At 72.0% G+C, this 55,519-nt stretch carries 55 protein-coding genes and 2 pseudogenes (2 of these 57 only partly in view); 29 read left to right on the forward strand and 28 right to left on the reverse strand.

Annotated features, from left to right (window positions below):
- The 12 genes from OHA89_RS21285 to OHA89_RS21340 form a co-directional block, all read right to left on the reverse strand.
- Window positions 1-205, reverse strand: partial view of a PAAR domain-containing protein gene (locus OHA89_RS21285; protein WP_257555752.1) — the 5' portion only. It extends 113 nt beyond the left edge of the window; the window shows 205 of its 318 coding nt (coding positions 1-205); its start codon is at window positions 203-205; the stop codon falls past the left edge of the window.
- 51 nt (window positions 206-256) lie between these two features.
- Complete coding sequence (locus OHA89_RS21290; protein WP_257555753.1) at window positions 257-2,074, reverse strand: VgrG-related protein; 1,818 nt, start codon at window positions 2,072-2,074, stop codon at window positions 257-259.
- Window positions 2,071-2,796, reverse strand: coding sequence for a LysM peptidoglycan-binding domain-containing protein (locus OHA89_RS21295; RefSeq protein ID WP_215148462.1), 726 nt, complete (start codon window positions 2,794-2,796; stop codon window positions 2,071-2,073). Before OHA89_RS21295 ends, OHA89_RS21290 begins: the two co-directional genes overlap by 4 nt.
- Window positions 2,797-2,866: 70 nt before the next feature.
- Window positions 2,867-3,292, reverse strand: coding sequence for a phage tail protein (locus OHA89_RS21300; protein WP_215148464.1), 426 nt, complete (start codon window positions 3,290-3,292; stop codon window positions 2,867-2,869).
- Between the two features lie 3,010 nt (window positions 3,293-6,302).
- Window positions 6,303-6,461 (reverse strand): DUF6760 family protein, encoded by a 159-nt coding sequence (locus OHA89_RS21305; RefSeq protein ID WP_215146541.1) that lies wholly within the window; start codon window positions 6,459-6,461, stop codon window positions 6,303-6,305.
- Window positions 6,458-6,955 carry a zinc-ribbon domain-containing protein gene (locus tag OHA89_RS21310; protein ID WP_215146542.1) on the reverse strand — a complete coding sequence of 166 codons (498 nt, stop codon included), beginning with the start codon at window positions 6,953-6,955 and terminating at the stop codon, window positions 6,458-6,460. Before OHA89_RS21310 ends, OHA89_RS21305 begins: the two co-directional genes overlap by 4 nt.
- On the reverse strand, window positions 6,952-7,392 hold the full coding sequence (locus tag OHA89_RS21315; protein WP_030388073.1) for a phage tail protein: 441 nt from the start codon (window positions 7,390-7,392) through the stop codon (window positions 6,952-6,954). Before OHA89_RS21315 ends, OHA89_RS21310 begins: the two co-directional genes overlap by 4 nt.
- 35 nt (window positions 7,393-7,427) lie before the next feature.
- A complete protein-coding gene (locus OHA89_RS21320) occupies window positions 7,428-8,984 on the reverse strand; it encodes a phage tail sheath family protein (protein WP_406366841.1) in 1,557 nt (518 codons plus the stop codon).
- A 168-nt stretch (window positions 8,985-9,152) separates the two neighbouring features.
- The gene (locus OHA89_RS21325) at window positions 9,153-11,243 is read right to left on the reverse strand and encodes an ATP-binding protein (protein WP_406368543.1); all 2,091 of its coding nucleotides are present in this window, start codon (window positions 11,241-11,243) and stop codon (window positions 9,153-9,155) included.
- Window positions 11,244-11,251: 8 nt separating this feature from the next.
- Window positions 11,252-11,956, reverse strand: coding sequence for a DUF4255 domain-containing protein (locus OHA89_RS21330; protein WP_266609356.1), 705 nt, complete (start codon window positions 11,954-11,956; stop codon window positions 11,252-11,254).
- Complete coding sequence (locus OHA89_RS21335) at window positions 11,953-15,108, reverse strand: hypothetical protein (protein WP_406366843.1); 3,156 nt, start codon at window positions 15,106-15,108, stop codon at window positions 11,953-11,955. Before OHA89_RS21335 ends, OHA89_RS21330 begins: the two co-directional genes overlap by 4 nt.
- 179 nt (window positions 15,109-15,287) lie before the next feature.
- Window positions 15,288-15,959: a LuxR C-terminal-related transcriptional regulator gene (locus tag OHA89_RS21340; protein WP_406366845.1), complete on the reverse strand. Its 672-nt coding sequence runs from the start codon at window positions 15,957-15,959 to the stop codon at window positions 15,288-15,290.
- Window positions 15,960-16,140: 181 nt separating this feature from the next.
- Between OHA89_RS21340 and OHA89_RS21345 the strand changes: the two genes are divergently transcribed.
- The gene (locus tag OHA89_RS21345) at window positions 16,141-17,496 is read left to right on the forward strand and encodes a hydrolytic protein (protein ID WP_266609358.1); all 1,356 of its coding nucleotides are present in this window, start codon (window positions 16,141-16,143) and stop codon (window positions 17,494-17,496) included.
- A 330-nt stretch (window positions 17,497-17,826) separates the two neighbouring features.
- On the opposite strand, the gene OHA89_RS21350 is transcribed toward OHA89_RS21345, so the two are convergent.
- Together OHA89_RS21350 and OHA89_RS21355 are read right to left on the reverse strand one after the other, a co-directional pair.
- The gene (locus OHA89_RS21350; RefSeq protein WP_406366847.1) at window positions 17,827-18,003 is read right to left on the reverse strand and encodes a hypothetical protein; all 177 of its coding nucleotides are present in this window, start codon (window positions 18,001-18,003) and stop codon (window positions 17,827-17,829) included.
- Between the two features lie 226 nt (window positions 18,004-18,229).
- Window positions 18,230-18,667 carry a hypothetical protein gene (locus OHA89_RS21355; RefSeq protein WP_030161262.1) on the reverse strand — a complete coding sequence of 146 codons (438 nt, stop codon included), beginning with the start codon at window positions 18,665-18,667 and terminating at the stop codon, window positions 18,230-18,232.
- 304 nt (window positions 18,668-18,971) lie between these two features.
- Here OHA89_RS21355 and hemL point away from each other — a divergent pair, with 304 nt between their 5' ends.
- The 8 genes from hemL to OHA89_RS21395 all read left to right on the forward strand — a co-directional run bounded on the left by hemL (window position 18,972) and on the right by OHA89_RS21395 (window position 27,161).
- On the forward strand, window positions 18,972-20,294 hold the full coding sequence (gene hemL, locus OHA89_RS21360) for a glutamate-1-semialdehyde 2,1-aminomutase (protein ID WP_266609360.1): 1,323 nt from the start codon (window positions 18,972-18,974) through the stop codon (window positions 20,292-20,294).
- The gene (locus OHA89_RS21365) at window positions 20,291-20,971 is read left to right on the forward strand and encodes a histidine phosphatase family protein (protein ID WP_215146549.1); all 681 of its coding nucleotides are present in this window, start codon (window positions 20,291-20,293) and stop codon (window positions 20,969-20,971) included. Before hemL ends, OHA89_RS21365 begins: the two co-directional genes overlap by 4 nt.
- A 158-nt stretch (window positions 20,972-21,129) precedes the next feature.
- The gene (locus OHA89_RS21370) at window positions 21,130-22,347 is read left to right on the forward strand and encodes a hypothetical protein (protein ID WP_406366850.1); all 1,218 of its coding nucleotides are present in this window, start codon (window positions 21,130-21,132) and stop codon (window positions 22,345-22,347) included.
- A gap of 66 nt (window positions 22,348-22,413) precedes the next feature.
- On the forward strand, window positions 22,414-23,043 hold the full coding sequence (locus tag OHA89_RS21375) for a TlpA disulfide reductase family protein (protein WP_266609362.1): 630 nt from the start codon (window positions 22,414-22,416) through the stop codon (window positions 23,041-23,043).
- Window positions 23,044-23,047: 4 nt separating this feature from the next.
- Window positions 23,048-23,821 (forward strand): cytochrome c biogenesis CcdA family protein, encoded by a 774-nt coding sequence (locus OHA89_RS21380; protein ID WP_215146552.1) that lies wholly within the window; start codon window positions 23,048-23,050, stop codon window positions 23,819-23,821.
- A 13-nt stretch (window positions 23,822-23,834) separates the two neighbouring features.
- Window positions 23,835-25,529: a cytochrome c biogenesis protein ResB gene (locus tag OHA89_RS21385; protein WP_266609363.1), complete on the forward strand. Its 1,695-nt coding sequence runs from the start codon at window positions 23,835-23,837 to the stop codon at window positions 25,527-25,529.
- Window positions 25,526-26,617, forward strand: a complete 1,092-nt coding sequence (gene ccsB / locus OHA89_RS21390; protein WP_266609364.1) for a c-type cytochrome biogenesis protein CcsB — start codon at window positions 25,526-25,528, stop codon at window positions 26,615-26,617. The genes OHA89_RS21385 and ccsB overlap by 4 nt, the downstream gene beginning before the upstream one ends.
- A gap of 25 nt (window positions 26,618-26,642) precedes the next feature.
- The gene (locus OHA89_RS21395) at window positions 26,643-27,161 is read left to right on the forward strand and encodes an SRPBCC domain-containing protein (RefSeq protein ID WP_406366851.1); all 519 of its coding nucleotides are present in this window, start codon (window positions 26,643-26,645) and stop codon (window positions 27,159-27,161) included.
- Window positions 27,162-27,195: 34 nt separating this feature from the next.
- Here the strand turns inward: OHA89_RS21395 and OHA89_RS21400 are convergent, their stop codons facing one another.
- Complete coding sequence (locus OHA89_RS21400) at window positions 27,196-27,504, reverse strand: PLD nuclease N-terminal domain-containing protein (protein WP_266609365.1); 309 nt, start codon at window positions 27,502-27,504, stop codon at window positions 27,196-27,198.
- A gap of 90 nt (window positions 27,505-27,594) precedes the next feature.
- Here OHA89_RS21400 and OHA89_RS21405 point away from each other — a divergent pair, with 90 nt between their 5' ends.
- From OHA89_RS21405 to mqnP, 3 genes are read left to right on the forward strand one after another with little or no spacing between them, the layout of a single operon-like run.
- Window positions 27,595-29,052 (forward strand): menaquinone biosynthesis decarboxylase, encoded by a 1,458-nt coding sequence (locus tag OHA89_RS21405; RefSeq protein ID WP_215146557.1) that lies wholly within the window; start codon window positions 27,595-27,597, stop codon window positions 29,050-29,052.
- On the forward strand, window positions 29,049-29,525 hold the full coding sequence (locus OHA89_RS21410; RefSeq protein WP_257555776.1) for a hypothetical protein: 477 nt from the start codon (window positions 29,049-29,051) through the stop codon (window positions 29,523-29,525). The genes OHA89_RS21405 and OHA89_RS21410 overlap by 4 nt, the downstream gene beginning before the upstream one ends.
- Window positions 29,525-30,445: a menaquinone biosynthesis prenyltransferase MqnP gene (mqnP, locus tag OHA89_RS21415; RefSeq protein WP_266612348.1), complete on the forward strand. Its 921-nt coding sequence runs from the start codon at window positions 29,525-29,527 to the stop codon at window positions 30,443-30,445. Before OHA89_RS21410 ends, mqnP begins: the two co-directional genes overlap by 1 nt.
- Before the next feature lie 13 nt (window positions 30,446-30,458).
- Here the strand turns inward: mqnP and OHA89_RS21420 are convergent, their stop codons facing one another.
- Window positions 30,459-31,055 carry a rhomboid family intramembrane serine protease gene (locus OHA89_RS21420; protein WP_406366852.1) on the reverse strand — a complete coding sequence of 199 codons (597 nt, stop codon included), beginning with the start codon at window positions 31,053-31,055 and terminating at the stop codon, window positions 30,459-30,461.
- 91 nt (window positions 31,056-31,146) lie between these two features.
- Here OHA89_RS21420 and OHA89_RS21425 point away from each other — a divergent pair, with 91 nt between their 5' ends.
- Window positions 31,147-31,857: a UbiX family flavin prenyltransferase gene (locus OHA89_RS21425; protein ID WP_266609366.1), complete on the forward strand. Its 711-nt coding sequence runs from the start codon at window positions 31,147-31,149 to the stop codon at window positions 31,855-31,857.
- Here the strand turns inward: OHA89_RS21425 and OHA89_RS21430 are convergent.
- A complete protein-coding gene (locus tag OHA89_RS21430) occupies window positions 31,854-31,988 on the reverse strand; it encodes a hypothetical protein (protein ID WP_257555778.1) in 135 nt (44 codons plus the stop codon). The two genes, OHA89_RS21425 and OHA89_RS21430, sit on opposite strands and share 4 nt — an antisense overlap.
- A gap of 121 nt (window positions 31,989-32,109) precedes the next feature.
- Here OHA89_RS21430 and OHA89_RS21435 point away from each other — a divergent pair, with 121 nt between their 5' ends.
- The 5 genes from OHA89_RS21435 to OHA89_RS21455 all read left to right on the forward strand — a co-directional run bounded on the left by OHA89_RS21435 (window position 32,110) and on the right by OHA89_RS21455 (window position 36,527).
- Window positions 32,110-32,565, forward strand: a complete 456-nt coding sequence (locus tag OHA89_RS21435) for an Lrp/AsnC family transcriptional regulator (RefSeq protein ID WP_257555779.1) — start codon at window positions 32,110-32,112, stop codon at window positions 32,563-32,565.
- A 52-nt stretch (window positions 32,566-32,617) separates the two neighbouring features.
- The gene (gene mqnE, locus OHA89_RS21440; RefSeq protein WP_069920704.1) at window positions 32,618-33,781 is read left to right on the forward strand and encodes an aminofutalosine synthase MqnE; all 1,164 of its coding nucleotides are present in this window, start codon (window positions 32,618-32,620) and stop codon (window positions 33,779-33,781) included.
- A 93-nt stretch (window positions 33,782-33,874) separates the two neighbouring features.
- On the forward strand, window positions 33,875-34,399 hold the full coding sequence (locus OHA89_RS21445) for a GNAT family N-acetyltransferase (RefSeq protein WP_257555780.1): 525 nt from the start codon (window positions 33,875-33,877) through the stop codon (window positions 34,397-34,399).
- 65 nt (window positions 34,400-34,464) lie between these two features.
- Window positions 34,465-34,806 (forward strand): DUF4229 domain-containing protein, encoded by a 342-nt coding sequence (locus tag OHA89_RS21450; protein ID WP_323179938.1) that lies wholly within the window; start codon window positions 34,465-34,467, stop codon window positions 34,804-34,806.
- A 389-nt stretch (window positions 34,807-35,195) separates the two neighbouring features.
- A complete protein-coding gene (locus OHA89_RS21455) occupies window positions 35,196-36,527 on the forward strand; it encodes a dicarboxylate/amino acid:cation symporter (RefSeq protein ID WP_406366854.1) in 1,332 nt (443 codons plus the stop codon).
- Window positions 36,528-36,582: 55 nt separating this feature from the next.
- Here the strand turns inward: OHA89_RS21455 and OHA89_RS21460 are convergent, their stop codons facing one another.
- The 4 genes from OHA89_RS21460 to OHA89_RS21475 are packed head-to-tail and all read right to left on the reverse strand — an operon-like array spanning window position 36,583 to window position 39,039.
- Entirely contained in the window at window positions 36,583-36,927 is a 345-nt protein-coding gene (locus OHA89_RS21460) for a hypothetical protein (RefSeq protein WP_266609370.1), read from the reverse strand.
- Window positions 36,900-37,220 (reverse strand): hypothetical protein, encoded by a 321-nt coding sequence (locus tag OHA89_RS21465; protein ID WP_266609371.1) that lies wholly within the window; start codon window positions 37,218-37,220, stop codon window positions 36,900-36,902. Before OHA89_RS21465 ends, OHA89_RS21460 begins: the two co-directional genes overlap by 28 nt.
- Window positions 37,217-38,605 (reverse strand): hypothetical protein, encoded by a 1,389-nt coding sequence (locus tag OHA89_RS21470; RefSeq protein WP_266609372.1) that lies wholly within the window; start codon window positions 38,603-38,605, stop codon window positions 37,217-37,219. Before OHA89_RS21470 ends, OHA89_RS21465 begins: the two co-directional genes overlap by 4 nt.
- The gene (locus tag OHA89_RS21475; RefSeq protein ID WP_266609373.1) at window positions 38,602-39,039 is read right to left on the reverse strand and encodes a hypothetical protein; all 438 of its coding nucleotides are present in this window, start codon (window positions 39,037-39,039) and stop codon (window positions 38,602-38,604) included. The genes OHA89_RS21470 and OHA89_RS21475 overlap by 4 nt, the downstream gene beginning before the upstream one ends.
- Window positions 39,040-39,177: 138 nt before the next feature.
- Here OHA89_RS21475 and OHA89_RS21480 point away from each other — a divergent pair, with 138 nt between their 5' ends.
- From OHA89_RS21480 to OHA89_RS21500, 5 genes are all read left to right on the forward strand, one after another.
- Window positions 39,178-39,654 (forward strand): hypothetical protein, encoded by a 477-nt coding sequence (locus tag OHA89_RS21480; RefSeq protein ID WP_406366855.1) that lies wholly within the window; start codon window positions 39,178-39,180, stop codon window positions 39,652-39,654.
- Between the two features lie 60 nt (window positions 39,655-39,714).
- The gene (locus OHA89_RS21485) at window positions 39,715-40,653 is read left to right on the forward strand and encodes a MerR family transcriptional regulator (RefSeq protein WP_406366856.1); all 939 of its coding nucleotides are present in this window, start codon (window positions 39,715-39,717) and stop codon (window positions 40,651-40,653) included.
- Window positions 40,654-40,976: 323 nt separating this feature from the next.
- Window positions 40,977-41,858 (forward strand): helix-turn-helix domain-containing protein, encoded by an 882-nt coding sequence (locus OHA89_RS21490; protein WP_406366857.1) that lies wholly within the window; start codon window positions 40,977-40,979, stop codon window positions 41,856-41,858.
- Between the two features lie 133 nt (window positions 41,859-41,991).
- Window positions 41,992-43,878: a long-chain fatty acid--CoA ligase gene (locus OHA89_RS21495; protein WP_266612351.1), complete on the forward strand. Its 1,887-nt coding sequence runs from the start codon at window positions 41,992-41,994 to the stop codon at window positions 43,876-43,878.
- Between the two features lie 177 nt (window positions 43,879-44,055).
- Entirely contained in the window at window positions 44,056-45,537 is a 1,482-nt protein-coding gene (locus OHA89_RS21500) for an alpha/beta hydrolase (RefSeq protein WP_406366858.1), read from the forward strand.
- Between the two features lie 31 nt (window positions 45,538-45,568).
- Here OHA89_RS21500 and OHA89_RS21505 read toward each other — a convergent pair whose 3' ends face one another.
- Window positions 45,569-46,738 (reverse strand): lipase family protein, encoded by a 1,170-nt coding sequence (locus tag OHA89_RS21505; protein WP_266609378.1) that lies wholly within the window; start codon window positions 46,736-46,738, stop codon window positions 45,569-45,571.
- A gap of 229 nt (window positions 46,739-46,967) precedes the next feature.
- Between OHA89_RS21505 and OHA89_RS21510 the strand changes: the two genes are divergently transcribed.
- Window positions 46,968-47,444 carry a hypothetical protein gene (locus tag OHA89_RS21510; protein WP_266609379.1) on the forward strand — a complete coding sequence of 159 codons (477 nt, stop codon included), beginning with the start codon at window positions 46,968-46,970 and terminating at the stop codon, window positions 47,442-47,444.
- Between the two features lie 43 nt (window positions 47,445-47,487).
- Here OHA89_RS21510 and OHA89_RS21515 read toward each other — a convergent pair whose 3' ends face one another.
- Together OHA89_RS21515 and OHA89_RS21520 are read right to left on the reverse strand one after the other, a co-directional pair.
- Window positions 47,488-48,498: an AraC family transcriptional regulator gene (locus OHA89_RS21515; RefSeq protein WP_266609380.1), complete on the reverse strand. Its 1,011-nt coding sequence runs from the start codon at window positions 48,496-48,498 to the stop codon at window positions 47,488-47,490.
- Window positions 48,499-48,551: 53 nt separating this feature from the next.
- A complete protein-coding gene (locus OHA89_RS21520) occupies window positions 48,552-48,827 on the reverse strand; it encodes a hypothetical protein (protein ID WP_406366859.1) in 276 nt (91 codons plus the stop codon).
- 176 nt (window positions 48,828-49,003) lie between these two features.
- Between OHA89_RS21520 and OHA89_RS21525 the strand changes: the two genes are divergently transcribed.
- Entirely contained in the window at window positions 49,004-50,740 is a 1,737-nt protein-coding gene (locus OHA89_RS21525; RefSeq protein WP_406366860.1) for an AMP-dependent synthetase/ligase, read from the forward strand.
- Between the two features lie 61 nt (window positions 50,741-50,801).
- Window positions 50,802-51,647 (forward strand): serine protease, encoded by an 846-nt coding sequence (locus OHA89_RS21530; RefSeq protein WP_257555792.1) that lies wholly within the window; start codon window positions 50,802-50,804, stop codon window positions 51,645-51,647.
- Between the two features lie 25 nt (window positions 51,648-51,672).
- On the opposite strand, the gene OHA89_RS21535 is transcribed toward OHA89_RS21530, so the two are convergent.
- Window positions 51,673-52,113, reverse strand: coding sequence for an NUDIX hydrolase (locus OHA89_RS21535; RefSeq protein WP_406366862.1), 441 nt, complete (start codon window positions 52,111-52,113; stop codon window positions 51,673-51,675).
- Window positions 52,114-52,152: 39 nt separating this feature from the next.
- A pseudogene (locus tag OHA89_RS21540) lies at window positions 52,153-52,431 on the reverse strand (FtsX-like permease family protein); the annotation flags it as partial.
- Window positions 52,432-52,628: 197 nt separating this feature from the next.
- On the opposite strand from OHA89_RS21540, the gene OHA89_RS21545 reads away from it, so the two are divergent.
- The gene (locus OHA89_RS21545) at window positions 52,629-53,831 is read left to right on the forward strand and encodes an RNA-guided endonuclease InsQ/TnpB family protein (RefSeq protein WP_406366864.1); all 1,203 of its coding nucleotides are present in this window, start codon (window positions 52,629-52,631) and stop codon (window positions 53,829-53,831) included.
- A 100-nt stretch (window positions 53,832-53,931) separates the two neighbouring features.
- Here OHA89_RS21545 and OHA89_RS21550 read toward each other — a convergent pair.
- Window positions 53,932-54,090, reverse strand: a pseudogene (locus OHA89_RS21550) (ABC transporter permease); the annotation flags it as partial.
- 8 nt (window positions 54,091-54,098) lie between these two features.
- Here OHA89_RS21550 and OHA89_RS21555 point away from each other — a divergent pair.
- Together OHA89_RS21555 and OHA89_RS21560 are read left to right on the forward strand one after the other, a co-directional pair.
- The gene (locus OHA89_RS21555; RefSeq protein WP_406366865.1) at window positions 54,099-54,554 is read left to right on the forward strand and encodes a sensor histidine kinase; all 456 of its coding nucleotides are present in this window, start codon (window positions 54,099-54,101) and stop codon (window positions 54,552-54,554) included.
- A gap of 26 nt (window positions 54,555-54,580) precedes the next feature.
- The gene (locus tag OHA89_RS21560; protein ID WP_215146578.1) at window positions 54,581-55,429 is read left to right on the forward strand and encodes a L,D-transpeptidase family protein; all 849 of its coding nucleotides are present in this window, start codon (window positions 54,581-54,583) and stop codon (window positions 55,427-55,429) included.
- On the opposite strand, the gene OHA89_RS21565 is transcribed toward OHA89_RS21560, so the two are convergent.
- Window positions 55,401-55,519: the end of a hypothetical protein gene (locus OHA89_RS21565; protein ID WP_266609386.1), read on the reverse strand. 535 nt of this gene lie beyond the right edge of the window; only the last 119 of its 654 coding nucleotides appear in the window; the start codon falls outside the window, past its right edge; its stop codon occupies window positions 55,401-55,403. The two genes, OHA89_RS21560 and OHA89_RS21565, sit on opposite strands and share 29 nt — an antisense overlap.

A 55,519-nucleotide genomic window follows, 5' to 3' on the forward strand; every position in this document is an offset into this window, starting at 1 on the left:
CGAGGCCGGCCGGATTGGGCAGGATCACGTTGGCCGGGCCCGTCGCCGCGTGCGGCGGGACCGGGCAGACGTGCAGGCTGCCCACGACGGCGGCGGGCTGCCCGCCGATCAGCACCGTCGCCACCGCCGCGGCGGCGCCGGGCGGCGGCGTGGCGATCCGGCCACCGTGGTTGGTGGGGTCGCCGGTACGGGCTGCGGCTGGCATCGGATGCTCCTCGGGGAAGGCGGTCGTGGCGGCAGGTGGGGGAGGGGGGTGTCAGTTGATCCGGATGAGCCGGGCCTTGAGGACGGCGAGCAGGCCGCCGTTGACGGTGACGTCCGAGGTTCCGTTCACCCGAACCGACCGGCCGCCGATGCTGACCCCGGCGGTTCCGTCGATGTCCACCTGACGGCCGGACACCTTCACGGTGCCCTGCCCGGCGTCCAGCGTGATGCCGTTCTTGTCCATGAGGACGGAGGTCAGCGGACGGTTCCGCCCCGCGTACACGGTGAGCTCGATCCGGTCTCGGCGGTCGTCCATGCGTACCTCGAGCCGTTCGTCCCCGGTCACCAGCCGCAGCCCGGAGGGGCCCGGCGCCGCCGCGTCCAGCAGCTCCACGCGGTGGCCCGAACGCGACACCACCGAGCGGCGGTTGACCTTGCCGCTGGTCTTGTCGATCAGCGGCACGTCGTGCGGTGACGGCTGGTCCACGCCGTTGTAGAGCCCGCCGATGACGTACGGACTGTCGAGCAGCCCCTGCTCGAACCCGACCAGCACCTCGTCGTTGACCTCGGGGCTCACCACGCCGCCGCCGCCCTTGCCGCCCCACTGGACGGTGCGCACCCAGTCGGTGACGTACGTGTCGTCCAGCCAGGGGAACTTCAGGCGCACCGCGCCGCGTTGGGAGCCGTTCGGCTCGCGCACGTCCGTCACCACGCCGATCGCCAGACCGGGGATGCGCGGGCCGCGTCCCGGCGCGTTGGCGCCGGTCACCAGGCCGGTCAGGGAGCGGTCCGGGCTGGCGCTGACCCACACGGTGGTGCGGTAGCCGCCGTGCGGCTCCAGGACGTGCTGCACGGCCGTCGCCGTGTACCGGCCGGAGAACGCCTGCCCCACGTTGCCGAGCGCCACCGGCTTGCCCGCCCGCAGCATCGGGTTCCCCTCGGCCACCGCCTCCAGCTCGCCGAAACCGGCGCTGACCTGGTCCGCCGCCGCCTTCGCGACCGCCGTGGTCTCGGCCTGCGTGCGGTAGGGCGTGTCGGTGACGGCCACGGCCGACTTCCCGAACCGGGCCGCGAACTGGGGGCTGAGGCCCGGTACCACCGTGTCGCTGACCACGGACGGCTGCTCGGCGACCAGCGGCCGCTTGGTGGTCACGTCCCAGCCGCGCACCTGCACCTTCGAGGCGCCGTCGGCGGCCGACAGCGACGCGCGCAGGGCAAGGAGGTTCCGCCCGTACTCCAAGACCATCGGATTGCGCGTCGACGAAGTCGACGGGGCGGGCGCCCCGGAGGCCTTCACGGGCTTGGTGAACTGGAGCAGCCCCTTGTCGTCGACGCGCACCTGCGCGCCGCTCTCGCCCGCGAGGAACTGCAGGAAGTCCCAGTCGGAGACGTTCGCCTGGGACAGCTGCTTGTACGTCACCGGCGCGGCCTCCACCTTCCCGACGGCCAGTCCGGCGCCCGCGGCCACCTTGCGGACGATCGCGGCGGCCGTCATGTTCCGGTACGCCACGACCTTGCGGCCGCGCTGGAGGCGGTGCGCCTTGGAGTAGGCCCGTACGACGGTGAACGAGCCGGTGCGGTCCCGGTCGATCTCCAGGGCCGTGACCTCGCCGTTGAACAGCCGTTCCCGCGCCTGCCCCTTCACGGTCATCACCGACACCCGCAGCGGGGAGCCGATGGTGATGCCGGTGGCGCGCAGGAACTCGTGGTCGGGGTCGCGGTAGGTGAGCAGCGCCGTGTCCGGCAGGCCCACGTTCTCGTCCACCACACAGCTCACCAGCTGCGCCGCCCAGATCTGCGGCAGTTCGCCGGGTGCCTCCACGATCGGGTCGGCCGCGAACGACCGGCCCCCGGGCTCGGATCCGCTCACCGCTGCTCCTCCTCGTCGTCGCGGTCCCGCAGGGCCGGCACCACGAGCTCGGTGCCGGGGACGAGCGCCATCGGGTCGTCGATGCGGTTGGCCTCCGCGATGACCCGCCAGGCCGTCGCGTCGCCGTACTCGTGCCAGGCCAGCATCGCCAGACTGTCGCCCGCCACCACGATGTGCGTGCTGCGGGCGGTGCGTGCCCCGGAGGTCGGGTTCTGGCCGGCCGGGTCGACGCTCGCCTCCTCGATGGACAGCGAGCAGGTGGCCCGCAGCGGCTTGCCGTCCACGTCGAAGAGCGTGTACGACACCGACAGGTTCGACAGGACCCCGTCGAACGACGTCGTGCGCGCGCTGCCCCACTCGAAGCGGACCCAGGGGCTCGCCGGCTTCTTGCGGCCGAGGCTGGCCGGCGTCGGCACGCACGCCTTCATCAGCTTCTCCACCGCCTGCTCCACCGAGTTGTCGTGGGTGGCGGTGGCGTCGAGGAACACCTCCAGGCTCAGGGTTCGCGGCCCGCTGCCCACGAACTCGGGCAGCGCCGACTGCCCCGCCATCCGGGACGGGGACCGCCGCCACTCGGTGGTTTTGCCGAGCTGCAGGGTCGAGGGGTTGAACTGGAGGTTGAGCTTCGCGATCGTCCCGCCGGGCTTGGCGCCGACCGAGGTCGGGGGCTCTTTGAGGGTGAGCTGGGCCCTGGCGCGGCTGGCGCGTGCCGATGAGGCCATGGCGTGGACTCCCTTCCGGAGCGGTGACGACGAAGCGGACGAACGGGGGATGAGCTGGGCGGCCGGGTGGTCAGGAGGGCAGCAGACCCGCGTGGGCGATCTCCAAGCTCTCCACCGCCGCTTCGGAGTTGGCGGGGTCGAAGGACGGCCCCTGCCATCGCACCGGGACGATCCCGAACACCTGCCAGCTGATGATCCGGCTCAGATCGGGCCGCAGTGCCACGATCTCGCCGTCCTTGGGCTCGACCCGCCGCAGCGTCTCGTCCAGCCAGCGGCCGATCTTCGCCGTGTCGGCGGTGACGGGCCGGGTGAGGGTGATGTTCGACCAGCTCACGCGCCCCGGGAGCTGCCAGGTGAAGCCGTTGTTGCCGCCCTCGGCGTAGCTCTCCATCTCGACCTCGGCGCCCATGCCGGAGCAGGTGTGGAAGGCGCCCAGGTCGTTGCCGCCGATCGCCAGCCGGAAGAACACGCTTGTCGCGAAGATGTTGTCCGTCATCGGTCCGTCGTCCGTTTCTCGTTCGTCCGTGTTCTCAGCGTGCTCGGCGTGCGCGGCGTGCTCAGCGTGCTCGGTGTTGTCAGCGGCGCCCGTCGAAGGGCCTGCCCGCGCGTTCCCGGCCGCGCCGCAACTCGGTACGGAGCAGACGGGCGACCGGATCCAGCAGGCGGCGGGCCAGGTCGTCCAAGTCGGCGTCGGCGACCTGCGGCGCCGCATCGCGCGAACTCTCGTGCCGGCCGGCCGCGGTGGTCCCCTTGGCCGGGGCCGGGCGCCCGCCGCCGCGGGGCGCGGGCCCGGCGGTCTGGACGCCGGCCGCCCGGGGGTGGTGCCCCGGCTGCCACCCGTGTCGCGCTGCACCGGTGGCGTGCTCGCCCGGTGGGGTCCGCTCGCCGGTGGGGCGGGACTGGTCGCTGCCGGGCTGATGGCAGGGGCCGATGTCCTGGGCCGCACCACGGGAACGGGCTGCGCCGAAGACGTGGCCGCCACGGACGGCTGGACCACGAGCGGCGGCGCGTACGGTCCCGACACGGGCAGCGGGGTGGCCGCGACCCGGGCGGCGGCCGGCGCGGGCGCCGGGCGCACGGCGCGTGCGGGACGCTGGCCGTGGCCCGGGGAGGCCGGGGACGCCGGGGCGGGGGTACGCGTCGCGGGGGTCGGCGAGGACGTTCCCCGCGGCCCGTCCGCGGCCCGCTGGACCTGCTGCGGCGCGGTGGACGGGACGGCCCAGCGTGCCGCGACCACGGGACGGCTTGCCGGGCGGGGAACGGGGGCGGCCGCGCTCCCCATGTCACGGGTGCCGAGGGCCAGGGGCCGTGCCGCGAGGAGTTGGAGGGTCCGGGGCGCCGAGCGCGCTGCCTCGGCGCCGCGGGTGTGGTGCGGGGTTCCCGGGCCCGGGCGTGTGCTCCGGGCCGGTGACGACTTCTCGGTACGCCGTGATCCGGCGGGCATGGCAGGAGCAGTGCTCTGCGGGGTCGGGAGGTCCGGCGAGGCGGTGGCGGCCCGCTGGACGAGCGGGGGAGCACCGGCCGGGCCGCCGGGCGCGGGGGTGGTCGCGGCGGAGGGTCCGGCGGAGGGTCCGGCGGTACGGCGCTCCACGTTGCCCGCGCCCAGCAGAGGCGCGTGGACGGAGGGCGCCTGGGGCCGCGCGGAGTCCGTGGGCGCGGGCGCGCGCTGGACGTCGGCGGGGGCGGCGGGCGCGGGGGGACGCGCCGCTCGGGACCCGGACGACGGGGGAGTGGGCACGGCGGCGCTCGGCGGCAGTGCGGGCAGGGGCGCCCCCAGGCCGGAGCGCACGCGGGGGGTGGACGGTCCCGGGGCCGGACGCTCGGCCGCGGCTTCCGCCTGACGCTGGACCATCGGCATCGCCGGGGCGGGCGCGGAGTCGGGGGCCGCCGCTGCGGGGCGGCCCGACGGCGTGGCCGTGGGCGGCAGTTCGGTGAGGGGCGCCCCGAGCGGTGCGCGGCCCCGCACCCGCTGAACCGGCGTCTCGGAGCCGGCCGTGGGCGTGGTCGTGGTCGTGGGTACGACCGGTCCCGGGGCCGGGCTCTCGGCCGCGGGTCCTGCCTGGCGCTGGACCATGGGCATCGCAGGGGCGGGCGCGGAGTCGGGAGCCGCCGCTGCGGGGCGGCCCGACGGCGTGGCCGTGGACGGCAGTTCCGTGACGGGCGCGCCGAGCGGTGCGCGGGCTGCCGCACGCTGTACGGGCGTTTCCGGAGCCGTCTGCTCGGGGGCGGGGCGCGGTGTCTCGGGGGGACGTACGACGGACACGCGGCGCCGGGGCGTGGCAGCAGGGACCCGGGCGACGGTCAGCGTGCGGCCGACGGCGCGCGGCTGGACCACGGTCGTGCCGGTGGTGCCGGTGGTGCCGGTGGTGCCCGTGACCTCCGGGACGGAGGTGGAGGCGGGCCCCGCGGAGCCAGAGGTTCCGACGGATGCGGAGGTGCGCGCCGCGGCCCGCTGGACGGGCGGGCCGGACGGGGACGCGGCAGCACGCCCGGCAGCAGCCGCTCCCCGAGTGGCCGGGGCACCTGCGGCGGATGCGTCGGGGACCACCGCGATACGGCGGATCAGCGGGAACCGCGCAGGCGTCGGTGCATGGCCGGGCGCGGCCGGGGACACGGCCCGCTGCACAGCGGGAGCGGGCGTACCGAGCACGGCCGCGGAGTGCGTGGAGGTGAGGCCACGGGTATCGGTCGCCGTGTCGGCCGGGGAGCGGAGCTCCCGCGCGCCGCCGGGGGCGGTGGCACGCGCGACGACCGGGCCGGGTGCGCCGACGCCATGGCTGCGCGAGCGCTCGCCGCCGGGGGACGGTGGGACGGCGCCCGGTTCGGACGCCTGCGGATCCGGGGCCGGATCCGGGGCCGGGGTACGCGTACCCGAGGGACCCGGACGGGACGACGGCCCGCTCGGCGAAGGCGCGCCGGAGGGGGAGGCGCCGGACGAGGAGGCGCCGGACGACGGGGCGCCGGGGCGTACACGGCGCGAGATCTGCGGGAGGTCGCGCCCCTGCGGGGTGGCGCTCTTCCGCGGTGCAGCCGGACCCGGACCCGGACCCGGACCCCGGCCCGGACCGGACGACGAGGACCGTACGTGCTCGAACGGCTCCTCCGACCCGGGCGCGGCGTCCGCCTCGTACGGGCGCCGCAGCGCCCGCAGCAGCAGCGGGCCGCCGCCGCTGTGGGTGGGGCGTGCGGTGGCGGGGCGGGCGACCCCGCGTACGAGACCGGCCGGGGCGGACGGCAGGAGGGCGTGGGCGAGCCCGGTGTCGAACGACGGATCCCGCCAGGCGGCCAGGCCCGACCGGAAGGCGAGTCCGTCGCTGACACCCATCGGCGCGCGGGACACGGTCAGTCCGGGCGGCGACGTCATGCGCCAGCCGCCGTCCCAGTCGCCGGGTACGCCCACCTCCCGTGCGGCGGCGGCGCCGCCGGAGTTCGCCGCACCCGGGTCGGTCGTCGCGGCGTCCGGCACGGCGGCGCGCCGACGCAGCCTGTCCCGCCATGCCATGTGCTCAACCGCCTTCGTTCACACGGGTGTTGATACGAGCTATCTCGGTGACCCACTCCTGGCGCTCGCCGTGGGTCAGGTCGAGGATCTCGTCGCGCCGCCAGTGGAAGTGGTAGGCGATGTACGCGATCTCCTCCTTGAGCCGGGGGAGGGCGTACGTCACGATTCCCCCAGGCGCCCACCGGACAGGTCGACCTCGAAGCCGCCTTCGCAGTGCGGGCAGGTCACCGCCGCGCGGGTGTGCCCCTCGCTGTTGACGCGCCGGTAGAAGTCCTGGAGGAACGCGACGTCGGTCGCGTACATCCGCTCCACGATCCCGGCGTGCACGTCGGTGATGGCGCCGAGCCGGGTGATCACCTGGCTGAGCAGCACCACGCTCAGGTACGCCGGGTTCTCCTTGACCCGCAGATCGATCTGGGGGCGCAGCTCGTCGCGGGCGGTGGCCAGGCGCATCGCGCCGTGCCGGTGCACCGTGCCCGCCTCGTCCACGTACCCGCGCGGCAGCTCGAACTCGAACTCGGTGCGCAGCCCGTGGTCCTCGCGCGCCGCCGGAGCGGCGGCGGCCGGGGGTGCCGCCGCCTGCTCCGGGGCCGTCGTGGGCGCCGTGACCTGGAGGATCTCCTCCAGGTTGCCCGCCGTCACCGTACGACGTCTCATTCGACGATGATCTCCTCGAACACGATGGTCACGGACTCGGTGGCCGCCGCGGACTCGCCGGCCTTGAGGGAGGGGCCCTCCCACTTGGAGGCCCAGCCCTGCATCAGCTGGATGCGGCGGACGGTCGCGCCCGTGGAGTCCTTGATCTCGATGGTGAGGTTCTGCCGAGCGGTGTCGACGGCCCCGTTGTTCAGGGTCTCCTTGATCCACTTGGTGAACTCGCTGCTCTTGTCGAGTCCCCGGGTGATCGTGACCTCACCCGCCTGGCGGGCGCCGGGCTGCTTGCGGATGATCTGCTTGCCCTCCGCGCTGACCTGGCGGACCTCGACGACCTCTTCCTCGACGGTCAGGCCGCTGATCTCCTGGATCGATTCGACCAGGTAACCACCGAGCTGTACGCCGAAGATATGGGTGGAAAGAGCATCGCCCTCTGCCATGACTGTCGTTCACCTTTCCTTGCTGCCCCGGAGGGTCACTCGTCGATGAGGCTGGTGCTGTCGGAGAACTGAGCCAGCCGGAAGACCACGAACTCGGCGGGCTTGACCGGCGACACGCCGATCTCACAGACCACGCGGCCCTGGTCGATCGACTCCTGCGGGTTGTTGTCCCGGTCGCACTTGACGTAGAACGCCTCAGCCGCCGTGCGGCCGAACAGCGCGCCACGACGCCACTCCTCGGTCAGGAACGCGGTGACGTTGCGCCGGATGCTCGACCAGAGCCGGTCGTCGTTCGGCTCGAAGACCACCCACTGGGTGCCCAGGAGGATGGACTCCTCCAGGTAGTTGAAGAGGCGGCGCACGTTCAAGTAGCGCCAGGCCGGATCGGAGGAGAGGGTGCGGGCGCCCCAGATCCGGATGCCCCGGCCGGGGAAGGCCCGTACGCAGTTCACGCCGATCGGGTTGAGCAGGTCCTGCTCGCCCTTGCTCAGGCGCAGTTCCAGGTCCACCGCGCCGCGGATCACCTCGTTGGCGGGAGCCTTGTGCACACCGCGCTCGGCGTCGCTGCGCGCCCACACGCCGGCGACGTGGCCGCTCGGCGGGACGGTCGTGTTGTGCCCGGCGGCCGGGTCGAAGACCCGCACCCACGGGTAGTAGAGGGTGGCGTAGCGGGAGTCGTAGCCCGCCTCGTCGTTGCGCCAGGTGCGCACCTGCTGCGCGGAGAGGCCGGGCGGGGTGTCCAGGACGGCCACCCGGTCGCCCATCTGCTCGCAGTGCGAGATCACCGCGAGCTGCACGGTGCGTACGCCCTCGGCGTCGATGTCGCCGCGCTGGTAGGCGCTCATCAGGTCCGGCACCGCGACCATGGTGATCTCGTCGATGGTCTCCAGGCCGGCGAACCCGGTACGGGCGGCCGCGTCGCCGACGTACTCGGCCGGGTCGAGCCGGGACACGTCGCCGTGGCCGGCCGGAGCGGGCGCGGCCGGGGCGTCGGACAGGGCCACGGTCTGGGCGGCGGGCCGGGTCTGGCTCGCGCCCCGCTGCTCGGTGACCTCGATCAGCTTCGAGGCGCGGGCCTGGGTGACCAGGTAGCCCTTGACGCCCTTGCGGGCGGACACCTCGTAGGTCTCGGCCACCTGCTCGCCCTGGCGGACCAGGACCTTGAAGCGGTCCTCGGGCGGGTTCTCGCCGTCCGCGTCGGCGATCTCCACGGATACGCCGGTGACGCCGGGCCGGGCCGCGACCAGGAAGCCGCCGAGCTCGGCCGGCTCCGCCGCGCGGGTCAGGGGGCGTCCGCCGGTGGCGGCCGGTGCGGAGGCGTCCTGGCCGGACCCGCCGATGCGGACGACGTACGCGGCGCCGCCGCCGTTGGCGAAGTACCCGTAGACCGCGTGGGGCAGATAGGTGCCCTCGGTGAAGCCGCCGAAGTGCTGGCTGTACTGGTCCCAGTTGGTGACCAGGGTGGGCTCGTGGAACGGGCCGCTCTGGGCGAACCCGACGAACGCGGCGACGGCGGTGCCGACCCCTTCGATCGGGCGAGCACCGGACTGCACCTCCTCCACGTACACGCCCGGGGTGAGGTACGTCGGCATGCTCGCTCCTTCGCGTTACGGCTTTGAAATCAGGTCTGTCCACAGCCTTTCCGGCGGGCGTCACCGGCGGCAGGGGCAATCGGACCTGGCCGGGGGCAAGTGCGCTGCCCTCCTGGTCGGCCCCGCCGGACCGGCCAGGCAGCACGCCCGGCCGGTCCGCCGCGCTGCTCACACGTGCGTGACCTGGTCCACGTACGGCCCGAACTCGCCCTCCAGGAGCAGCCGGCCGAGCTTGCGGTACTCCTGGGCGACCGCCGTCACCACCTGGGGCATGGTCAGCGGCTCACCCGATGCGGCCGCGAAGTAGGCGGCGGTCACCGCGCAGGCCCGGATCGAGCCTCCGGCCAGTTCGAACCGGTCCGCGCAGAAGGCGAGATCGAGGTCGCCGGCCCGGGGCAGCCGGTCGCCCAGGCACCGCTCCCACAGGGCCAGGCGCTGGGTTGCGTCGGGTACCGGGAAGTCCGCGACCACGTCCAGGCGGCGGGTGAACGCCTCGTCGAGGTTGGCCCGCAGGTTGGTGGTCAGGATGGCGATGCCGTCGAAGGACTCCATCCGCTGGAGCAGGTAGGCCGACTCCATGTTGGCGTGCTTGTCGTGGGAGTCCTTCACCTCCGAGCGCTTGCCGAAGATCGCGTCGGCCTCGTCGAACAGCAGCACCGCGTTGACGGCCGAGGCCTCGGTGAAGATCCGCTCCAGGTTCTTCTCGGTCTCGCCGACGTACTTGTCCACGACGGTGGACAGGTCCACCACGTACAGGTCCATGCCCAGGTCGGCCGCCACCACCTCGGCGGACATGGTCTTTCCGGTGCCGGAGGAACCCGCGAACAGCGCGATCACCCCGCGCCCGCGCCCGCCGCCGGGCCGCATGCCCCACTGCCCGAGCACCTGGTCGCGGTGGCGGGCGCGCACCGCGAGTTCACGCAGCCGGCGGTGGGTGGGGGCGGGCAGCACCAGGTCGTCCCAGCCGACCGCGGGCTCCACCCGGCGGGCGAGGCGGGCGAGGCCCGCGCCGTTCTGGGCCCGTACGGCGGTCCGCAGGTCGCCGGGGGAGACCGGGCGGCCGTCGAGTGCGGCCGTGCGCACCGCGGTGTCGGCGGCGCGCCGCAGCTGCCCGGCGTCGAGGCGGTGCGCGGACACGGACCGGGCGAGCGCGTCGGTCTCCCCGGCCGCGCCGTGCTCCCCGGCGGCCCGCTCCAGCGCGTGCCGCCAGCGCACGACGTGCCGGTCGGGGGAGGGGGCCGCCACCGTCAGGGTGACGGGGGTGTCGGCCGCCCAGGCGGGTTCCCAGCCGCCCGCTCCGTACGTGAACAGGGGGATGCCGCGCAGCACCGTGCACAGCGTGCGCAGTACGCGGGCCCGCTCGTCGGGCTTGTCGGACAGTTCCTCCACCGGCCCGAGCAGCACACCGGCGCCCGTCAGGCGGGCCTCGCGGGCGGCGGCGCGGGCCAGTTCGGGCACGCTACGGGTGTGGTGGGCCAGTGCCGCGGCGTCCAGGGCCAGGGGGCTCAGCCCGCACGCGCGCAGCGCGGCGGCGGCCAGGCCCACGGGATCGCCGCTGCCCCGCAGGTGGACATGGCCGGTGCCGCTGCCGGCCGCGGCGACGGCCCGGTGCAGTTCGGCCGGGTCGACGGCCGGGTCGTCGGCGGCCTCGCCGAGCACGCCGGCCAGCCGCGGGTCGGGCGAGGTGTCGCCGAGCAGGTGGGCGGTGACCCGGTCCGGGACGGCCAGCACCCGTGACAGGGGCGGCCGTTCGGGCTCGGTGACCTCCAGCAGACCGCCCGCGACGAGCGGTGCGGCGGGGGAGAGCCGGAACCTCGCGGCCGCCGCGCCGGTGCGGCCGCACAGTTCGAGGGCGAGGCCGACGGTGGGCCGACGGCGGGTCAGGTCGTCGTTGAGGTAGCCGTAGAGCTGTTCGAAGCGGGCGTCCAGGTCCGGCGCCAGGGCGACCAGGAGCAGGTCCAGGTCGAGCGGCGCCAGCGCGAAGCGCGTGGCGAGGACATCGAGCGGCGAGCCGGGCGGGGGGCCGGCCGGTCCGAGCGGGGGCAGGGCGGCGTCGTGCGGTGCGTCCAGGATGCGGGCGGCCGCCGCGGGGGCGAGGTACTGGCCCCGGTAGGGGTCGTCCGGGTCGGGATCGACGGCGCGCCGCAGCGCCACGGCCTGCCGCACCCGCTCCTCGACGATCTGGAGCCGGGTCCACAGGTACGGGGTCGTGTCGGCCGGGTCCGGGTCCGGGGCCGGGGGTACGGGCGTGGGCTGGATGGTCTGCGTCACGGCTGCCGTTCTCCTCGCCGGCGGCGCGCGGGAGCCTTCGGCCGCTCGCGGGAGCCGCCGAAGCCCTCCGGTCCCGGCTCGCTCAGTTCGACGTAGCGCAGGCGGCGCGCGTTCTCGGTCCCGTCCGGTTCGGCCTGCGGCACGGAGCGTACGACGAGCCCCTCGGTGACCGGCGGGGCCGTGACCCTGCTGATGCCGGCCAGCGGTGCCTTCACGCGCAGCCCCAGCGACGGCTTCAGCTCGCCGCCCAGCGCCGACCACACGTCGGAGGCGGCCGGTGCGTCCATCCCGGTGCCCCCCGCGTCCACGTCCACCAGCAGGCCGAGTTCGGCGAGCGTGCCACCCAGCAGTCGCGGGGGCAGCGTGTCGGTGGAAACGAGGCAGGCCAGCACCTGCGAGAGCAGCCGGTGCTCGTCCTGTGGTCTGCTCGCCCACGCGGTGACCAGGTACGTCAGCTCGAACCAGCGGGGCGGGGTGCGGCGCGCGACGACGAACCCGTCCTCGTCGTACACCTCGCCCGCGCCGCTGCCGCGCCGGGTGTGGTCCTCGCGGATGTCGTACAGGAACACGCAGACCGTGGGCGCGCTGCGGCGCGCCGCCCAGTCACGCGTCGGCGCGTCGAACACCACCTCGACGCCCGACGCCTCCAGACCGGACTCCGCCAGCAGCCGGCGCAGCCCCTCGTCGACCTCGTGGATCACCGGCGGGTCAGCTCGTCGGGCGGCTGCACCGTGCCGCTGACCACGAGGAACTCGGTCTGCACCGGGGAGAATCCGGGGCCGCTCGCGATGATGACACGGGGGCCGGTCTGGTCCTTGGCGAGGATCAGCAGCTGGCCGATGAACGTGCCGTCGCGCCGCGGCAAGGTCGGTGCCGCCGCTGCCGTGATGCCCGGCTTCCACGTGAACCGCACCGGCGCGCCGGGCGGGAAGTCCTCGCCCCGTACGGAGGTGACGAAGCCGGGCTTGCCGATCGGCGGAACCGCGACGATGCGCGGCTGGAGGATGCGCAGCTGCTGCTCGGCGGTGTTGTCGCCGAGATCGGCGTCGGTGCCGGTCGTGGTGAGGTTGCCGGTCACCCGGCCGGTGAGCGCCTTGTCGGGGTTGAGGACGACCTGGAGCACGGTCCGGGCGCCCGGTGCCAGGTCAGGCAGCGCGCACACCCAGCTCTGGTCGCAGCCCGGCGGCGGCCCGTCGTGGGGCACGCCCTCGGGGAGGCCGATGCGCAGCCGCAGGCCGGTGGCCAGGGCGTTGCGGCCGTTGCGGACGGTGTAGGTGACGACGACGCGGCCGCCCACGTAGCCGGGGTTGGGCTGCGCCGTGACGCGCACCCCGGGGCCGGCCGGGGGTGCGGGCGGTTCCGGCTGCGGCGTGGGCGTCGGGGTCGGGGTCGGCGGGGCCGGGGTGGGGGTGGGCTTCGGCGTCGGGGGTACGGGTGCCTCGCGCACCGGCACCACGGTGCGGTCGGCGTTGTCGCTGGGGCGGGGGTCGAGGACGGTGCCGGTGACCGACCACTCCACCGGCTGGTCGCCGGGGGTGACGCCGGTGAGGGTGACGGTCACCGGGACGGTGGTGCCGGGCGGCACCACGCCCAGGGCGCAGGTCAGCGCCGCCGTGTCACAGGTGGCGCCGGGTGCGGTGAGCGCCGTGACGCTCACGCCGGCCGGGGGCGCGACGGTCAGCCGGGTACCGGGTGAGGCCGCCGGGCCGTGGTTGACGACCTCGACCCGGACGGTGGCGGAGCCGCCGACGGTGAGCGGCGCGGCCTTGTCCGGAGCCTGGACCGCAAGGTCCACGGACTGCTGCACGCTGGGTTCCTTCTGGCGGCCCGGCTGGCCGGTGACGAGCAGGTTGTGGGCGCCGGAGGCCACGTCCACCAGCTTCAGCTTCTCCGGGCTGTTGGGGGCCCGGGAGCCGCGGGCGCTGAGCACCAGGCTCTTGCCGTCGGCGGTCCAGGCGGCGTCGCGGGGCTGGAACGGTCCCTTGGCCGTGGGTTCGGGCAGTTCCCGGCCGCAGGCCCCCGGCACGTCGCGGGCGGCGTCGGGCAGCAGGACCCGGCAGGCGCCGCCCGCCGCGGAGGCGAGCAGGATGCCGCTGCGCTCGTCGACGCGGCCGGCGCCGTTCTTGCGGTTGAAGGCGATGGTGGCGCCGTCCGGTGAGAACGCCGGGCTGTCGTCGATGACTTCGCAGGCTCCGGGACAGATGGCGGCGCTCAGGTCGCGCTGCCGGTCCAGGCGGTCCACGGGCACGGTCCAGATGTGCTTGTTGCCGCCACCGCCGTTGATCACGAGGTTGCGGGTGAAGGCCAGTGTCGTGCCGTCGGAGGACCACGTGGGCTGGGCGTCGCCGCCCCGGGGCTGGCCCGCGGGCGGGGTGATCTCGCCCCGGATCGCGCCGGTGGCGGCGTCCGCGATCAGGATGCGCGAGGGGCCGGCGGCGGCGCCGACGCCGCCGGGCGAGGTCCGGGTGAAGGCGAGGGACTTGCCGTCGGGGGAGAACGTCGGGTCGGTGTCCCAGTCCTTGGGGCCGCGGCCGGCGAGCGGCAGGGCCGCCTCGTTGGTGCCGTCGGCGTCCGCCATCCAGATCCGTTCGATCCGGCCGTCGCGCGTGTCCTCGAAGCGGGTCAGTACGATCCGGCGCCCGTCGGGCGTGTAGTTCTGCCGCTCAGTCCACGGGTCGAAGCCGGGGGCGGGCTGGAACAGCGGGTCCTTGGCCGGGTCGGTGTTGGTGTCGGCCGCCGGGTCCTCCTTGAGGAGGGTCAGGTTGAGGTCGCGGGGGTCGGAGCCGTCCATCCGGGCGTCCTGCAGGGTCACCACGTGCGGTCCGGCCGCCGAGGTCCGCTCAACGACGGCGCCGCCGCCCTTGAGGGGCCCGAGCCAGGTGGGCGAGCCGACCTCGCGGTCCTCGCTGAGTACGAGCTGCGGCGTGTCCGCCGAGTGCGCGGGCACCCGGAAGACGTGGTCCCAGTCGCCCTCGCAGTCACAGGTGCGGTCCGGGCTGAGGAAGAGCACACCGTTCCCGTCGGGCAGCCACGCTGCCCCGTGGGTACGCCAGTTCGCCTGGGCACCGGCCAGCAGCTGCCCGTCCGTGCGGCCGTTCGTCCACCGCAGGCGGGGCCCGGAGGTCCCGGTGGCGGTGTAGGCGATGACGTCCCGGTTCGCCGCGTCGTCCACCGGGTTCCACACCGGCTCGGTGGCCGTGCCGTTGCCGGGGTCGGTGACGCGGGTGGCGGCGCCGCCCCGCAGGGGTCGTACGTAGACCTGCCGTCCGGCGGCCCGGTCCTCGTCGCTGGAGTACGCCAGACGTCCGCCGTCCGGCGAGACCGTGGGGTGTTCCTCGTTCGCGGGAGTGTCGGTCAGCCGGGTGAGGCCGGTGCCGTCGGTGCGCACCCGCCACAGGTCGCGCTGGGTGCCACCGGACCCGCCGGACTGGGGCGAGTCGAAGACGACCGCCCGGCCGTCCGGGGTCAGCCGGGGGTTCGCCGCGTCCAGGCCGCTGGTCAGGCGTCGCACCGAGCTGTCCGCGGACCGCAGGTAGACCTGCGGGGTCTTCTCGTCGCGGCGGCTGGCGAAGACCAACTGGTCGCCCAGCGCGGCGGGCTGGAGGTCCTGGTGGACCGGGCCCCCGCCGAACAGCGGGGTGCTGGACGTGCCGGTCGCCACCCGTCCCAGACTGCGGTGGCGCGTACCGGCGAACGCGACCCGGCTGTCACCGGCGTCGGCCGCGAGGGTGCGCGCCTCGGCGTCGCCGGGGCCGCTCGCCGCCGTCACCGCGAGCAAGGGGATCAGCAGCAGCAGCGACGCGCCGACTCTCCCCCAGCGGGGTTGCCCACCGCCGGATCCACCCGTGCCCATCAGGGTCCACCTCACCGTCCGGTGCAGCATCTACGTATGACCCCGCCACCCTGCGGCCCCGCACGTGCGGACCGGCAGGGCCGCGCGGCCGGACCCGGGGGAAGCGCCCGGTGCGCTTTCGGGCAGTGACGGGGGCGGCGGCCCGCCCGTCCGGGAGGCTGCCGGGCCGCGCCGCGCGGTCAGATCAGCCCGTTGCGCAGGGCGTAGCCGACCGCGTGCGTGCGGTTGCGCAGTTGCAGCCGCGTGATGACCTCGTGCAGCACGTTCTTGACGGTCCGTTCGGAGTACGAGGTCTTGCGCGCGATCTCCGCGGTGTCCAGGCCCTCCGACACCAGGCGCAGCATGTCCGCCTCGCGCGGGGTCAGGGTGGACAGGGACACGGCGCGCGGGTCGAGCGTCGAACGCTGCAGGCTGCCGACGTGGTCGAGGAGCTTGGCGAGCAGGTCACCGGGCAGCACGCCCTCGCCGTTCGCTATCGCCAGGACCAGACGCAGGAGCCGGTCCTGGTCCGCCTCGGTGCGCCGCAGCACCGCGGTGACCCCGCATTCGATGGCGCGCTGGAGCGCGTCCCCGGATTCGAACGTGCCGACCACGAGCCCGGTGCGCGTGCCGGTGTTGTGCCGCAGCCGGTACAGCAGAGCGGCCGTCTCGTCGTCCACGCTGTCCACGGTCACGAGCGACACCTGCGCGTCGTCGGCGTCGGCGTCGTCGACGAGATCGATCTCCGGTCGCTGGCGCAGCTGGTGGACGACCCCGACGCGCAGGATCGGGTCCGATGCGTACACGGCCACCGTGACCCGTTGGCCGGCGCGGGACGAGGAGTCGGGTCCGTTGTTGTCAGGCTGGGGCATGTGTCGTACCTGTTCCGTGATGGGTATGTCGGGATGCGCGATCGGGATTCGCGAAAGGAGGGATGATCAACAGGTGGGTCGGAACGAGGAGTTGAGGGGAGCCCGTGGGGGCATCGGGGCTGCCCGGAGCGTTGCCCTCGCGCCCGTGGAAGTGGCGACGGCGGCGCCCTAGCGTCGTGGCGTGATATCCCCAGCAGCCTCTTCCAGCCCTGGCGCGCCCGGCCTCGACATCTCGCCGGTGACGGTGACGCCTGGCGGCACCGCATCCACCAGCCTGACCGTCCGCAACGACAGCGACATCGTCGAGGCGTACCGCCTGGAGGTCGTCGGCGACTGCGCTGCGTGGACCACCGTGGAACCCGAGCGCGTCTCCCTCTACCCCGGCACCTCGGAAACGGTGACGATCCGCCTGGCCCCGCCGCGTTCGTCGCAGGTACGGGCGGGTGACGTGCCGCTCGCCGTGCGCGTGCTGCCCACCGAGCACCCCGAGTCCGTGCGGGTCCCCGAGACCACCGTGCACATCGAGGAGTTCCGGGAACTGCGCGCAGAGAGCGCTCCCAAACGCCGCCGCGGCTGGCTGCGCGGGCGCTATCGACTGGCCGTGCGCAACGAGGGCAACGCCCCCGTACGGCTCGGTTTCACCCCCGCGCAGCCGGGTGAGGAGCTGAAGTTCGACTTCCGCCCCCCGGCACTGAAGCTGGAGCCGGGGGAGTCCGCCGAGGTGGTGCTGCGGGTCCGCACCGGCAAGCCGGTGTGGTTCGGCTCCCCGGTGACCTGGCCGTTCACCGTCGAGGTGGCCGAATCCGGTGACGGTGACGGTGACGGCGGTGACGGCAAGGAGCGGCCGGAGCCGGGCGTCCGGGCCCCGCTGGAGGTGGAGTTCGTCCAGATCCCGGTCTTCCCGACGTGGCTGCTCGCGGTACTGGCCGCGCTGCTCGCGCTGTTGCTCGCCTGGTTCATGCTGGTGCGCCCGGCCGTGCGCAGCACGGCCAAGGAGGCCGCCGACGAGGTGGTCCAGAAGAGGCCGACGCCCAGTGCGGACGTGAACGGGCAGACCCCGGAGTCCGGTGGCACCGGCCGGCCGGCCGGCGGAGGCAAGAGCCCCCAGCCCGGTGCGGGCGGGGCGGGCGCGGGCGGTGCGGGAGGCGGGGCCGGACCGGGATCCGGCGGGGGCGCCGGAGGGCAGCAGAGCTCGGCCACCGTCGACCTGCAGACCGGCGGCGGGGAGACCAAGACCGGCGCCTACACGGTGCCCGCGGGCAAGACGTTCGGGATCACGGACATCGTCGTCGCCAACTTCCAGGGCGACGAGGGGGTGGTGACCATCAGCTTCGGTGACCGCAAGATCACGACGATCGCGCTGGAGACGTTCCGCAACCAGGACTACCACTGGGTCACCCCCATCAGCATCACCGAGAGCCAGACTGTGACCGTCCAGGTGACCTGTGCGAAGCCGGGCACCCCTGCCACCGGTCGTCAGGCGCAGGAGTGCCACGAGGTGCTCAACGTGAGTGGTGTGCTGAGCGATCTCCGGTGACCCGAGCGGAACAGACATCGTCGGTCAGGTCGTGCGCCAGGGCAAAGGGCGCGTTTGCCCCGGAGTCCGGAAATCGGTACTCCGGATGATCGATCAGACGTCCGTGCTTCGGTCGTGCGTTCTCATCCCAGTAGCCCCAGAGCGGCGAACTCCGGTCCCCTCAGCGATACTTGACTGAGCAGCAAAGATGGCCTGATTTCGACTACCTCCTGAGCTCCGGTCGGTGCGTGGGAACTCCCACATGCCGGCCGGAGGCCAGAACCGCCGTGGCGTCGCCATGATGTCCATGCCCCATTTGCCCTGGTTGTGCCCCTCGGAACCGGAAACCACTCAGGGGCCCGACCCGTTCTCGAGGACGCTGTCGGTCAATTCGGGCGCCTGGCGTGACAGGCGCTCACCGGTCGGTGCTCGGTCGAGGCCTCTGAGATAGACCCGGCTGGTGCGGTCGTCGACCCGCGCCACGGCGACCTTCAGCCAGTTGAGGCCGTCCTCGCGCGGCGCGCACACCCGACCTTCTCGGACCCTCGCCGGCAGATCGGGCTCCGGTAACCCCAGGTGCGAGAACGGGATGGGCGGTCCGCCGCCGGGGTGCCGTTGCCCGTCGTCCCGGAGCACCCGGCCACCAGCCCGGTGAGCACGGCCACCCCGCCGACCAGCGCCGGACGCCACCTGCTTCGCGGAGAGCGGCGTGGCAGCCCCCGCAAAGGGCTGCCCGTGTTGGCGAAGGGGCGGGTCAGGGCCAGACCAGGCAGTACGGCTGGTGGCCCGCCTCGTGGAGGCGGTGGGAGAAGTCCTGCCACTCGTGGAGCAGCTGGTAGACGTTGAACGCGTCGCGCGGGCCGCCGCGGTCCGGGACCGTGGACCAGATGAACGCGGCCGCGCCCACCGATTCCTCGCCGATGCCGCGCAGCGGGTCCACCACCGTCATGGGGAGCTTGACCACCGCGTAGTCGGGGTGGAGGACGACCAGCTCCAGCGGGGGCACCTTGTGCAGGGGTATGCCCTCGATGCCGGTCAGGACCATCGCGGCCACCGTCTCCGGCTTGATCTTGGTGAAGAGGCCGCCCATGCCGAGCTCGTCGCCGCCGAGCTCCTCCGGGCGCATCGTGACCGGGACGCGGGCCGCCGTCGCGCCGTCGGGCGCGCCGAAGTACTTGTACGTCACACCCATGCCGCGGCCCCTGGGCAGGCCGTCGGGCGCCTCCGCCGGCCCGGGAACCGCGTCGGCCGCCTCGGTGGCACGTCGGCGGTGCTTGCCCCGGCGGCGGGCCTCGCGGGCTTCGCGGGCGCGCTGCGGATCGAGGCCGTCCGTACCCTCGCCCGGTCCACCACCGCGTTGCATATCTCCACCCGACTGGTCTTGCTTGCCCCGGCTCCGCGGCCCCCGCCACGCAGCCTGATCATCATGGCAGTGACCTCCCCCGCGGCGGCGCGGTGAAACGCCCGTCCGCAAGTCTGTCGCGGCCTCTGAGACCATGGCTGGTGTGAGCTACCCGTACCCGTATGAAGCCCCAGTTTCGCAGACGCTCTTCGAGCGCGCCTCCCTCGTGACGCCCGGCGGCGTGAACTCTCCGGTGCGGGCCTTCCGCGCCGTGGGTGGTACGCCCCGGTTCATGGTGTCCGGCACCGGTCCGTACCTCACCGACGCCGATGGTCGAGAGTACGTCGACCTCGTGTGCTCGTGGGGTCCGATGATCCTGGGCCACTCGCACCCCGAGGTGATCGAGGCCGTCCAGGCGGCCGTCGCCCGCGGCACCTCCTTCGGCACGCCCGGCGAGGGCGAGGTCGCGCTCGCCGAGGAGATCGTCGCGCGCATCGAACCCGTCGAGCAGGTGCGTCTCGTCTCCTCCGGGACGGAGGCCACGATGTCGGCGATCCGCCTGGCGCGCGGCTTCACCGGCCGGGCCAAGATCGTGAAGTTCGCAGGCTGCTACCACGGCCACGTGGACGCGCTGCTGGCCGCCGCCGGTTCCGGGCTCGCGACCTTCGCGCTGCCCGACACCCCCGGAGTCACGGGCGCACAGGCGGGCGACACGATCGTCCTCCCCTACAACGACATCGAGGCGGTCCGGGCGGCCTTCGCCGCGCACGCCGGCGAGATCGCCTGCGTGATCACCGAGGCCGCGCCCGGCAACATGGGCGTCGTGACCCCGGCCGAGGGCTTCAACCAGGGGCTCGCCGACCTCTGCCGCGAGAACGGCGCCCTGTACATCTCCGACGAGGTCATGACGGGCTTCCGTACGAGCCGGGCCGGCTGGTACGGGGTCGACGGGGTCAAGCCGGACCTGATGACCTTCGGCAAGGTCATGGGCGGCGGCTTCCCGGCCGCGGCCTTCGGCGGCCGCGCCGACGTCATGGGCCACCTGGCCCCGGCCGGCCCGGTCTACCAGGCGGGCACGCTCTCCGGTAACCCGATCGCCACCGCCGCGGGCCTCGCGCAGCTGCGCCTGCTGGACGCTGCCGCGTACGAGAAGGTCGACGCGGTCTCGAAGGAGATCCAGGGCCTGGTCACGGCGGCGCTCGCCAAGGAGGGCGTGGCGCACCGGCTGCAGACCGCGTCCAACATGTTCTCCGTCTTCTTCACCGAGGACGAGGTCCGCAACTACGACGACGCCAAGAAGCAGGAGAGCTTCCGCTTCAACGGCTTCTTCCACTCGATGCTGGCGCAGGGCGTCTACCTGCCGCCGTCCGCCTTCGAGTCCTGGTTCGTGTCCACCGCCCACGACGAGCGGGCGGTCGAGCGGATCGCGGCCGCCCTGCCGGCCGCCGCCCGGGCCGCCGCGGAGGCCACCGCATGAGCAGCAGCGAGATCACCGTCGTCCACCTGGTGCGCCACGGCGAGGTGCACAACCCGGACGGGGTCCTGTACGGGCGCCGCGAGGGCTACCACCTGTCCGAGCTGGGCCGGCAGATGGCGGACCGGGTCGCCGAGCACCTGGAGAACCGGGACATCGCCTACGTGGTGTCCTCCCCGCTGGAGCGGGCCCAGGAGACGGCGGCGCCGATCGCCAAGAGCCACGGCCTGGACCTGGCCACGGACCGGCGCCTGCTGGAGGCGGAGAACGTCTTCGAGGGCAAGACCTTCGGCGTCGGCGACGGCGCGCTGCGCAAGCCCGGCAACTGGAAGCACCTGACGAACCCGTTCAAGCCCTCCTGGGGCGAGCCGTACGTCGAGCAGGTGGTCCGGATGATGAGCGCGCTGGAGGCCGCGCGCGACGCGGCCCGAGGCCACGAGGCGGTGGCGGTCAGCCACCAGCTGCCGATCTGGATCGTGCGCAGCTTCGCGGAGAAGCGCCGGCTGTGGCACGACCCGCGGCGCCGCCAGTGCACGCTCGCCTCGATGACGTCCTTCACGTACCAGGGCGACCGGCTGGTGTCGGTGGGCTACAGCGAGCCGGCCCGGGACCTGGTGCCCGCGCATCTGCTGGCCGGGGCGAAGCCGGTGAAGGGGAAGTCCAAGGCCTTCGGCGCCTGATCCGCAGCTCGTTGATCCACACTCTGTGACGATCTGTTACAGCTTTACCTAAATAAATACAAGACGCGCGGGAATCACCGTGTCAGCACACAAACTCAGGCTAATTGTCCGTTTATATAACGAACATGCGCCTTTGGGTCTGACGACGGGACGGTGACATGCGCGACTTCAGCCGAAGGGGAGTGCTCGGGCTCGGACTGGGTGCCGCGGCCGCGGGCATCGCGGGGTGTGGCGGCGGCGGATCCGGCCCGGGCAAGCCCGGCCCACTGGGCCCCGCCGCATCCGGACCGCCGCCGGCCAAGCCCATCGGTGACGGCTCCACCGCCGACACCGGGCCACAGCCCAACCAGCCGGACAAGCCCGTGCCCCTCCAGCCGGGCGAGACCCCGCCGCAGTTCGTCGTCTTCAGCTGGGACGGCGCGGGTGAGATCGGCAACGGCCTCTTCCCGCGCTTCCTCAAGCTCGCCAAGGACCACGGCGCGGGCATGACCTTCTTCCTCTCCGGCATCTACCTCCTGCCCGAATCGAAGAAGAGCCTCTACCAGCCGCCGAACAACCCCGTCGGAGCCTCGGACATCGGCTACCTCAAGGACGAGAACGTCCGCTCCACCCTGAAGTACGTCCGCGAGGCCTGGCTCGACGGGCACGAGATAGGCACCCACTTCAACGGCCACTTCTGCGGCGGCTCCGGCTCGGTCGGCAGGTGGACCGCGGACGACTGGCAGAGCGAGATCGACCAGGCCGTGTCCTTCGTCACCAACTGGCGCACCAACACCGGCTTCACCGACCTCGAACCCCTGCCCTTCGACTACCGCCGCGAACTGGCGGGCGCCCGCACCCCCTGCCTGCTCGGCCAGGACAACCTGCTGCCGACCGCCCACAGGCTGGGCTGGCGCTACGACTCCAGCTCGCCCGGCGGCCTCCAGGTCTGGCCGGTGAAGAAGGCGGGCGTCTGGGACCTGCCGCTGCAGTCCCTGCCCTTCCCCGGGCACTCCTTCGAGGTGCTGTCGATGGACTACAACATCCTCGCCAACCAGTCGAAGAACACCACCAAGGGCGTCCCCGCCAACTATCCGGGCTGGCGCACCCAGGCCACCGCTACCTACCTGGGCGGCTTCCGGCGGGCCTACGAGACCAACCGCGCGCCGCTCTTCATCGGCAACCACTTCGAGGAATGGAACGGCGGCATCTACATGGACGCCGTCGAGGAAGCCCTCAAGGGCATGGCGGACAAAAGGGATGTACGGCTCGTATCCTTCCGGCAGTTCACCGACTGGCTGGACGTCCAGGACCCCAAGGTGCTCGCCAAGCTCCGCGCCCTCGGCCCCGGCCAGTCACCCGCAGTCGGCTGGGCCGCGTACCTCGCCGCCGCCTGACCAGCACCTTCACGGCCCCTCGGGGGGTGCGGTAGATCCGCATTTCGCCCATGCGAAACTTTTCACATGAGCCTTAGCCGCGCCCCCCGCCGCCGCTCGACCAGCGGCCGCCTCCTGCTGACCGCGGTGACCGTCGCGGGCGTCATGACCCTGACGTCCTGCGAGGATGCGGACGGCGGCAGCAAGTCCTCCGGCAGCGCCGGCGGAAACTACGTCGTGGGCAAGGGCGGCATCTCCACCGTCGCCAAGGGCGAGCGCGACGAGGCCCCGAAGCTCGACGGCGCGACCGTCGACGGCAAGACCCTCGACACCACCGAGCTCAAGGGCAAGATCGTCGTCCTCAACGTGTGGGGCTCCTGGTGCCCGCCGTGCCGGGCCGAGGCCCCGGGCTTCGCGAAGGTCTCCAAGGAGCTCGCCGACGCGGGCAAGGACGTCGCCTTCGTCGGCATCAACACCCGCGACAACAGCACGCAGAACGCGACCGCCTTCGAGGAGAGCTACGGGATCACCTACCCGAGCCTCTACGACCCCGACGGAAAGCTGATGCTGCGCTTCCCCAAGGGCACGCTCAACCCGCAGGCCATCCCCTCCACGATCGTCCTCGACAAGGAGGGCAAGATCGCAGCCCGCACTTTGATCGCGGTCAACGAAACGCAACTGCGCTCCATGATCGACCCGCTCCTCGCGGAGAAGTGACCTCGTGGTCGAGTACGTCCTCGCAGCCGAGGTCACCGGCGTGAACGAGACGGTCCTGAACGGTGCGCTGCTGCTCGCCCTGCCCATCTCGCTCCTCGCCGGGCTGGTCTCCTTCTTCTCGCCCTGCGTGCTGCCGCTGGTCCCCGGCTACCTCTCCTACGTGACCGGCGTCAGCGGCGCCGACCTCGCCGAGGCGCGGCGCGGACGGATGCTGGCGGGCGCGAGCCTGTTCATCGCCGGGTTCACCGCCGTCTTCGTGTCCACGGGCGCGCTCTTCGGCTACTTCGGCGAGAGCCTCCAGGAGAACAAGGAGATCATCTCCCGGGTCCTGGGCGGGCTGGTGATCGTCATGGGCCTCTTCTTCATGGGGGCGATCCCGGGTCTGACGATGCGGGAGTTCCGCTTCCACAAGAAGCCGACGGCGGGACTGGTCGGTGCGCCCCTGCTCGGCGTGCTCTTCGGCGTCGGCTGGACCCCCTGCATGGGCCCGACCCTCGCCGCCGTCAACACCCTCTCCATCGACCAGGCGAGTGCGGGCCGCGGGGCGCTGCTGACCGTGGTCTACTGCCTGGGCCTCGGCCTGCCCTTCATCCTCGCCGCGATCGCCTTCCGCAAGGCGCTGGGTGCGTTCGGCTGGGTGAAGAAGCACTACGCGTGGGTGATGCGCATCGGTGGCGGCATGCTGATCGTCACCGGCCTGCTGCTCGTCACAGGAATGTGGGACAGCATCGTCAGCGACATGCAGAGCTGGACCCAAGGCTTCACGGTGGGGATCTGAGGACTACACGGACATGAGTACGACAGACAACACGCCCACCGAGGCGTCGCACGACTCCGAACCGGCGCTCGGCGCAGCCGGTTCCCAGCTCTCCACCGCCCCCGTCGAGGACAGTGGTCCCGTAGGCATCGGCGTGATCGGCTGGGCCCGCTGGGTCTGGCGGCAGCTCACCTCCATGCGGGTGGCGTTGATCCTGCTCTTCCTGCTGTCCCTCGGCGCGATCCCCGGCTCCCTCATCCCGCAGAACTCCGTCGACCTGATGAAGGTCGCCGAATGGAAGAAGCTCAACCCGTCCTGGGTGACCGTCGCCGAGAAGCTCCAGCTCTTCGACGTCTACACCTCGTTCTGGTTCTCCGCGATCTACATCCTGCTCTTCGTCTCGCTCATCGGTTGCATCCTGCCCCGCACCTGGCAGTTCGTCGGCCAGCTCCGGGGCCGCCCGCCGGCCGCCCCCCGCCGCCTCGACCGGCTCCCCGCGCACACCACGTGGCGCACCGAGAAGACCCCGGACGAGGTCCTCGCGTACGCGAAGACGCTGCTCGGCCGGCGCCGCTTCCGCATCGAGGCCGGCAACGGCCACGTCGCGGCGGAGAAGGGCTACCTCCGCGAGGCCGGGAACCTGATCTTCCACATCGCGCTCATCGTGATGCTCGTGGCCTTCGCCTGGGGCAAGCTCTTCATGTCCGAGGGCGGCAAGCTCGTCCTGCGCGGCGGCGGCTTCTCGAACACGCTCACCCAGTACGACGACTTCAAGTCGGGCAGCATGTTCGATCCCGACGACCTGCCGCCCTTCAGCTTCACCCTCGACAAGTTCGATGCCACGTTCGAGGAGAGCGGCCCGCAGAAGGGCACCCCGCGCGACTTCAAGGCGTACGTCACCTACAGCGAGGGCGCCCACGGCAAGCCCAGTAAGGCCGAGATCGAGGTCAACAAGCCTCTCGAGATCGACGGCTCCAAGGTCTACCTGCTCGGCCACGGCTACGCGCCGGTCATGTCGGTGACCGATGCCACCGGCAAGGTCGTCTTCCGGGACGCCGTGCCGATGCTGCCGCAGGACTCCAACCTCACCTCGGCCGGCGCCATCAAGGTCACCGACGGCTACAAGAACAAGAGCGGCGAGAAGGAGCAGCTCGGCTTCTCCGCCCAGTTCGTGCCGACCTTCGCGGGCAAGGGCAAGGGCACGATGCTCTCCCAGTTCCCGGACGCGAACTTCCCCGTGATCGCCCTGAACGCCTACCACGGCAGCCTCGGCGTGGACTCGGGCCTGCCGCAGAACGTGTACCAGCTGAACACGTCCAAGATGCAGCAGTTCAAGAAGGAGAACGGCGACCCGCTCGCCAAGATGCTGCTGCCCGGAGAGTCGATGGACCTGCCCGACGGCGCGGGCACCGTGAAGTTCGAGAGCATCGAGCGCTGGGCCACCTTCTCCGTCACCCACCAGCCGGGCAGTGGCCTCGCCCTCGCGGGCGCGATCGCCGCCATCGCGGGCCTGGCCGGATCGCTGTTCATCCAGCGCCGCCGGATCTGGGTCCGCGCGGTGACCGGCGAGGACGGCGTAACCGTCGTCGAGATGGCGGGCCTCGGCCGCAGCGAGTCCGCCAAGCTCCCCGAGGAGCTGGGGCAGCTCGCCGCCACGCTGCACGAGCAGGCGCCGACCGCGACGCCCGCCGAACCTGTCGAAGAAACCCCCGAAGGAGAGCGCGGATGACGCCGCTCGCTGCCGCAGCCAACGAGAACCTGGCTCAGATCAGCAATTACCTGGTCTATTCGTCGATGGCGGTCTACATGCTCGCCTTCTTCGCGCACATCGCCGAGTGGACCTTCGGCAGCCGCAGCAAGGTGGCCCGTACGGCCGCCGCGCTGACCCCGGCCAAGGGCGCCGCCGCGCCCGCCGCCCCCGCCGTAAAGGTCCGGGGCAAGGCGGGCAGCACGGCCGTCCTCGACGCGCCGAAGGTCGTCACCCGCTCCGCCGCGGGCACGCGTGACGTGCCCGACGGCCCGGGCGCCGCGGGCGGCACCGCGCAGGGCGACCTGTACGGGCGGATCGCGGTCTCGCTGACCGCGCTCGCCTTCCTCATCGAGGCGGCCGGCGTCGTCTCCCGCGCGATGTCGGTGCAGCGGGCCCCCTGGGGCAACATGTACGAGTTCTCGATCACCTTCTCCACGGTGGCCGTCGGCGCGTACCTGGTGCTGCTCGCGCTGAAGAAGAACGTCCGCTGGCTCGGCCTGATCCTGGTCACCACCGTCCTGCTGGACCTCGGCATCGCCGTGACCTGGCTCTACACCGACAGCGACCAGCTGGTCCCGGCCCTGCACTCGTACTGGCTGTGGATCCACGTCTCCACCGCGATCTTCTGCGGCGCCGTCTTCTACATCGGCGCGGCCGGAGCGGTGCTCTACCTCTTCCGCGACGCCTACGAGGGCAGGCTCGCGGCGGGCAGGACCGCGGGGAAGTTCTTCTCGTCCGTCATGGAGCGGCTGCCCTCGGCGGCCTCGCTCGACAAGTTCTCCTACCGCATCAACGCGGCCGTCTTCCCGCTGTGGACCTTCACGATCATCGCGGGCGCGATCTGGGCGGGCGACGCCTGGGGCCGCTACTGGGGCTGGGACCCCAAGGAGGTCTGGTCCTTCGTGACCTGGGTGGCGTACGCCTGCTACCTGCACGCACGCGCCACCGCCGGCTGGAAGGGCCGCAAGGCCGCCTACCTGGCGCTCTTCGCCTTCGCCTGCTGGATCTGGAACTACTACGGCGTGAACATCCTGCTCAGCGGCAAGCACTCGTACGCGGGCGTCTGACCGGCAGGAGTGGGACGCTGGTGTCATGCCTCCTGTGAGTCATGGCACCAGCGAGGGCCGCGGCGAGGACCGCTGGCGGATCCGCTTCGAGCTGCACTTTCCGTACGCCTACGAAGCGCTCTGGCCGGCCCTGACGACGCCCGACGGCCTGCGCGGCTGGCTGGCCGAGGCGGAGGTCCTGGAGCGCAGGCTCGGCGGGGCGGTCACGCTCCGCTGGCCGGCAGGTCCTTTTCAAAGCATCGGGACGGTGGCCACCGGACGCGTCACGGCCTGGGACGTCGAGCGGGTCGTCGAGTACACGGTGACCGGGCACGAGCGGATCCGCTTCCACCTGGAGCCGGTGGGGACCGACTCGACGGTCATCCGTTTCGTGAACGAGCGGAGCGGACCGGAGAGCGAGCGGCTGGACTCCCTGGCCGGCTGGCACGCGCACTTCGAGCTGCTGGAGTCCGCGCTTGGCGGACGGCCGGCGAACTGGGCCGCCTGGACCGCCACCCGCTGGGCCGCGCTGCGCGAGGACTACGCGTCCCTCTCGAGGGCGTAGGAGCCGCGCGCGGGCGAACGGCTGGTCCGTGCGGCTAGTCCGTGCCCTTGTCCGTGCCCGTGCCCTTGTCCTTCTCCTGCTCGTCGCGCAGGGACTTCAGGAACTCCGGGTTGTCGTCGGGCGCGACCCACTGGGCCCGGCGCGCCCGGCCGCCGCCGGCCGCGGCCCGCTTCTTCCCCGCGTACAGCCACACCACCGGCCCGACGATGGAGAAGAGCAGGATGATGATCACCCAGACCACCTTGGGCAGGTGCTTGACCTCTTCCTCCGGCGTGTTCAGGCAGTCGATGAAGGCGTAGATGGTCAGCGCGAGGATCAGCAGGAACGGCAGATAGCGCAGCACGGTGTGGGACCGACTCCCGGGCAGTGACGGCGGGCCCGCGAAGGGCCCCGGTGACCCTTCAAGGGTAGTTGGTGACGGATACTGAGCCCTATGGCTTACGACGATCTCCGCTCGCTGCTCCGGGCTCTGGAGCGGGAGGGCGACCTCAAGCGCATCAAGGCCGAAGTCGACCCCCATCTCGAGGTGGGGGAGATCGTCGACAGAGTGAACAAGGCGGGGGGCCCGGCCCTCCTCTTCGAGAACGTCAAGGGCTCGGCGATGCCGCTGGCCATGAACGTCTTCGGCACCGACCGGCGCCTGCTGAAGGCGCTGGGCCTGAAGTCGTACGGCGAGATCAGCGAGAAGATCGGCGGCCTGCTCAAGCCGGAGCTGCCGCAGGGCTTCATCGGGGTCCGCGAGGCCTTCGGCAAGCTCGGCTCGATGGTGCACGTGCCGCCGAAGAAGGTGAAGGGCGACGCCGCGCCCGTCCAGGAGGTCGTCCTCACCGGCGACGACGTGGACCTCGACCAGCTCCCGGCCCTCTTCACGTGGCCCAAGGACGGCGGCTCCTTCTTCAACCTGGGCCTCACCCACACCAAGCACCCCGAGACCGGCGTGCGCAACCTCGGCCTCTACCGCCTCCAGCGCCACGACAAGCGCACCATCGGCATGCACTGGCAGATCCACAAGGACAGCCGCAACCACTACGCGGTGGCCGCCAAGCGCGGTGAGCGGCTGCCGGTCGCGATCGCCTTCGGCTGCCCGCCCGCGGTGACGTACGCGTCCACCGCGCCGCTGCCCGGCGACATCGACGAGTACCTCTTCGCCGGCTTCGTCGCCGGCAAGCGCATCGAGATGGTCGACTGCAAGACCGTGCCGCTCCAGGTCCCGGCCAACGCGGAGGTCGTGATCGAGGGCTGGCTGGAGCCGGGGGAGACGCTCCCGGAGGGCCCCTTCGGCGACCACACCGGCTTCTACACCCCGCAGGAGCCGTTCCCGGCGCTGAAGATCGACTGCGTGACCATGCGCAAGCGCCCGCTGATCCAGTCGATCGTGGTGGGCCGCCCGCCGACCGAGGACGGCCCGCTGGGCCGCGCGACGGAACGCTTCTTCCTCCCGCTCCTCAAGATCATCGTGCCGGACATCGTGGACTACCACCTGCCCGAGTCGGGCGGGTTCCACAACTGCGCGATCGTCTCGATCGACAAGAAGTACCCGAAGCACGCGCAGAAGGTCATGCACGCCATCTGGGGCGCGCACATGATGTCGCTGACCAAGCTGATCATCGTGGTGGACGCCGACTGCGACGTCCACGACCTGCACGAGGTGTCCTGGCGGGCGCTCGGCAACACGGACTACTCCCGGGACCTGACGGTCGTCGAGGGGCCGGTGGACCACCTGGACCACGCCTCGTACCAGCAGTTCTGGGGCGGCAAGGCGGGCATCGACGCCACCAAGAAGCTCCCCGAGGAGGGCTACACCCGCGACGGCGGCTGGCCCGACATGGTCGAGTCCGACCCGGCGACCGCCGCGCTCGTGGACCGCCGCTGGAAGGAATACGGGCTGTGAGCCCGATCGCGATGGGCGGCCCCGCCCTCTTCCTCGGCGGCGAGACGTACGTGGCCCTCGTGCGCCCGGAGCTCGATCCGGCCGACCCGGGCGTCCGGCGGGCCGCCGAGGAGGCGGGCGTCTCCCCGGAGGAGTTCGCAGGGCCCGGCAACATCTGGGCGCTGATGCTGGACTGGGCCGACGACGAGGGCGGCGAGGGCGGCGGCTTCGAGCTGCCGGGCCTGCGCGACTCCGAGGCGGACGACTTCGCCGAGCGGCTGCAGGCGGCCCTGGCCGCCGGCGGGCGGTTCACCGTCGAGGCCGGCGCCGTACTGCGGCTCGACGGCCGCCCGGTCGGCGAGGACTACGCCTTCACGGCCCGGATCACCCCGCCCGAGGGTGACGCCGAGGCCTTCCTGATCCTGGAGACGGACCCGGTCCCCACGGCCACGCTGCTGGCCGACCTCGAAGAGTTCCGCGGGAGCCTCGCATGATGACCACTGCCGACGGAGTGGTCGGGCCCGGCCCCGCACCCGAGGCCACCAACAAGATCAAGGCGTTCCTGCGGCTCGTGATGATCGAGCACTCGGTCTTCGCGCTGCCCTTCGCCTACATCGCCGCGCTCACCGCGATGTTCCAGCTCGACCGGAGCGTGCACTGGGGCAAGCTGCTGCTCGTCACCGTCTGCATGGTGGGCCTGCGGACCTTCGCGATGGCCGCCAACCGGATCATCGACCGCGAGATCGACGCGCGGAACCCGCGCACCGCCGGCCGTGAGCTGGTCACCGGCGCGGTCTCGGTCCGCTCGGCCTGGACGGGGGCGGGGATCGCGCTCGTCGTCTTCCTCGGCTCGGCGGCGCTGCTGAACCCGCTCTGCCTGGCTCTGGCGCCCGTCGCGGTGATCCCGATGGTGGTGTACCCGTACGGCAAGAGGTTCACGAACTTCCCGCACGCCATCCTGGGCCTGGCCCAGGCGATCGGCCCGGTCGGGGCCTGGCTGGCGGTCACCGGCGAGTGGTCGTGGGACGCGGTGATCCTGGGCCTCGCGGTGGGCGTGTGGATCGGCGGCTTCGACCTGATCTTCGGCTCCCAGGACGTCGCCGCGGACCGCGCGGAGGGCGTCAAGTCCGTCCCGGCCCGCTTCGGTGTCCCGGCCGCCCTGTGGGGGGCCCGCGGCGCGCACGTCGTGACCACGGCCCTGCTGGTCTGGTACGCCCTCGCCACGGACGCGGGGATGTTCTTCTGGGCGGGCCTGCTGATCGTGGTCTGCGCGTTCTTCTACGAGCACTCCATCGTGACGCCGCACGACCTGTCCCGTCTGAACCGCGCCTTCTTCACGGTCAACGGGTTCATCGGGATTGCCCTGTTCGTGTGTGCCGTGATGGATCTGGCGGTCGGGGGCCTGACCTTCTAGGCCCGGACAGGGCCTAGGCGATGGCGGGGCGGCGGACCGGCCGGCGGAAGAAGAGGGCCGTCACCACGCCCGCCACGAGGCCTATGAGGTGGGCGTACCAGCCGACGCCGTCCGCCGGCAGGATGCCGAGGAAGGCCGTGGTGCCCCAGAGCGCGGCGAGGGCCAGTCCCACTGCCGCGTTCAGCGGCTTGCGTTCGACGAAGCCGCGGACGACCACGTAGCCGAAGAGGCCGAAGACCAGCCCCGAGGCACCGGCCCCGACGCTGTTCGGAGGGGCGATCAGCCAGGCGCCGATGCCGACCGCGGCGATGTTCAGCGCGCTCACGGCCAGGAAGCGGCGGATGCCGCTGAGGGCGGCGATGAAGCCGAGGACCAGCAGCGGAAGGCTGTTGGACGCCACGTGGCCGAAGCCGAAGTGCAGGAACGGATGGGCGACGATGCCGATCAGCCGGTCGGGGTCGCGGGGGAAGATCCCGTACGCGTCCAGCGCGTGGCCGGTGGCGAAATCGATCGCCTCGATCACCCACAGCAGGGCCACCCAGCCGAGCATCAGCTTGGCCGCGGCCTTCGCCCGGTCGGTCTGTGTCCAGGCGTCCTGAGCCGTGCTCACCGTCGTCCCCCTTGTCGTGCCGTCCCACCCCCTGGAACGTCCGGCCACCTTAGCGAGTGCCCGCCCGTGGTGGCCGGATAGTCTCGGAGGTATGACTGAGCGCAAGCGCACCCCGTGGGTGGTAGGGGTTTCCGGGGCTTCCGGGACCCCGTACGCGGCGGCGGTGCTCCGCGGGCTGCTCGCGGCGGGGGAGAGCGTCGACCTGGTGGTCAGCCGGGCCTCGCGGCTCACCCTGCTGGACGAGACCGGGATCGCCTTCCGGGACGCGCACTGGCGGGACGATCTGACGGAGTGGCTGGCGCGTGGCGCCGACGGCAAGCCGGGGACGTTCGAGCCCGTCACGGGCGACGTGCGGTACTGGGGCGCCGGGGACTTGGCGGCCGGACCGAGTTCGGGCTCGTACCCCGTCAAGGGGATGCTCATCGTCCCCGCCTCCACGGCGTGCGTGGCGGGGGTGGCGCTCGGGCTGTCGAAGGACCTGCTCCAGCGCGTGGCGAGCGTGACGCTCAAGGAACGGCGCCGGCTGGTGGTGTGTGTGCGGGAGACCCCGCTGAACGGGCAGACGCTGAAACATCTGGTGACGCTGGACGAGGCGGGCGCGATCGTGCTGCCCGCCTCTCCGGCGTTCTACGCGGGTGCGACGCACATCCAGGATCTGGTGGATTTCGTCGCGGGGCGGGTGCTGGACGCGGCAGGGGTGCCGCACCGGCTGTACCGCCGTTGGGAGGGAGAGCTCGGCGGAGCCGTCGCTCGGAAGGGGGAGCTGGGGAGCTCCCGGCCTCCGGAGGCAAGCGGTGGTTAGCGCTTCTTGGCGCTGCTCGGCCTGCGGGTCTTGTCCACGCGGTGGGCGGCGGACGGCTGGTCGGTGCGGGATCGGTTGGCCAGCTCCTGGAGCTGTCGCATGTGTGCGTAGGCCATCTCGATCGTGTACACGGTGAACCACTCCTGAAGATCGTCACTGATCTGTTGAAAGATTCACAGGGCGTTGACCCTGTGTGCCTTAGATTCTATACCTAGACTTGCAGGATCGCCGAATAATGGAAGGCTCCACGTAATGGACACGGTGGACAGGCAGCTCATCCAGGCACTTCGCGAGAACGGTCGTGCCTCGTATGCGGAGCTGGGCCGTCTCGTGGGCCTCTCCGGCCCCAGCGTCACCGACCGCATCAACCGGCTGGAGACGGCCGGCGTCATCACCGGCTACCGCGCGACCGTGAACGCGGCCTCGCTCGGCCTCGGCGTCACCGCGCTGATCGGGCTCTCCATGTCCGATGCCGCCGACCACGAGGACGTCGCCCGGCGGCTGCGAGACCTCGCCGAGATCGAGGACTGCTGGTTCATCGCCGGTGACGACTCCTTCATGCTGAAGGTGCGCGCCAACGACGTGGACGGCCTGGAGAAGATCATCCGCAGGCTCTCCGGCACCAAGGGCGTCTCCCGCACCCGTACCACCATCGTGCTCTCCACGAAGTGGGAGAACCGGGTCGGGGAACTTCCGGAGGAAGGCTGAGAGTACGGTTGGTCGGGTTGCAGGACAGGCATCTAGAGGAGGCGACCGGTACATGGACGCTGGGCTCAAGCGCGAGCTGGAGGAGAAGGTCCGCTCCGGCGAGCGGCTGACCCGTGAGGACGGCATCGCCCTCTACGAGTCGGACGACCTGGCCTGGCTCGGTGGCCTCGCCCACGAGGTGCGCACGCGCAAGAACGGCGACGTCGTCCACTTCAACGTCAACCGCCACCTCAACATGACGAACGTGTGCACCGCTTCGTGCGCGTACTGCTCGTTCCAGCGCAAGCCGGGCGAGAAGGACGCGTACACGATGCGCATCGAGGAGGCCGTGCGCCTGGCCAAGGCCATGGAGAACGACAACCTCACCGAGCTGCACATCGTCAACGGCCTGCACCCGAACCTGCCGTGGCGCTACTACCCGCGCTCGCTGTCCGAACTGAAGAAGGCGCTGCCGAACGTCTCGCTGAAGGCGTTCACGGCGACGGAGATCCACCACTTCGAGACGATCTCCGGCATGTCCGCCTCGGACATCCTGGACGAACTGATCGAGGCCGGCCTGGAGTCGCTCACCGGCGGCGGCGCGGAGATCTTCGACTGGGAGGTCCGGCAGCACATCGTCGACCACCGCACCCACTGGGAGGACTGGTCGCGCATCCACCGGCTGGCGCACTCGAAGGGTCTCAAGACCCCTTCGACGATGCTGTACGGGCACATCGAGGAGCCGCGCCACCGCGTGGACCACGTGCTGCGGCTGCGCGAGCTCCAGGACGAGACCGGCGGCTTCCAGGTCTTCATCCCGCTGCGCTACCAGCACGACTTCGTGGACATGCAGGACGGCAAGGTGCGCAACAAGCTCCAGGCGCGGACGACCATGGCGACGGGGGCCGAGGCGCTCAAGACCTTCGCCGTCTCGCGACTGCTCTTCGACAACGTGCCGCACGTCAAGGTCTTCTGGGTGATGCACGGCGTGCAGACCGCCCAGCTCGCGCTCCAGCACGGCGCGGACGACATGGACGGCTCGGTCGTCGAGTACAAGATCACGCACGACGCGGACAACTACGGCACCCCGAACAAGCTGGGCCGTGAGGATCTGCTGGAGCTGATCCGGGAGGCGGGCTTCCGCCCGGTCGAGCGCAACACGCGCTACGAGATCATCCGCGAGTACCCCGGCCCGGACGCGGGTCTGCGCGAGACCCCGCAGGCGATGCGGGTCTGACGCCGCGTCGCGCGAGGCATGCGGCGAGCCCCGGTCCGATGTGCGGGCCGGGGCTTCGTTGCCAGCGGTAAGGGTAATGGATAATCTTCCACTGTGACCCTTACTTTCACTCTGGATCCGGTCATCGACCCCGCCCTGCGTGACGGCATCCTGTCGCTGTGGGCCGACGTCTCCAACGCGGGCGGCGCCGTGGGCTTCGTGCCCCCGGTCACCCCCGACGACATCCGCCCGGCGCTGATCACGCAGCTCACCGCGGTCGCCGACGGGGGCACCCGGCTCCTCGTCGGGCACGACGGGGCGGGCGAGGTCGCCGCGACCGCCTTCCTCACCCACAACACGCACCGGCTCCAACTGCACTGGGTGTGGGCCTACACGGTGATGGTCCACCCGCGCCACCAGGGCAAGGGGTACGGCCGCGACCTGATGGCCGCGGCGGCGGACGCGGCCCGCTCCCTCGAGGGCATCGACGCGATCCGCCTCGGCTGCCGCGGCGGCCACGGCCTGGAGCACTTCTACGCGTCCTGCGGCTACAAGGAGGTCGGGCGAGTCCCCGACGCCATCCGCGTCGCCCCCGGCGACGACCGCGACGACATCACGATGCTGCTGCCGTTGCACTGAGCCGCCGCCGGGGGTACCCCCAGCGGGCCGGAGAGGGCGAGCGGCGTGCTTCACTGGATGGGCACGTGCCGCCGTACGAAGACGAGAAAGAAGGGGTCACCGTGTCCCTCAAGCCGAGCGCGACGATCCGCTACACCGCGATGCGTCTGGGCATCTTCGTCGGATGCCTCGTCGTCGTCGCCGTCCTGGTCCGCCTCCGCTGGGTGCCCGCCGGGCTCGGGGACGCCAACTTCGCCTGGATCGTGCTGCTGGCCCTCGTCCTCTCCGCTCCGCTCTCCTTCGTGCTGCTGCGCAAGCAGCGCGACGAGATGTCCCAGCAGATCTCCGGCCGCGTGGCGGGCGCGAAGCAGACGCTCGCCGCGAACCGCAGCCAGGAGGACGCGGCCGACGACGCCGCGCGCGCCTGAGCTTCTGGCGCCGGGGTCGCGTTGACCTCCCGTTAGCTTCATCACACACCGAACGCCCCAGTGCCGGGTTCACCGCCCGCAGCGCTGGGGCGTTCGTGCGTGGCCGCCTCAAAGAACCCCTTTGAGATTCTCAAAGGGGAAGTGTTAGCGTGTTCAACATGTCGACCACAGTTGCGCACCCGATGACCGCGAGCGTCCCGCTCGTGGCGCGCCTGCACGTCGACCTCTGCCGCCGCGCCTCCGCGGCCTGTTGCTGTTGATCAGCATCGCGAGCTGAATCGATACAGCAGCGGTCCCGGCCGGCCGCCCTTCTGGCTGCTGCCGCACCGCATCACCCCCCCCCCCGCAGAACTTCCCCCTGTCTTCGTGCGCACCCCCGGAGAGTGTCCGTGTCCGCGTCCCCCCAGGCCCAGGCTCCCGCCAAGGCCTCGTTCAAGTTCCCCTTCTGGGCCCAGATCATCGCCGGTCTGGCCCTCGGCGTCCTCTTCGGCTGGATCGCCCGCAGCCAGGACGTCAGTTGGCTCGGCACCACCCTGGAGAAGACCGGCGACATCTTCGTCCAGCTGCTGAAGCTGGCCATCGCCCCGCTCGTCTTCTTCGCGATCCTGGTGTCCATCACCAACCTGCGGAAGGTGAACAACGCCGCGCGGCTCGCCTCGCGCACGCTGCTCTGGTTCATGATCACCTCGCTGATCGCGGTCGGCATAGGCATAGCCATCGGCCTGCTGACCGACCCGGGCTCGGGCACCGGCCTCACCGCGGCCGACGGCAAGGAGCCCAAGAAGGCCGGCTCCTGGATCGACTTCCTGACCGGGATCGTGCCGACGGACATCGTCACGCCGTTCACCGAGCTGAAGGTCCTTCAGATCGTCTTCCTGGCCGTCGTCGCCGGCATCGCCGCCCTCCAGCTCGGCAACAAGGCCAAGCCGGTCCTCGAGCTCGCCGAGTCCGTGCTGGAGCTGCTCCAGAAGGCCCTGTGGTGGGTCATCCGCCTCGCCCCGATCGGCACCATCGGCCTGATCGGCACCGCGATCGCCACGTACGGCTGGGAGCTCATCGGCAAGTACGCGACCTTCACCGCCGACATCTACATCGGCTGCGCCCTGGTGATGTTCGGCGTGTACCCGCTGCTGCTCGCCACGGTCGCCAAGGTCAGCCCGCTGCAGTTCTTCAAGGGCGCCTGGCCCGCCATCCAGCTGGCCTTCGTCTCCCGCTCCTCGGTCGGCACCATGCCGGTCACCCAGAAGGTCACCGAGCGCCTCGGCGTCCCGAAGGAGTACGCCTCCTTCGCCGTCCCGTTCGGCGCCACCACGAAGATGGACGGCTGCGCCGCGATCTACCCGGCGCTCGCCGCGATCTTCATCGCGCAGATCTTCGACGTGCAGCTGGGCATCAAGGAGTACCTGCTCATCGTCTTCGTCTCGGTCATCGGCTCGGCCGCGACGGCCGGTCTGACCGGCGCCACGGTCATGCTGACGCTGACCCTGTCCACGCTGGGCCTGCCGCTGGCGGGCGTCGGCCTGCTGATGGCGATCGACCCGATCCTGGACATGATGCGCACCGCCACCAACGTGGCCGGCCAGGCACTGGTCCCGGTCATCGTCTCGGCCCGTGAGGGAATCCTGGACAAGGAGGCCTACGCCTCCGCCTCGGCCTCCCCGCTGGACGAGCCCGCCCCGGCGCAGCCCGCGAAGGCGGACCCGGTCCCCGTGGCCGCCTGACCCTTCCGCACTCGCCGCAGCCCCCGCCCCCGTCCGGGCGGGGGCTGCGGCGTGCTCAGCCCAGGGTCTCCCCGCGGACGTACGCGATCGTCCCGAGCACGACCGGCACGGCGAGCCACCACGGGCCCATGGCCCGGCGGACGCTGGGGATGAGGGTGATGAGCAGGCCCAGCACGCTGAGGCACACGGAGACGAAGCACATCGCGGCGGTGTTCTCGTAGCCCTGGTGGTCCCATTCGGCCTGCGGCCCGACGAACACGGCCAGGAACACGGCAGCGGCGTTCAGCAGGTGGATGATTCCGAGCGGGACGCCGAGCACCCAGCGCAGACATCCCCGGTCCTCGGGCAGGTCGATGTTCTCGCGCGGCAGCCTCAGCCGAGCGTCGCGATACGCACCCACGCGATCACCCCCAGGACGAGGGGCGGGGCGAGCCACCACAGGCCCATGGTCCGGCGGACGGGAGGGATGAGGGTGATCAGGATCCCGGTCACGCTCAGGAAGAGGGCGAGCAGGCAGGCCAGCTCGGTTCCGCCGTACCCCTGGGTGTCCCATTCGCCTGCCGGGCCCGCCGACACGGCGAGATAGACGAGGGCGGCGTTCAGCAGGTGGACGAGCCCGAGAGGCACTCCGAACACCCAGCCCACCCATCGACGGTCCCTGGGCGGGTTCCCGTCCCCGCGGCCGTCCGTCATCGCATCGCGTCCTTCACCTTGCCGAGATTGTCGCCGAAATCATTGCCGTAGTTCTGGGCCTTGTCAGACTCCCAGTACGGGCCGCCGTTGTAGCGGGCGGCGATCTCCCGCATCTGGGCATCGGTCAGCTGGTCGGCGGGAACGTCGCCGTAGCCCGCCTCCGCCTTGATCTGGGCAAGGAAACCAGCGGCGATGAAAGCATTCTGCTTCGGGTCCTGCAATGACTCCTCGACGAGGTCGCGCTGGTCGCCGGTGAGGTGCGCCGGATCGTAGCCGAGCACTTCGGCCCCGCGTCGGACCTGGATGGCGATCGGGCCGAAGGAGGTCTCGTCGGGTGCTCCCCCCGCCCGGCTGAAGAGGTTCTCGGGGGTGATGGGGCTCAGGAAGGTATCGGCCAGACCGCGTGCCGTGTCGACACCGTCGTCGATGATCCCGTACTGGCCGCCGATCTCCTTCCAGGCGATGCCCGCGACCAGCTCTTCGGGCAGCCCGGAGCGCTGGGCAGCGGCGCGCAGGATCGCCTTGTTGTGGGAGATCCACTCGGCCCTCTCCTTGTCGTTGCCCGGCGGGTCCCAGTAGTTGTCGTCCGCCTCCGGCAGCCCTGCGACCCGCATCCGGATGTCACGCAGCTCCGGCGACATCTCGGCGTTCCCGAGCGGCCCCGTCATTTCCCGCTTGGGGCCGCTGCCCGGCAGATGGGTCAGCGGGCTGGTGCGGGCCTCCGCGGCCTCCCGGCGGATGTCCGCCATGGCCGCGTACAGGTCGGGCCGGCTGCCGCCGCCCTGCATCTTGAAGTCGGGCAGCAACTCGTACGCTTGCTGGAGCGCGTGGACGCACGTGCTGCGGGCCTCCTGCTCGGTGGTCTTGGCCAGCTGGAAGCTGCCGCCCGCGCCGTCGTGGAGCCGGTTCGCCTCGTCCCGGATGTCGTCCACGTCCATCGTGACCTCGGCCATCCAGTCGAAGACCCCGGTCGTGGCGCGCATGTCCTCCCACTGGCGCATGGGCTCGGCCTCCTGCGCGACCTTGGTGATCGCGGTGCCCTTCGTGCCGATCAGCGCGGCGAGTGCCCGCTCGGAGCGCTTGCCGTCGCGGTAGTGGGTCTTGGCGGTGGCCAGGGCCAGGGCATAGGCGTTCAGGGCACTGGCCGCCTTGTCGTAGCCCTCGGCCATGTGGGTCACCAACTGGCGGGCCTCGGCGAGGCGTGAGGTGTACGTGTGGCTGCCGTCGCTCTGCCACTGCGTACGGGTCTCCGCCCGCCGGGCGGGCTCCTCCACCTGGACGAGGAGGTCGCGCAGCCGGCGGAACTCGGCGGCGTTGCGCTCGACGAGGGGAGGGTTGCACTCCTCCAGGAACTCGACGTCCTTGCGATGGCTGAGCCCGCTCACTTGCACTCCGGCGGTACGTACTGCCCTGATTCGAGCAGGTTGTTGAGGAAGGACCGGGCGGTGTCGTCGTCCACGTGGGCGAAGCTGGTGCCGGTCGTCTTGAGACGGGTCGCGAGGGCGGCGAACAGGCTGATCGTGTCCTTGAACTGGTCGTCGGCGAACCGGGCGAAGCGGAGGGCTTCCTTCGAGACGTCGGCGTGTGCCCGCGGGGCGCGGGCCATGGTGGAGGCGTCGCCGTCCGGGCGGCCCTCGTGCAGGAGCGCGGCGATCTCGATGAGGAGGTTGGCGTTGCCGTTGATGGACCCGGCCCCGGCCAGCAGGCTGCCCGGGCTGCCGCTCACCTCCGGCGCCACCTGGTTGAGCCGCATGGCGGGCGACTGCTGCCCGGCCAGGACGGCAGCCTTGTGCTGCGCCCACTCCGCATCGAACGACACCTGGTTCCCCCCGACTTGACCCGGAAATGATGGATCATGTCCATGCTAATGCGGGGAAAATGGCATCGGCGCCATCAATGCCATCAATGAGTATCCGTACTCAGGACCAGGCCCGGTCGGGCTGCGAGCCTCGGCTGCATGAACAAGATCTACGGGGTGGTGACGGGAAGCGCGGTTGCCGGGGCGGCCACGGGCTGGATGGCGAGGGCGCTGTGGCTGTGGGCCATCGCGCAGGACCAGCGCAGCTGCGCGGACAGCGTCTCGCTCTGCTTCACCTTTTACCCGCTCGCGGGGATCGGGTTGTGGGTGCTCCTGGCCGTGCCGGTGCTCATGTGGGCCGTGTGGATGCTGAACGTACGGCCGTTGAAGACGACGGTCGCGGCGTCCTTCGCCCTCCAGTGGTTCATCATCGTCGTCGTGGCAGCCATTTCCCGGCACGAACTCCCCGAGTCCACGGCCCTGACCGTCGGGGCCATGGCGCTGGGTCCGGCGCTGGTCGCGCTCGCCGCCGATCCCGCGCGGCGCCGGGCGGGGCTGATCACCATCGGCGTGCTGGTGACGGCGGGTCTCTCGCTCGTCTGGCTCTCCATCCACCTGAGCACGAACTTCATCTAGCTGAACGAGTCCGAGGACAACCTTGAGTCTCCAGTGACTGGAGACAGCAGAGTGGGGGACATGGACGTTACGACCCTCTACTCGATCGGGGAGCTTTCCCGGCGGACCGGCTTGGCCGTGAGGACCATCCGGTTCTACTCCGATTCGGGGGTGGTGGCGCCGACCACCCGGAGCCCCGCCGGCTATCGGCTCTACGACCACGACGCACTGCTTCGTCTGGAACTCCTCCGCACACTGCGCGAGCTGGGCATGGACCTGGCCACGATTCAACGGGTACTGGACCGCGAGCGCTCGGTGGCGGAAGTCGCCGCGGCGCACGCCGATGCCGTGGACGTCCAGATCCGGGTGCTGCAACTGCGTCGGAGCGTTCTGCGAGTCGTGGCCGGACGCGGGTCCAGTCCCGAGGAGACCAAGCTCATGCACAGGCTCACGCAGTTGTCCGGCGAGGAACGCCGGCGTTTGATCGACGATTTCATGGAAGGCACCTTCGGCACAGTGGATGGCGATCCGGCCGCGGTGGCCATGGTTCGCGCTGCCACTCCCGACCTCCCCGATGATCCGTCCGGCGAGCAGGTCGCCGCGTGGGTGGAACTCGCCGAGCTGGTCGGCGACGAGGACTTCCGGGCCCGGATGCGCCGGACGGCCACGTGCCAGGCCTCCGGGCGCACGCTGGGCATCGAGAGCGAGATCGGCGAGGAACTGATGGGGTTCACCCGTCAGAAGGTGGCCGAGGCCATGGAGTCGGGCATCGACCCGCTCAGCGACAGGGGAGCACCCGTCATCGACGACCTCGTGCACCGCTTCGCCGAGGTGTTCGCGCGCACCCCTGACACGGAATTCCGGGACTGGATGGCCCAGCGGTTCGAAGAGGCGCACGATCCCCGGGTGGACCGGTACTGGCGGCTGGTGTGGATCGTCAACGGCTGGCAGGTGGTGCCGAACCTGATCCCGGTGTACCCCTGGCTCATCCAGGCCCTGCGAAATGGTCGCGCCGCATAGTCACCGCGGTGGGTGGCCGGGTCGCGGATTTCCGCGATTCGGAGGCGGACGTGGGGCGGGGGGAACCGTGACGCGGGGACCCGCGACCCGGTGCGCTCGGACGTCACCCCTTGAAATCACCGGAGGTGAAACCAACCCTCCCAACCCAACCTGCCTCGCCCTCCGGCTCCCGTAACTCACACGGGTGAACTGTGCCAACTGGGCTGGATTTGTGGATGGTTGGCGGGCATATGCTCGGCCCACAACATCAGACATGAGACGGCCCCCGGCGGGACTGCAATCCCGGTCGAGGGCCTGACCAACTAGGAAGTAGCCCCTTCCCAATGGCTCTGAACGAGCTTAGCGCGCCCCCGCGCGCGTCGTCCCGTGTTCGTGCCGGGACCGCCCAATCCGGTGTCGTCCACGTCAACGTCCGGCATGCCGATCACTACACAGTGGTCGGCAACCACCTTGCCCAGCACCGTGGGTTGTCGCTGGTCGCGATCGGGCTGGCGCTCCACATCCAGTCGCTTCCGGCCGGTGCGAAGGTCGGCATCAAGAGGCTCGCCGACCGGTTCCCGGAGGGGGAGGTCCGGATCGCCGCCGCCCTGCGGGAGCTGGAGGCGTACGGGTACCTGGAGCGCAGCCGCGTCCGGCTGGCCGGCGGGCAGGTGGTCACGCGGACCGTGTCCTACAACCGGCCGCGCGGGATGCCGACCGTGGCCGAGCCGGAGCCGGAGCCGGAGCCGGAGCCGGAGCCGGAACCGGAGCCGGTGGCCGAGCCCGCGCCGGTTCCGGAGCCCGAGCCCGAGCCCGAGCCCGTACCTCCACCAGCAGTGGACGCGCCGCCCGCCCGGCTCCGGCAGGAGGCCGAGGACCTGCTCTCGCGGCTGCGTGCCGACGACCCCCGGCTGTTGCTCGCGCACAAGGACGTGAAGCGACTCGCGCCCGGAGTGATGGCCTGGCTGGAGCGCGGGGCCGACCCCGAAGCCGTACGGCAGGTCCTGGCCGGAGACCTGCCCGTCCCCCTCCGCCATCCGGCGGGCCTGATCGCGCACCGCCTCCAGGCGAGCCTTCCGCCGCACCTTCCGCCGACCCCGGTCGCCCGGCCGGTCCGCCGCCCCGACCCGCTCCAGAACTGCGACGGCTGCGAACGCGCCTTCCGCGCACCCGGACCGGGCCGCTGCCGGGACTGTCCGCCCGATGAGACGGCGGTCGCGGCGTAGCCACGAAGTCGGTGGTCGCGTGGAGCGTCCGTGAAGAAGGCGGTCAGGGGGGTGGCCGGACGGGTTACCGGTACGTAGATTACCGGCGGTAACTCCGTATTCCAGCCGAGGAGAGTCCGCCGTGGAAGCCGAGCTGAGGCTGGTCAGGCCCGTAGAGCCCGTCGAACCCGTCAAGACGGTCATCGACGGGGTGGTGCGCGAGGTGCACGTGCCCGCGCTGGTGGGCCCGCCGCAGAAGGGGTCGCTCGGGGACATCCCCTTCGACAACGCCCGGGAGGCGCCCGGCGAGGCGGTGCTCGCGCGCAAGGACCGGGACGGGAACTGGCGGGACGTGTCGGCGGCCCAGTTCGCCGCCGAGGTGCTCGCCGTCGCGAAAGGGCTGATAGCCGAGGGGCTGAGGGAGGGCGACCGGCTCGCCATCATGGCCCGCACGACCTACGAGTGGACGCTGCTCGACTTCGCCGGATGGGCCGCCGGGCTGGTCACCGTACCGATCTACCCCACCTCCTCCGCCCTCCAGGCACGCTGGATCATCCAGGACTCCGGCGCCGTGGCCTGCGCCGTCGAGGACACCGCGCAGGCGCGGATCATCAGCGCCGAGCGGGCGAACCTGCCGTGGCTGGCCCACCTGTGGGAGTTCGACACCGGCGCCCTCGCCCGGCTGGTCAAGGCCGGGGAGCACCTGCCCGACCGGGTGGTGCACGCGCGGCGGGCCGCCCGTACGCCGGAGGCCGTCGCGACCCTCATCTACACCTCGGGCACCACCGGGCAGCCCAAGGGATGCGTGATCACCCACGCGAACTTCTTCGCCGAGGTGGACAATGCGGTGGGCCTGCTGCACCCCGTCTTCAAGTCGGTCAGCAAGGATCCGGCCTCGACCCTGCTCTTCCTGCCGCTGTCCCATGTCTTCGGGCGGATGGTCGCCGTCGGCTGTCTGCGGGCCCGGGTGAAGCTGGGGCACGCGCCGAGCATCAGCACCGAGGACCTGCTGGCGGATCTCGCCGGGTTCCGGCCGACCTTCCTCCTCGCCATCCCGTACGTCCTGGAGAAGGTCTACAACACCGCCCGCGCCACCGCCGAGAAGATGGGCCGTGCCTCGTCCTTCGACCGGGCCGCCCGCATCGCGCGGCGCTTCGGCGAGATCGTCGAGGGCAAGAGGCCCGGGCTCGGGCTGCGCATCGCGCGGGCGCTGTACGAGCCGCTCGTCTACCGGCGGATCCGGGCCGCGCTCGGCGGCCGCGTCCGCTACATCCTCAGCGGCGGATCCCCGCTCGGCCGGCGCCTCGCCGCGTTCTACACGGGCGCGGGCGTCGAGGTCTTCGAGGGCTACGGGCTCACGGAGACGACCGGTGCGTCGACGGTGACCCCGCCGCTGCGGCCGAGGCTCGGCACGGTCGGCTGGCCCCTGCCGGGCACGGCCGTACGGATCGCGGACGACGGGGAGGTGCTGCTCGGCGGGCGCCACGTCTTCGCCGGGTACTGGAACAGCGGGCAGGGCGTCCCGTACGGGAGCTGGCTGCCGACCGGCGACATCGGTGAGCTCGACGCCGACGGGTACCTCACCATCACCGGCCGCAAGAAGGACGTGATCATCACCACCGGCGGCAAGAACGTGGCCCCCGCGCCCCTGGAGGACTGGCTGCGGGCCCACCCCCTGGTCGGCCAGTGCATGGTGGTCGGCGACAACCGGCCGTACATCACCGCACTGATCACCCTGGAGCCGGACGGCCTGCTGCACTGGCGCCAGATGCACAAGAAGCAGACGGTGCCGATCTACGAGCTGGTGCGGGACGAGGAACTGCGGGCGGACCTCCAGCGGGCGGTCGACGACGCGAACCGGCTGGTGTCGCGCGCCGAGTCGATCCGCCGCTTCACCATCCTCCAAGGCGACTTCACGGAGGCGCGCGGCCATCTGACCCCCTCGCTGAAGCTGAAGCGGGGCGCCGTCGCCCGTGACTACGCGCGCCAGATCGACGAGCTGTACCGGGGCCCCGCGGGCGGTGAGCCCCGCGAGGGGTGAGGCCGGCCGAGGGGCGGGGGCGCGTGGTCGCGCTTATGGTGGGCTGACCGGTCCGGGGGGACACCCGAGGAGGGTGCAGTGCACCGTTCCCGCTCCCGTTCCCGCTTCCGTGGCCGGTCCCCTTCCCGTGGCCCTGCCCGTGGTCCTTCCCGCATAGCTGCCGCCTGCGTGCTGGTCGTGACCTGCCTCGGGGCGGCTCCCGGCCCCGGCCCCGGCCCGAGCTCCGCACCTCCCGCCGCCATCCGCTGGGGGGACTGCCCCGAGCGGCCCGTGCCCGCCGGGATGCGCTGCGGGACGCTCGAGGTGCCCCTCGACCACGCGGCCCCCGGCAAGGGCACGGTCGAGATCGCCCTGGCCCGGATACCGGCCACCGACCGCAAGAAGCGCATCGGCTCGCTCCTGCTGAACTACGGCGGCCCCGGCGCCCCGGGCATCGCGAGCCTGGCCGCCGACCCCGACGCCTTCGCCGACCTCGGCGAGCGCTACGACCTCGTCGCCTTCGACCCGCGCGGGGTCGGCCACAGCGAGCCCGTCTCCTGCGGCGGCTCCCAGCAGGCCGACGACGAGGCGGGAGACCACGCCGCCGCGCAGCTGGCCGCCCTGCGCGCCGTGGTCAGGCGCTGCGAGCTCGCCTCCGGCCCGGTCCTCCCGTACATCGGGACCGTGCACGTCTCCCGCGACATGGACGTGATCCGCCGGGCCCTGGGAGACAAGAAGCTCCACTACCTCGGCTTCTCGTACGGGACCCGGCTCGGTGCCGTGTACGCGGCGCAGTTCCCCGGCAGCACCGGCCGCATGGTCCTCGACGGCGTGGACACCCTCACCGAGCCGCTGGCGGAGCAGGCCCTCGTCTCGGCGCGCGGCCAGCAGCGGGCCCTGGACCACTTCCTGTCCTGGTGCGCCCACCAGCAGGGCTGCGTCTACGGGACCAACACCCGCACCGCCAAGGAGAATGTGGGCGCCCTGGTGGCCCGGCTCGACGAGGAGCCGCTGGTCGGCCACGACGGCTCCTACGTGACCGGGCAGGATGCCGTCGGCGCGATCGGCGCCGCCCTGTACTCGCAGCTCATGTGGCCCGCGCTCGCCGACGCGCTGGCGATGGCCGAACGGGACCGCGACCCGGTGGGGCTGCTCCAGCTCGGCGGACCGATGGGCCCCTCCGAGGGTGGGGCGGGCAGCGGGGCGCAGGACGACGGCCCCGGGGCGGTGTCCGCGGACAACGCCGACGCCGCGCTCGCCGCCGTGAACTGCGCGGACGACCCGGACCGGTCGAACGACAAGGCCGCCCCGGCGGCCATAGAGAAGGAACTGGCAGACCTGAAGGGCGAGTTCCTCGAGGTCTCGAAGGTCTTCGGCCCGCGCCAGCTGATGACGGTGCTCTCCTGCTACGGGCGGCCCGCCGGCACCGACTTCATCCGGAAGATCGACCGCCCGGGAGCCCCGCGCATGCTGCTGGTCGGCACCCGCGGGGACCCGGCGACCCCGTACGAGTGGACGGAGGAGACGGCGAAGCGGCTCGGCTCGGCGGTGATCGTGGACTACAAGGGCGAGGGGCACACCGGTTACGTCTCCTCGCCGTGCGTTCGGGAGTACGTGGACCACTTCCTGATCGACGGGCGGCTGCCGCCGGGCACGCGGTCCTGCCCCGCCGTGGAGTGACCCGGCGGGGCATGTGTGCCGCGGGCGTTGGCTAGCAGTTGGCGTGCGTCGGGCGCCCGGCGAAGCGGTCCGCGAGCCAGTTGCCGACCGCGAGGGACTGGGTGATCACGCCGCTGACGTGCTCACCGATCCAGATGGTGTCGAACTCGACGTTCGCGCCCTTCGCGCACCAGTCGGAGCGCAGCCCGCGGCCCACCCCGTACGGGATCAACTCGTCCCCGAGCGCGTGGTACTGGTACACCGGCGCGGCCGGGGCGGTGCGCCCGAGCCTGCTCTGGTTCAGCCGGGCCTGCCAGTCGGGCTGGTCGAGCGGGTTGCGCGTCGTCAGGTCGGAGATCCGCTTGAAGGAGCCGGCGATGGCGTCGATCGCCACGCAGTTCTCCTTCATGCCGGCGACCAGCAGTTTGCCGGCCGGGTTGAGGTAGGAGTCCAGTTTCAGCTCGGGGAAGGCGGCGTCCTGGCCGGCGGCCGCCATGAAGATCAGCCCGGAGCCGTAGGAACCGTCGTTGAAGTCGGCCACCTTCAGCAGGTCGGCCGGGACGCCGCCGGTCGCCGTGCCCTTGACCTTCAGCTCCGGGGCGTACGAGCCCTGCAGCTCGGCGGCCCAGCTGCTGGCCTGGCCGCCCTGGGAGTAGCCCATGATGCCGACGGGGGTGTCGGCCGGCAGGCCCGCCTCCGGGAGCCGGGTGGCGGCGCGGGCCGCGTCGAGCATGGCGTGCCCGGCCGAGGGGCCCACCGTGTAGGTGTGCACGCCCGGGGTGCCGAGGCCCTCGTAGTCGGTGACGACCACGGCCCAGCCGCGCAGGGTGAGCTGCTGGATGAGGTTGGCCTCCATGGCGGTGCCGTACGGGAGGTTGTTGCTGGGCGCGCAGGAGTCGCCCATGCCGACGGTGCCGACGGCGTAGGTGATGAGCGGGCGGGGGCCGGTGCGGCCGTCCTGCGGGACGACGACGGTGCCGGAGACGGTGTTCGGGGCGCCGTCGGCGGCGGTGGAGCGGTAGTGGATCTTCCAGGCCTTGGTGTTGGTGGGCTGGCCGGGCAGCGGGTGGAAGGCGGACGGGGCGCTGCTGACCAGGTCTCCGGGGCGGCCGGATTCGGCCGTGGCCTCGGCTTCGGCGGCGGCGGTTGCCGTGGTGGCGGGGATCCCGGCCGAGAGGGCCAGGGCGGCGACGGCGGTCAGGGCGGTGCTTCGGAATCGCATGGGCGGCTCTCCCAAGGGTCCGTGCGGGGGTAGGTGAGGTGAAGGTAGTGACCGACCGGTCGGAACGTCGCTGACCGCGCAGCTCAGCTTTCCTGGCCGGGAATCGCAACCCTTGTCGGGCGGGGCGCGGGTGCGGTACAAACGCGCGACACGCCGGGGCCGGAATCAGCCATTCGGATGGCTGAAAACCGCCGATTTGACGTGGACACAACCATCTTGGGGGGATTCCGTGGCCGGACGCGGAGAGAAGTTCAAGCAGCGGGCGACGCTCTGCCTCGCCGTGACGGCCATAGCCGCCGGCATCTTCTTCTTCGTCGGCATGGCCTCCCAGAAGCCGGCCGGCTGGGGCGCCGCCTACGCCTTCGGCTCCCCGGCCACCGTCGAACTGCCCTCGCGCTGCGGTACGGAGACCTTCGTCCGCGGCGGCAGCGGGAGCCGCGGCACCGCCAAGTGCGACGGCACCCGGTGGACCGCCGGCGGCACGTCGCACACCGGCACGCTCTACGCGTACGCCGACGAGATCACGAAGGACGGCAGCGGAAAGCTCGCCTTCACCGGGCAGGCCCGCGGCCTCGGCGACCGGCTCTACGGCAAGCCGGAAACCTGGGAGACCGCCCTCCATCTGGCCACCCTCGGCGTCGCCGCCCTGGGCCTGCTCGGCCTCCTGCTCTCGGCGGTGGCCGCCCCGTTCGGCCCCCGCCGCTGATCCTCGCGGGTCCGGAGCCATTGCCGGGCGCGGAGCCCCAGTTCTAGCCGCCGGAGGCTATCCGGTAGGCGCCCGGGGTCGTGCCCGTCCAGCGGCGGAAGGCGCGGTGGAAGGCCGTGTCCTCCGAGAAGCCCAGCCGGGCCGCGAGTTCCGCGATCGGCTCGCCGCTCTCCGCCAGGCCCGCGATCGCCGCGTCCCGCCGGACGTGGTCCTTCAGCTGCTGGAAGGAGGTCCCCTCCTGCTGGAGGCGGCGCCGCAGCGTCGCCGGGGACACCGCGAGGCGCGCCGCCACCTCCCCGAGCGCGGGCAGCCGCGGTGAACCGCGCAGCTGCTGGGTCAGGGTCCGGCGGACCTGTTCCGCGACCGTGGTCCCGTACTCCGGCCGCGACAGCAGGTCGAAGGGGGCGCGGCGCAGCATCGCGTCGAGCGCGGGCTCGTCCCGTACGAGCGGCGCGGTCAGCCAGTGCGCGTCGAACGCCGCGCCCGTACGGGTCTCCCCGAAGTGGACCGGGCAGTCGAAGAGGATCTCGTACTCGTCCTTGTGCGGCGGCGGGGGATAGGCGAAGGCGGCGTACGCGAGCGGGATGCGCCGGCCGATCAGCCAGCTGCTCAGCCGGTGCCAGATGGCCAGCACGCACTCGGTGAGGAACCGCTCCTCGTCGCGGGCGAAGTCGTTGCGCACGGTGAACCGGGCCTCGGCGCCCACGACTTCGAGCGCCAGCTCGGGGCCGCCCGGGAACAGCCCGTAGAAGGCGGCCGCGCGTTCCATGGCCGCGCCCAGGTCCCGGCAGCCGAGGGAGGCGTAGCACATCATCGCGAAGGTGCCGGGGCGGCTGGGGACCGGACTGAGGCCGAGGAACTCGTCCTGCGTGGTCCGGTACAGCGCGCGGAACAGGCGGGCGAACTGCGCGGGCGTGATCCGGGCCCGGTCGTCGCCCAGCAGCAGCGGCGGGATCTGCGCCTCCTGGAGCAGCGGCACGGTGTCGATGCCGCTGCCGCGGGCCCCCGCGAGCACGGCCCGCACATGGTGCACGGTGATCGTCCGCCTCCCCATGGTCCGACGGTAGCTCCCCGCACGGCAGCGCGATACGGAAGCGGCGGCCTCGGCTAATGCCGTATGAGCAGCAACGCCAACTGCCAGGCCAGCACCGCGTGCACGAGCAGGCAGGTGCCCCAGGCGCGCCCGCGCGATCCATGGCGCGCCACCGCGACCCATCCGGCCGCCACCAGCACGGCGGCCAGGATCCACAGGGCCCAGCAGGCGATGAGCCACGCGCCGGTGGGATCCGCGAAGAGCCGGATGACCGCCGGCGGCGCGAGCACCAGGAGGGGAACGCCCCACGTGCCCTCGGTGGCGGTGCGAGGACAACGCGTATCGGACATCGGTGAAACCTCCGTGTCGCCTTACCTGAAAATCCCACTCTGTCATCCGCAACGGTCGGGCGGACGGCGGGTGTTCGTGAGCGATCCGGTCAGTGCGGGTGACGCTTCCGGTCATGCCCTTCGGGCGCCGCGGCTGCCTAGCGTCGGGGGTCACCAACTCCCGGGGAGGGCATGCGATGGACGTCGACGGCAGGCCGAGCACGCTGGCGCAGTTCACCCAGTGGACCGAGGAGCGGTACGGGCCGGAGACCGCACTCAGGTTCCGGGCGCCGGGAGACGGCGGCTGGCAGACCCGCACGTACGGGGAACTGGGCGCGGAGGTGCGGGCCGTCGGGCGGGCCCTGCTCGGGATGGAGGTGGCCGCGGGCGAGCGGGTGGCCGTGCTGGCGGAGACCCGGCCGCAGTGGACGTACACCCACTTCGGGGTGCTGGCGGCGGGCGCGGTCCTCGTCCCCGTGTATCCGACGGCGGGGGAGGAGGAGCTCGCCTGGGTGCTGGCGGACTCCGAGGCGGTGGTCGTGGTCTGCGACGACGCGGCGCAGGCGCAACGGGTCGAGGCGTTGTGGGCCGAACTTCCCGCGCTGCGGGCGGTGGTGGGGATGGACGCACTGCCGTCCCTGCCGCAGGCCCCGGAGGCCGAACTCCTCGCGCGCGCGGCGGCCGTCGCGCCCGGGGCGGACGCGTCGATCGTCTACACCTCGGGCACCACGGGCCTGCCGAAGGGCTGCCGCCTCACCCACGGGAACCTCGGCGCGATCCAGGACGCCACCCTCCCGCTGATCAGGGGCGGCCCGGGGGACTCGACGTACCTCTACCTGCCGCTCGCGCACCTGCTGGCACAGCTGATCCAGTTCTCGACGCTGCTGGAGGGCGGTGAGCTCTGCTACTTCGGCGGCAGGATCGAGGACGTGCTGGCGGAGCTGGCGGTGGTCCGCCCGACCCATCTCCCCTCCGTGCCCCGGCTGTTCGAGAAGCTCCACTCGGTGGTGCTGTCCCTGGCGGAGGCCCAGGAGGGCGGCCGGGAACGCCTCGAGGAGGCGGTGCGGCTGGGCGTGCTGGCGGCGGAGGGCCGGCTGCCGGAATCCCGGCGGGAGGAGTGCGAGGCGGCCGAGAAATCGCTGTACTCCCTGGTCCGGGGCGCTTTCGGGGGCCGCCTGAAGTGGGCGCTCACCGGCGGCGCCCCGATCGCCCCGGCGACCCTGGACCTGCTGCGGGCCTGCGGGATCGCGGTGTACGAGGGGTACGGGATGACGGAGTCGGGCGGTGTCATCTCCCTCAACCACCCGGACGCGGTGCGGTACGGGACGGTGGGGCGCCCGATCGCTGGCTGCGAGGTGCGGATCGCGCAGGACGGGGAGGTGCTGGCGCGGGGGGCGATGGTGTTCCCGGGCTACCACGCGAACGAGAAGGCAACGGCGGAGGCGCTGGACCCGGAGGGCTGGCTGCACACCGGCGACCTGGGCGAACTGGACGCCGAGGGGTACCTGCGGATCACCGGTCGCAAGAAGGAGATCGTCATCACCTCGGCGGGGAAGAACCTCACCCCGACGGAGGTCGAGTTCGCCATCCAGCGCTCGCGCTACGTCTCCCGCGCGGTGATGATCGGCGACCGCCGGCCGCACCCGGTGGCCCTGATCACCCTGGACGCGGAGGAGATCGGGGCCTGGGCGGCCCGCGAGGGCCACGACCTGGGCGCCGCCCCATCCACCCACCCGGCGGTCCGCGCCCTGATCGAGGCGGCCGTGACGGAGGCCAACGCCACGGTCTCCCGCCCGGCCCGCATCCGGGCCTTCCACGTCCTCCCCGAGGACTTCACGATCGCCTCGGGGACCCTGACCCCGACGCTGAAGCTCCGGCGGAGGGCGGTGGCGGAGCGGTACGCGGGGGAGATCGAGGGCTTGTACGGGGGGTGAGGCCTTGCACCCGGCCCTGCCCGCGGGGCATGCTTCGCCGGGGCAAAGCGGAAGGATCATCATGCCGGTGGACAAGCGGACCGTCGTGACCGTGGTGTTGTGTGCCGCGGCGGCATTGGGGGCTTCCGCCGCCGTGGCCGAGCTGGTGCCACCGCCCGAGGGGGTCGCGCCCGTGCGGGCGAAGGCCGCGCCGACGGGGTCGGCGACGGCTCCATCGCGTTCGCAAGCAGCGAAGCCGCAGCTCTCGACCCCGCCCAAGAGCACGCTGCCGCCTGCCGTCACCCCTCAGCCCGGCGGGCCCGCGGCCTTCACCGGGGCCCTGTTCACGGACGGTCTGGACAGCGACCACTTCTGCACCGCGACCGTGGTGCAGAGCCCCGGCCGGAACCTGATCGTCACCGCCGGGCACTGCCTGCTCGACGGGGACCAGGGCGGCGGCACCGCCGTCTTCGCACCTGCGTACGCCAACGGGGTCGCCCCGTACGGCACATGGAAGCTTGAGGAAGCCTTCGAGGACGACCGCTGGGCCGAGGGCACGGACGACAGCTACGACCTCGCCTTCGCCCGCCTGGCCCCCGATGCCACGGGCCGGTCCATCGAGGACGTGACCGGTGCGGCCGTGCTGGACACCAGCGGCCGCTCGGGTGAGGAGGTCACCGTCACCGGTTACCCCGCCGACCGCAAGGTTCCGCGTACCTGCACGGCGGTCACCGTCCGCGAGAGCGCGACCGAACAGCGCTTCGACTGCGCCGATTTCCCCGGCGGCACCAGCGGCAGCGCGTGGATCGCCCGGGACGGCAAGATCATCGGCATCCTGACGGGCGGCGACACCGACGACGTGTCGACCAGCACCGTCCTGGGCGAGTACGCCGCCTCGCTGTACGCCAAGGCCACCGCGAAGCGCTGAGCGGTCACCGCGTCCTGGACTGGGCCTAGGTGACCAGTCCCAAGTGGACCGGCTCGGCTGGGGCGTTCGCCAGGAGGTCCGGCAGGCGCGGCGGCCACAGCGGTTCGCCGAGGGCGGCCAGGCGCTGCGGGGAGAGCCACTGCCAGTGGATGCCGGGATACTCCGGCACCGGATCGCGGTGCGGGCCCGTCGTGAGGTAGATGTGCTCGTGCTGGCGGACCGGGATCCCCTGGTGCGTGAAGTCGTGCTCCCAGGTGCACAGCAGTCGCCCGGGCTCCACATCGGTCCAGCCGGTCTCCTCACGCAGCTCGCGCCGTACGCACTCCTCGGGGCTCTCGCCGGGGTCGATCCCCCCGCCGGGCGGCAGCCAGTGGATGCCGACCTCCACGTTGTCCTCGCGGAAGAGGAACACCGACCCGGCGGGGGACAGGATGACAACGCGCGCTGCGTGACGTGGAGTTCTCATCGAATCAGCCTACGCCGGTGATCCCTCCCGGCGTCCGGGTTATCCCGCCGCCAGCGCCAGTGTGGGGGACAGCCGGGCCGCCCGGACCGCCGGGTAGAGGCCGGCCAGGGTGCCGATCGCCAGGGTGGCCGCGAAGCCTCCGGTCACCGCCCAGAGGGGGACCACCCAAGGGAGGTCGCCCGCCCAGGCGTAGACGGCCGTGGCCGCCGCGCCCAGGGCGATGCCCGCCAGGCCTCCGAGCCCGGACAGCAGCAGGGACTCCGTCACCGTGTAACGGGAGGATGCCCCGGCCTTCAGGCCGGAGAGCAATCCGGCTTCCCCATGTAGCGGGGTAGGGGCAGCTGATCGCCTCCGGCGGGTCAGCGTCCGTCGCGGGCGTGTTGGGTGGCGGTCTGTGGCAGGTGAAGGCTCCTGGAGTTGGGGGATCGGCGGCCTGTGCGGGTGGTCGGTCACTCGTTCGGGTGGGGTGTCGGTGTTCCGGGGAGGGACGCGGGCTGCGGCTCTAGGTTGGCGTCATGACGGCATTGGCGGAGGTCGGGGAGGCCGGGCGCGCCCGGTACACATTCCGGCTGCGTCCGTCGTCTACGGCCCGCTCGGCCCTGCTGGGTGAGTGGGACCGGTGCCGGTGGGTGTGGAATCAGTGCGTTGCCAGGTCGCGGGCGGCGCACCGGGCGGGGGAGAAGTGCGGGCCTGCCGGTCTCGACAGGATGCTGACTGGATGGCGCGGTGAGCATGAGTGGCTTCGTGCGGGCGGGAGTGTGCCGCAGCAGCAGGTCATCCGGGACTTCGCGGCGTCCCGTGGCAAGGCGCTACAGGACGTCAAGGCGCGGTTGCCGGTGCGGCGGCGGGCGGGGATGCCGCGGTTCAAGAAGAGGGCTGTCGCCGATCCGTCGCTGAATTACACCCGGCGTGGGTTTCGGCTGAAGGACGGACGCCTGCACCTGGCCGGGGGTGTATCGCTGACGGTGGTGTGGTCGCGGGAGTTGCCTGCCGAGCCGTCGAGCGTGCGCGTCTACCGGGACAGTCTCGGGCACTGGTACGCGTCCTTCGTCGTCCAGGCCCAAGCGCGGCCGCTGCCCGCCACTGGCGCGGTGATCGGTGTCGACTGGGGTGTGAAGGAGACCGCGACCACTACCAGCGACGAACACGACCTTTCGCACCCCGAGCACGGCAAGCAATCGGCTGGGAAGCTGGCGGGCTATCAGAGGATGATGGCCCGTCGGAAGCCGAAGCGAGGTCGGGCCGCCTCGAAGGGCTACCGGAAGGCGAAGCGTCAGGCCGCGAAGACGCACAAGAAGATCGCCCGCCAGCGGCAGGACACCGCCCGCAAGTGGGCCAAGCAGGTCGTGACGGACTTCGACCGGCTCGCCGTGGAGGACTTCCGCCCGAAGTTCCTCGCCAAGTCGACGATGGCCCGCAAGGCGGCCGACGCGGCGATCTCCGCCACCAAGCATGAACTGATCAACATGGCGCGCAAGCACGGCCGCGACCTACGGCTCGTGAACCCTGCGCACACCACCATGGACTGCGGGCAGTGTGGAGCGAGAACCAAGCACGCACTCCCGCTGTCGGAACGAACGTACACGTGCAGCGCGTGCGGAGCTGTCTCCCCCAGGGACAAGAACTCCGCACGTGTCATGCTCGTCCGGGCTGGTCTCAACCCGGCTACCGCTGATCGTGGAAGACCTGACGGACCGCTGGTCCGTCAGGCAGCGTGAGGTAGGAATCCCCCTCACTCATGAATAGAGGGGGAGGATTCAAGAACTGGATCCGGATCTGGCCCTATGTGGCGCCCAGCGAGCGGCGCAGGCCGATCTAGTGGCGACGTTCCGGCACCCAGGTGATCCCGGTGTTCGCGACGCCGACCCCGCCCACCAGCAGGGCGATCCCGGCCAGCCCCAGCAGCGGGGTGCTGAAGGTACCCTCCGTGCGCGCCTTCGCCTGGAGCGCCGCCGACGGGTCGCTGACCACGACACTGCCGTCGGATGACCGCCGAAGCCCTCGACGCGATGCTGGGGCGGATGGAGCGGGGCCTGACGGTGGAACGCACCCTGGCCCCGCTGGCCGTGACGGGCGACCGGACGCTCCTGGGCCACCTGGTCCGGAACCTGCTGACCAATGCCGTACGTCACAACCGCGCGGGCGGGCGGCTCACCCTGGCCACCTCCATCGAGGGGGAACTGACGGTGTCCAACACCGGCCCGGTGATCGGTCCGGCCGATGTGCCGAGGCTCCTGGAGCCGTTCCGGCGGAGCGCGGAACGGCAGCACACCGCTGGTGAGGGCGCCGGTCTGGGGCTTTCGATCGTCGCCTCGATCGCGCGGGCGCACGGGGCGGAGCTGACGGCGCGGGCCAATCCGGCGCCGGACGGCGGGCTGACGATCCGGCTCCGCTTCCCGGTGGCAGACGCCCGGCGGCAGGGCAGCGTTCAGCCGGAGTGAAGGGCGGCTGATGTACGGTCGGTTCAATGAGCAAGCACCGCCGAGCCCGCTCCCGCACGCTCCGTACGTCGCGTACGCCTCGTCCGGGAAGTACTCGTACGTCCTCGCCCACGTCCCGGCGCGTGGCCCTCGCCGCGACCTTCGGCCTGCTGACCTTCGCGGCCGGCTGGGTGTACGCCCTCGACGACAACGCCGTCGGCACCGCCTCGCAGGCACGCGCCGACTCCCGTCCCCAGGCCCCGGACCGCGCCGCGCGCGACGCCCAGCGGGAAGCTCCCCGGGCCCCGCTGCAGGGGCTGACCGGCATCAGCGAGCAGACCCTGGCGAGGATCCCGGCCGAGTCCCGCCAGCTCGTCCTGGTCACCGGCAAGGCCGGGGACTCCTCGGAGTCCACCGCCGCGCTCTACACCCGTCCCGCGGCCGGCGCCGACTGGGTGCGGACCGAGAGCTGGCCGGCCCGCAACGGGGCGAAGGGCTGGTCCACGGAGCGCACGTACGGGGACCTGACCTCCCCGCAGGGCGTCTTCGCGCTCACCGACGCGGGCGGGCTGCTGGCGCCGCCGCCCGGCACCCGGCTTCCGTACGACAAGGACCGGGCGTTCGTCGCCACGGGGCGCGGGGTCAACGGCGAGTCCCTGGCGGGGTCCTTCGACTACGTCGTCGCCATCGACTTCAACCGCAGGCCGGGGAAATCGCCCCTCGACCCGGTCAAGCCGGAGGGTGAGGACAAGGGCGGCAACATCTGGCTCCACGTGGACCACGACGGCCCCTCGCAGGGCTGCGTCGGCATCCCGAAGGAGGCGATGAAGAAGGTCCTGGCGACCCTCGACCCGGCGGCGAAGCCGGTCATCGTGATGGGTCCGGAAGGCTTCTGACCGGGGCGGCGGGAGTCCGTCGGCGGGCCTGGAGCAGCAGCCCGATGTACACCAGGTCGAAGACGCTGCACAGGATCCCGAGCCCGAGGA

Origin of the sequence: Streptomyces sp. NBC_01546 (genome assembly GCF_045208355.1) — a bacterium.
GTDB lineage: Bacteria > Actinomycetota > Actinomycetes > Streptomycetales > Streptomycetaceae > Streptomyces.

Excerpts from the sequence above, each read along its gene's own strand:
- OHA89_RS21320 (WP_406366841.1), bottom strand. The coding sequence starts at position 8,984 with ATGCCGACGTACCTCACCCCGGGCGTGTACGTGGAGGAGGTGCAGTCC.
- OHA89_RS21355 (WP_030161262.1), bottom strand. The coding sequence starts at position 18,667 with ATGGGTGTGACGTACAAGTACTTCGGCGCGCCCGACGGCGCGACGGCG.
- OHA89_RS21310 (WP_215146542.1), bottom strand. The coding sequence starts at position 6,955 with ATGAGACGTCGTACGGTGACGGCGGGCAACCTGGAGGAGATCCTCCAG.
- OHA89_RS21530 (WP_257555792.1), top strand. The coding sequence starts at position 50,802 with ATGCCGGTGGACAAGCGGACCGTCGTGACCGTGGTGTTGTGTGCCGCG.
- OHA89_RS21560 (WP_215146578.1), top strand. The coding sequence starts at position 54,581 with ATGAGCAAGCACCGCCGAGCCCGCTCCCGCACGCTCCGTACGTCGCGT.
- ccsB (WP_266609364.1), top strand. The coding sequence starts at position 25,526 with ATGACGCCGCTCGCTGCCGCAGCCAACGAGAACCTGGCTCAGATCAGC.
- OHA89_RS21340 (WP_406366845.1), bottom strand. The coding sequence starts at position 15,959 with ATGCCCCAGCCTGACAACAACGGACCCGACTCCTCGTCCCGCGCCGGC.
- OHA89_RS21300 (WP_215148464.1), bottom strand. The coding sequence starts at position 3,292 with ATGACGGACAACATCTTCGCGACAAGCGTGTTCTTCCGGCTGGCGATC.
- OHA89_RS21545 (WP_406366864.1), top strand. The coding sequence starts at position 52,629 with ATGACGGCATTGGCGGAGGTCGGGGAGGCCGGGCGCGCCCGGTACACA.
- OHA89_RS21295 (WP_215148462.1), bottom strand. The coding sequence starts at position 2,796 with ATGGCCTCATCGGCACGCGCCAGCCGCGCCAGGGCCCAGCTCACCCTC.
- OHA89_RS21385 (WP_266609363.1), top strand. The coding sequence starts at position 23,835 with ATGAGTACGACAGACAACACGCCCACCGAGGCGTCGCACGACTCCGAA.
- OHA89_RS21405 (WP_215146557.1), top strand. The coding sequence starts at position 27,595 with ATGGCTTACGACGATCTCCGCTCGCTGCTCCGGGCTCTGGAGCGGGAG.
- OHA89_RS21505 (WP_266609378.1), bottom strand. The coding sequence starts at position 46,738 with ATGCGATTCCGAAGCACCGCCCTGACCGCCGTCGCCGCCCTGGCCCTC.
- OHA89_RS21485 (WP_406366856.1), top strand. The coding sequence starts at position 39,715 with ATGGACGTTACGACCCTCTACTCGATCGGGGAGCTTTCCCGGCGGACC.
- hemL (WP_266609360.1), top strand. The coding sequence starts at position 18,972 with ATGGCTGGTGTGAGCTACCCGTACCCGTATGAAGCCCCAGTTTCGCAG.
- OHA89_RS21490 (WP_406366857.1), top strand. The coding sequence starts at position 40,977 with ATGGCTCTGAACGAGCTTAGCGCGCCCCCGCGCGCGTCGTCCCGTGTT.
- OHA89_RS21435 (WP_257555779.1), top strand. The coding sequence starts at position 32,110 with ATGGACACGGTGGACAGGCAGCTCATCCAGGCACTTCGCGAGAACGGT.
- OHA89_RS21425 (WP_266609366.1), top strand. The coding sequence starts at position 31,147 with ATGACTGAGCGCAAGCGCACCCCGTGGGTGGTAGGGGTTTCCGGGGCT.
- OHA89_RS21365 (WP_215146549.1), top strand. The coding sequence starts at position 20,291 with ATGAGCAGCAGCGAGATCACCGTCGTCCACCTGGTGCGCCACGGCGAG.
- OHA89_RS21465 (WP_266609371.1), bottom strand. The coding sequence starts at position 37,220 with ATGACGGACGGCCGCGGGGACGGGAACCCGCCCAGGGACCGTCGATGG.
- mqnE (WP_069920704.1), top strand. The coding sequence starts at position 32,618 with ATGGACGCTGGGCTCAAGCGCGAGCTGGAGGAGAAGGTCCGCTCCGGC.
- OHA89_RS21520 (WP_406366859.1), bottom strand. The coding sequence starts at position 48,827 with ATGTCCGATACGCGTTGTCCTCGCACCGCCACCGAGGGCACGTGGGGC.
- OHA89_RS21535 (WP_406366862.1), bottom strand. The coding sequence starts at position 52,113 with ATGAGAACTCCACGTCACGCAGCGCGCGTTGTCATCCTGTCCCCCGCC.
- OHA89_RS21370 (WP_406366850.1), top strand. The coding sequence starts at position 21,130 with ATGCGCGACTTCAGCCGAAGGGGAGTGCTCGGGCTCGGACTGGGTGCC.
- OHA89_RS21555 (WP_406366865.1), top strand. The coding sequence starts at position 54,099 with ATGACCGCCGAAGCCCTCGACGCGATGCTGGGGCGGATGGAGCGGGGC.
- OHA89_RS21315 (WP_030388073.1), bottom strand. The coding sequence starts at position 7,392 with ATGGCAGAGGGCGATGCTCTTTCCACCCATATCTTCGGCGTACAGCTC.
- OHA89_RS21375 (WP_266609362.1), top strand. The coding sequence starts at position 22,414 with ATGAGCCTTAGCCGCGCCCCCCGCCGCCGCTCGACCAGCGGCCGCCTC.
- OHA89_RS21515 (WP_266609380.1), bottom strand. The coding sequence starts at position 48,498 with ATGGGGAGGCGGACGATCACCGTGCACCATGTGCGGGCCGTGCTCGCG.
- OHA89_RS21525 (WP_406366860.1), top strand. The coding sequence starts at position 49,004 with ATGGACGTCGACGGCAGGCCGAGCACGCTGGCGCAGTTCACCCAGTGG.
- OHA89_RS21395 (WP_406366851.1), top strand. The coding sequence starts at position 26,643 with ATGCCTCCTGTGAGTCATGGCACCAGCGAGGGCCGCGGCGAGGACCGC.
- mqnP (WP_266612348.1), top strand. The coding sequence starts at position 29,525 with ATGACCACTGCCGACGGAGTGGTCGGGCCCGGCCCCGCACCCGAGGCC.
- OHA89_RS21335 (WP_406366843.1), bottom strand. The coding sequence starts at position 15,108 with ATGGGCACGGGTGGATCCGGCGGTGGGCAACCCCGCTGGGGGAGAGTC.
- OHA89_RS21480 (WP_406366855.1), top strand. The coding sequence starts at position 39,178 with ATGAACAAGATCTACGGGGTGGTGACGGGAAGCGCGGTTGCCGGGGCG.